The sequence below is a fragment of the Nitrosospira sp. Nl5 genome, assembly GCF_900102495.1.
Taxonomy (GTDB): Bacteria; Pseudomonadota; Gammaproteobacteria; order Burkholderiales; family Nitrosomonadaceae; genus Nitrosospira.
This window is the reverse complement of the sequence record NZ_FMVQ01000007.1, coordinates 57,672-115,342: the sequence shown is the minus strand read 5'-3', so window position 1 is coordinate 115,342 and position 57,671 is coordinate 57,672. Positions and strand designations below refer to the sequence as shown.

47 protein-coding genes (2 of these 47 cut by a window edge) are annotated in these 57,671 nt (G+C 54.0%); 16 read left to right on the top strand and 31 right to left on the bottom strand.

Annotated elements, in window-relative coordinates; all coding sequences use genetic code 11:
- The 3 genes from BLP45_RS08605 to BLP45_RS08595 all read left to right on the top strand — a co-directional run.
- A protein-coding gene (locus tag BLP45_RS08605) for a 6-phosphofructokinase (RefSeq protein WP_090371724.1) crosses the window boundary here: on the top strand, positions 1-551 show its 3' portion. Its footprint begins 709 nt before the window's first position; only the last 551 of its 1,260 coding nucleotides appear in the window; the start codon falls outside the window, past its left edge; the stop codon is at positions 549-551.
- A 143-nt stretch (positions 552-694) separates the two neighbouring features.
- Positions 695-2,731, top strand: a complete 2,037-nt coding sequence (locus BLP45_RS08600; protein ID WP_090371723.1) for a sodium-translocating pyrophosphatase — start codon at positions 695-697, stop codon at positions 2,729-2,731.
- Between the two features lie 107 nt (positions 2,732-2,838).
- Positions 2,839-3,249, top strand: a complete 411-nt coding sequence (locus BLP45_RS08595) for a GlcG/HbpS family heme-binding protein (protein ID WP_090371722.1) — start codon at positions 2,839-2,841, stop codon at positions 3,247-3,249.
- Between the two features lie 244 nt (positions 3,250-3,493).
- On the opposite strand, the gene BLP45_RS08590 is transcribed toward BLP45_RS08595, so the two are convergent.
- The 4 genes from BLP45_RS08590 to BLP45_RS08575 are packed head-to-tail and all read right to left on the bottom strand — an operon-like array spanning position 3,494 to position 8,481.
- A complete protein-coding gene (locus BLP45_RS08590) occupies positions 3,494-5,314 on the bottom strand; it encodes a sensor histidine kinase (RefSeq protein WP_090371721.1) in 1,821 nt (606 codons plus the stop codon).
- On the bottom strand, positions 5,311-5,703 hold the full coding sequence (locus BLP45_RS08585; protein WP_176754713.1) for a response regulator: 393 nt from the start codon (positions 5,701-5,703) through the stop codon (positions 5,311-5,313). Before BLP45_RS08585 ends, BLP45_RS08590 begins: the two co-directional genes overlap by 4 nt.
- A 16-nt stretch (positions 5,704-5,719) precedes the next feature.
- Entirely contained in the window at positions 5,720-8,053 is a 2,334-nt protein-coding gene (locus BLP45_RS08580; RefSeq protein WP_090371719.1) for a PAS domain-containing sensor histidine kinase, read from the bottom strand.
- Entirely contained in the window at positions 8,050-8,481 is a 432-nt protein-coding gene (locus BLP45_RS08575; RefSeq protein WP_176754712.1) for a response regulator, read from the bottom strand. The genes BLP45_RS08580 and BLP45_RS08575 overlap by 4 nt, the downstream gene beginning before the upstream one ends.
- Before the next feature lie 880 nt (positions 8,482-9,361).
- Here BLP45_RS08575 and BLP45_RS08570 point away from each other — a divergent pair.
- Positions 9,362-10,420 (top strand): AI-2E family transporter, encoded by a 1,059-nt coding sequence (locus BLP45_RS08570; RefSeq protein WP_090371717.1) that lies wholly within the window; start codon positions 9,362-9,364, stop codon positions 10,418-10,420.
- Positions 10,421-10,666: 246 nt separating this feature from the next.
- Here BLP45_RS08570 and BLP45_RS08565 read toward each other — a convergent pair whose 3' ends face one another.
- Positions 10,667-11,482, bottom strand: a complete 816-nt coding sequence (locus tag BLP45_RS08565) for an SDR family NAD(P)-dependent oxidoreductase (RefSeq protein ID WP_090371716.1) — start codon at positions 11,480-11,482, stop codon at positions 10,667-10,669.
- 179 nt (positions 11,483-11,661) lie between these two features.
- Here BLP45_RS08565 and BLP45_RS08560 point away from each other — a divergent pair, with 179 nt between their 5' ends.
- A complete protein-coding gene (locus tag BLP45_RS08560; RefSeq protein WP_090371715.1) occupies positions 11,662-12,354 on the top strand; it encodes an SDR family oxidoreductase in 693 nt (230 codons plus the stop codon).
- Between the two features lie 131 nt (positions 12,355-12,485).
- On the opposite strand, the gene BLP45_RS08555 is transcribed toward BLP45_RS08560, so the two are convergent.
- Together BLP45_RS08555 and BLP45_RS08550 are read right to left on the bottom strand one after the other, a co-directional pair.
- Entirely contained in the window at positions 12,486-12,815 is a 330-nt protein-coding gene (locus tag BLP45_RS08555) for a heavy metal-binding domain-containing protein (protein WP_090371714.1), read from the bottom strand.
- A gap of 159 nt (positions 12,816-12,974) precedes the next feature.
- Complete coding sequence (locus BLP45_RS08550; protein WP_090371713.1) at positions 12,975-13,268, bottom strand: hypothetical protein; 294 nt, start codon at positions 13,266-13,268, stop codon at positions 12,975-12,977.
- A 95-nt stretch (positions 13,269-13,363) separates the two neighbouring features.
- Here BLP45_RS08550 and BLP45_RS08545 point away from each other — a divergent pair, with 95 nt between their 5' ends.
- From BLP45_RS08545 to BLP45_RS08525, 5 genes are all read left to right on the top strand, one after another.
- Positions 13,364-14,377 carry a Fe(3+) ABC transporter substrate-binding protein gene (locus BLP45_RS08545; RefSeq protein ID WP_090371712.1) on the top strand — a complete coding sequence of 338 codons (1,014 nt, stop codon included), beginning with the start codon at positions 13,364-13,366 and terminating at the stop codon, positions 14,375-14,377.
- Positions 14,378-14,520: 143 nt separating this feature from the next.
- Positions 14,521-16,206: an ABC transporter permease gene (locus BLP45_RS08540; protein ID WP_090371711.1), complete on the top strand. Its 1,686-nt coding sequence runs from the start codon at positions 14,521-14,523 to the stop codon at positions 16,204-16,206.
- 139 nt (positions 16,207-16,345) lie between these two features.
- Positions 16,346-17,431: an ABC transporter ATP-binding protein gene (locus BLP45_RS08535; protein ID WP_090371710.1), complete on the top strand. Its 1,086-nt coding sequence runs from the start codon at positions 16,346-16,348 to the stop codon at positions 17,429-17,431.
- Between the two features lie 8 nt (positions 17,432-17,439).
- Entirely contained in the window at positions 17,440-19,170 is a 1,731-nt protein-coding gene (locus BLP45_RS08530) for a glycoside hydrolase family 15 protein (protein ID WP_256327758.1), read from the top strand.
- A gap of 93 nt (positions 19,171-19,263) precedes the next feature.
- Positions 19,264-20,046 (top strand): SDR family NAD(P)-dependent oxidoreductase, encoded by a 783-nt coding sequence (locus tag BLP45_RS08525; protein WP_090371709.1) that lies wholly within the window; start codon positions 19,264-19,266, stop codon positions 20,044-20,046.
- 83 nt (positions 20,047-20,129) lie between these two features.
- On the opposite strand, the gene mltB is transcribed toward BLP45_RS08525, so the two are convergent.
- The 7 genes from mltB to glgC all read right to left on the bottom strand — a co-directional run bounded on the left by mltB (position 20,130) and on the right by glgC (position 33,489).
- The gene (mltB, locus tag BLP45_RS08520) at positions 20,130-21,098 is read right to left on the bottom strand and encodes a lytic murein transglycosylase B (protein WP_256327757.1); all 969 of its coding nucleotides are present in this window, start codon (positions 21,096-21,098) and stop codon (positions 20,130-20,132) included.
- Positions 21,099-21,173: 75 nt separating this feature from the next.
- Complete coding sequence (locus BLP45_RS08515; RefSeq protein WP_090371707.1) at positions 21,174-24,803, bottom strand: UvrD-helicase domain-containing protein; 3,630 nt, start codon at positions 24,801-24,803, stop codon at positions 21,174-21,176.
- Positions 24,800-27,565, bottom strand: coding sequence for a PD-(D/E)XK nuclease family protein (locus tag BLP45_RS08510; RefSeq protein ID WP_090371706.1), 2,766 nt, complete (start codon positions 27,563-27,565; stop codon positions 24,800-24,802). Before BLP45_RS08510 ends, BLP45_RS08515 begins: the two co-directional genes overlap by 4 nt.
- 27 nt (positions 27,566-27,592) lie before the next feature.
- Positions 27,593-27,916 carry a ferredoxin FdxA gene (fdxA, locus tag BLP45_RS08505; protein WP_090371705.1) on the bottom strand — a complete coding sequence of 108 codons (324 nt, stop codon included), beginning with the start codon at positions 27,914-27,916 and terminating at the stop codon, positions 27,593-27,595.
- A gap of 253 nt (positions 27,917-28,169) precedes the next feature.
- The gene (locus BLP45_RS08500) at positions 28,170-30,191 is read right to left on the bottom strand and encodes an alpha-amylase/4-alpha-glucanotransferase domain-containing protein (RefSeq protein ID WP_090371704.1); all 2,022 of its coding nucleotides are present in this window, start codon (positions 30,189-30,191) and stop codon (positions 28,170-28,172) included.
- Between the two features lie 210 nt (positions 30,192-30,401).
- A complete protein-coding gene (locus BLP45_RS08495; RefSeq protein ID WP_090371832.1) occupies positions 30,402-32,117 on the bottom strand; it encodes a glycoside hydrolase family 57 protein in 1,716 nt (571 codons plus the stop codon).
- 94 nt (positions 32,118-32,211) lie between these two features.
- Positions 32,212-33,489 (bottom strand): glucose-1-phosphate adenylyltransferase, encoded by a 1,278-nt coding sequence (glgC, locus tag BLP45_RS08490; RefSeq protein ID WP_090371703.1) that lies wholly within the window; start codon positions 33,487-33,489, stop codon positions 32,212-32,214.
- 314 nt (positions 33,490-33,803) lie between these two features.
- Here glgC and glgB point away from each other — a divergent pair, with 314 nt between their 5' ends.
- Entirely contained in the window at positions 33,804-36,032 is a 2,229-nt protein-coding gene (gene glgB, locus BLP45_RS08485; protein ID WP_256327756.1) for a 1,4-alpha-glucan branching protein GlgB, read from the top strand.
- A gap of 56 nt (positions 36,033-36,088) precedes the next feature.
- The gene (gene glgA, locus BLP45_RS08480) at positions 36,089-37,573 is read left to right on the top strand and encodes a glycogen synthase GlgA (protein WP_090371702.1); all 1,485 of its coding nucleotides are present in this window, start codon (positions 36,089-36,091) and stop codon (positions 37,571-37,573) included.
- 19 nt (positions 37,574-37,592) lie between these two features.
- Here the strand turns inward: glgA and glgP are convergent, their stop codons facing one another.
- Entirely contained in the window at positions 37,593-40,148 is a 2,556-nt protein-coding gene (gene glgP, locus BLP45_RS08475; RefSeq protein ID WP_090371701.1) for an alpha-glucan family phosphorylase, read from the bottom strand.
- Positions 40,149-40,220: 72 nt separating this feature from the next.
- Positions 40,221-40,766 carry an oligoribonuclease gene (gene orn, locus BLP45_RS08470; RefSeq protein WP_090371700.1) on the bottom strand — a complete coding sequence of 182 codons (546 nt, stop codon included), beginning with the start codon at positions 40,764-40,766 and terminating at the stop codon, positions 40,221-40,223.
- A 106-nt stretch (positions 40,767-40,872) separates the two neighbouring features.
- Between orn and BLP45_RS08465 the strand changes: the two genes are divergently transcribed.
- The 3 genes from BLP45_RS08465 to rsgA all read left to right on the top strand — a co-directional run bounded on the left by BLP45_RS08465 (position 40,873) and on the right by rsgA (position 43,421).
- Positions 40,873-42,129, top strand: a complete 1,257-nt coding sequence (locus BLP45_RS08465; protein WP_176754711.1) for a M48 family metallopeptidase — start codon at positions 40,873-40,875, stop codon at positions 42,127-42,129.
- A gap of 57 nt (positions 42,130-42,186) precedes the next feature.
- Entirely contained in the window at positions 42,187-42,528 is a 342-nt protein-coding gene (locus tag BLP45_RS08460; protein WP_090371697.1) for a 4a-hydroxytetrahydrobiopterin dehydratase, read from the top strand.
- 110 nt (positions 42,529-42,638) lie between these two features.
- Positions 42,639-43,421, top strand: a complete 783-nt coding sequence (rsgA, locus tag BLP45_RS08455; RefSeq protein WP_256327755.1) for a ribosome small subunit-dependent GTPase A — start codon at positions 42,639-42,641, stop codon at positions 43,419-43,421.
- Positions 43,422-43,548: 127 nt separating this feature from the next.
- On the opposite strand, the gene BLP45_RS08450 is transcribed toward rsgA, so the two are convergent.
- The 12 genes from BLP45_RS08450 to hemJ form a co-directional block, all read right to left on the bottom strand.
- The gene (locus BLP45_RS08450; RefSeq protein ID WP_090371693.1) at positions 43,549-44,127 is read right to left on the bottom strand and encodes a gamma-glutamylcyclotransferase; all 579 of its coding nucleotides are present in this window, start codon (positions 44,125-44,127) and stop codon (positions 43,549-43,551) included.
- 1,035 nt (positions 44,128-45,162) lie between these two features.
- Positions 45,163-45,642, bottom strand: coding sequence for a winged helix-turn-helix domain-containing protein (locus BLP45_RS08445; protein WP_256327754.1), 480 nt, complete (start codon positions 45,640-45,642; stop codon positions 45,163-45,165).
- A 329-nt stretch (positions 45,643-45,971) separates the two neighbouring features.
- Positions 45,972-46,619: a cytochrome P460 family protein gene (locus tag BLP45_RS08440; RefSeq protein WP_090371689.1), complete on the bottom strand. Its 648-nt coding sequence runs from the start codon at positions 46,617-46,619 to the stop codon at positions 45,972-45,974.
- A gap of 114 nt (positions 46,620-46,733) precedes the next feature.
- On the bottom strand, positions 46,734-47,057 hold the full coding sequence (locus BLP45_RS08435) for a P-II family nitrogen regulator (protein ID WP_176754709.1): 324 nt from the start codon (positions 47,055-47,057) through the stop codon (positions 46,734-46,736).
- Positions 47,058-47,122: 65 nt separating this feature from the next.
- Positions 47,123-48,103, bottom strand: coding sequence for a sodium-dependent bicarbonate transport family permease (locus BLP45_RS08430; RefSeq protein ID WP_090371687.1), 981 nt, complete (start codon positions 48,101-48,103; stop codon positions 47,123-47,125).
- Between the two features lie 254 nt (positions 48,104-48,357).
- Positions 48,358-48,699: a carbonic anhydrase gene (locus tag BLP45_RS15095; protein WP_371128745.1), complete on the bottom strand. Its 342-nt coding sequence runs from the start codon at positions 48,697-48,699 to the stop codon at positions 48,358-48,360.
- A 775-nt stretch (positions 48,700-49,474) separates the two neighbouring features.
- Entirely contained in the window at positions 49,475-50,743 is a 1,269-nt protein-coding gene (locus BLP45_RS08420; RefSeq protein ID WP_090371683.1) for a sensor histidine kinase, read from the bottom strand.
- Positions 50,730-51,413, bottom strand: a complete 684-nt coding sequence (locus BLP45_RS08415; protein WP_090371681.1) for a response regulator transcription factor — start codon at positions 51,411-51,413, stop codon at positions 50,730-50,732. Before BLP45_RS08415 ends, BLP45_RS08420 begins: the two co-directional genes overlap by 14 nt.
- Positions 51,414-51,473: 60 nt before the next feature.
- On the bottom strand, positions 51,474-52,550 hold the full coding sequence (gene hemE, locus BLP45_RS08410) for a uroporphyrinogen decarboxylase (RefSeq protein WP_090371680.1): 1,077 nt from the start codon (positions 52,548-52,550) through the stop codon (positions 51,474-51,476).
- A 248-nt stretch (positions 52,551-52,798) separates the two neighbouring features.
- Positions 52,799-53,920, bottom strand: a complete 1,122-nt coding sequence (locus BLP45_RS08405) for a deoxyguanosinetriphosphate triphosphohydrolase (protein WP_090371678.1) — start codon at positions 53,918-53,920, stop codon at positions 52,799-52,801.
- Positions 53,913-55,013: a 3-dehydroquinate synthase gene (gene aroB / locus BLP45_RS08400; RefSeq protein WP_090371676.1), complete on the bottom strand. Its 1,101-nt coding sequence runs from the start codon at positions 55,011-55,013 to the stop codon at positions 53,913-53,915. Before aroB ends, BLP45_RS08405 begins: the two co-directional genes overlap by 8 nt.
- Before the next feature lie 100 nt (positions 55,014-55,113).
- The gene (hemJ, locus tag BLP45_RS08395; RefSeq protein ID WP_090371674.1) at positions 55,114-55,527 is read right to left on the bottom strand and encodes a protoporphyrinogen oxidase HemJ; all 414 of its coding nucleotides are present in this window, start codon (positions 55,525-55,527) and stop codon (positions 55,114-55,116) included.
- 310 nt (positions 55,528-55,837) lie between these two features.
- Here hemJ and BLP45_RS08390 point away from each other — a divergent pair, with 310 nt between their 5' ends.
- Positions 55,838-56,191 carry a DUF488 domain-containing protein gene (locus tag BLP45_RS08390; RefSeq protein WP_256327753.1) on the top strand — a complete coding sequence of 118 codons (354 nt, stop codon included), beginning with the start codon at positions 55,838-55,840 and terminating at the stop codon, positions 56,189-56,191.
- Between the two features lie 217 nt (positions 56,192-56,408).
- Here the strand turns inward: BLP45_RS08390 and BLP45_RS08385 are convergent, their stop codons facing one another.
- The 3 genes in view from BLP45_RS08385 to BLP45_RS08375 are tightly spaced (at most 16 nt apart) and all read right to left on the bottom strand, a layout consistent with a single transcriptional unit that may run on beyond the window.
- On the bottom strand, positions 56,409-56,969 hold the full coding sequence (locus tag BLP45_RS08385) for a NifU family protein (protein ID WP_090371670.1): 561 nt from the start codon (positions 56,967-56,969) through the stop codon (positions 56,409-56,411).
- 16 nt (positions 56,970-56,985) lie between these two features.
- Entirely contained in the window at positions 56,986-57,468 is a 483-nt protein-coding gene (sufU, locus tag BLP45_RS08380; protein ID WP_090371668.1) for a Fe-S cluster assembly sulfur transfer protein SufU, read from the bottom strand.
- Positions 57,468-57,671, bottom strand: partial view of a cysteine desulfurase gene (locus BLP45_RS08375; protein ID WP_090371666.1) — the 3' portion only. The gene runs 1,056 nt beyond the window's last position; only the last 204 of its 1,260 coding nucleotides appear in the window; its start codon lies off the right edge, out of view; the stop codon is at positions 57,468-57,470. Before BLP45_RS08375 ends, sufU begins: the two co-directional genes overlap by 1 nt.

The following is a 57,671-nucleotide window of genomic DNA, read 5'->3' as shown; positions in this document are numbered from 1 at the left end:
AGTTCGGTTACTGCTCGGTCGTAGTGTCCGAGGGCGTGAAAGGAGAGGATGGCAAATTTCTCTCCGATCAGGGGGTACGCGATGCCTTCGGTCATGCCCAGCTGGGAGGCGTAGCACCCGTTGTAGCCAATATCGTGAAGGAAGGTCTCGGACTCAAATACCATTGGGGAGTGGCAGACTATCTGCAACGTGCGGCACGTCATATCGCATCAAAAACGGATGTGGATCAAGCCTACGCGATGGGCAAGGCGGCGGTGGAATTCGCCATCAAAGGGCATAACTCGGTAATGCCCACGATTGAGCGTCTCTCCAGCAAGCCTTACAAGTGGAAGGTCGGCATGGCTCCGCTCAGTAAAGTTGCCAACGTGGAAAAAATGATGCCCAAGAATTACATCAGCAAGGATGGTTTCGGTATTACCGACAAATGCCGGGAATACCTCACACCGCTCATCAAGGGTGAAGATTACCCGCCTTACAAGGATGGTCTGCCCAACTACGTACGACTGAAGAATGTGGCTGTCGTGAAGAAATTGAGCGACTTTACGATTTGAATCTCTTTAAACTGAAGTAAAGATGGCACAAAGCAGTCCATGTGTTCTGTATTTTTTTCTTGTGCATCCACTTACTGCGGAATTACGGGGCCGAAATTCCGCACGCATTTCCTGAAACGGCCTGATCTTAACTGGAGATTTTAATGGGTAATGGTCTAATCATCGCAATCGGTTGCGCGATGGCAGCACTCCTGTATGGAGCGTTTTCAATTAAATGGATTCTGAATCTGCCAACAGGAAACGAGCGCATGCGCGACATCGCCACCGCGATTCAGCAGGGCGCTTCCGCTTACCTTAATCGTCAATACACCACTATCGGTATAGTCGGGGTCATTCTGCTGGTAGCCATTTTTATGGCCCTAGGCTGGGAGACCGCCGTCGGCTTCGCCCTTGGTGCTTTTTTGTCGGGCCTGACCGGCTATATTGGCATGAACGTATCGGTACGTGCCAACGTACGTACCGCCGAAGCCGCCAGGAAAGGTCTTAACGCCGCGCTGGATGTTGCGTTCAAGGGTGGTGCGATTACTGGCATGCTGGTGGTGGGCCTGGGCCTGCTGGGCGTCGCTGGCTACTACGCTTTCCTTACCTCCGGAATGGGGGCCACGTCATCGGAAGCAACGCACGCTCTGGTAGGCGTGGCGTTCGGCAGCTCGCTGATTTCCATTTTCGCCCGCCTCGGGGGCGGCATTTTCACCAAGGGTGCCGACGTCGGCGCCGATCTGGTGGGCAAGGTCGAGGCTGGCATTCCAGAGGATGATCCACGCAACCCGGCGGTTATTGCCGACAATGTCGGGGACAATGTCGGAGATTGTGCGGGGATGGCTGCTGACCTGTTTGAAACTTATGCGGTCACCATTATCGCCACCATGCTGCTGGGCGGACTACTCATCACCGACGCTGGTCCGGATGCAGTGCTTTATCCCCTGGTGCTTGGTGGATTCTCCATCATCGCCTCCATCATCGGTTGCTACTTCGTCAAGGCACGCGAGGGGGGCAAGATCATGAATGCGCTTTACCGTGGGCTGGCAGTTGCCGGGGTGCTGGCGGCGGTCGCCTACTATCCCATTACAACCGTGATGCTGGGCGATGGCGTAATGATAGACGGCAAGCTGGTTACCTCGATGAACCTGTACCTTGCCGGGCTGGTAGGTCTGGTGTTGACCGCTGCGATGGTGTGGATTACCGAATACTATACTTCCACCGAGTATGCGCCGGTAAGGCATATTGCGCAGGCGTCCAGTACCGGTCACGGCACTAACGTCATTGCGGGGCTGGGTGTCTCCATGAAGTCTACCGCCGCTCCAGTCTTGGTCGTTTGCCTCTCTATCTGGTGCGCCTTCGAATTGGGAGGCCTGTATGGCATCGCCATTGCCGCCACCTCGATGCTTTCGATGGCCGGAATCATCGTAGCCCTAGATGCCTACGGCCCGATTACCGACAATGCGGGCGGTATCGCGGAAATGGCCGGTTTGCCGAAAGAGATACGGGATATCACGGATCCTCTTGACGCCGTCGGAAACACCACCAAGGCGGTGACCAAAGGCTATGCCATCGGCTCCGCCGGCCTGGCGGCGCTGGTGCTGTTCGCCGATTACACCCATGCGCTTTCCAGCGGCGGCAAGCTGGTGAACTTTGATTTGTCCGACCACATGGTAATCATTGGCCTGTTTCTGGGCGGCATGGTTCCTTACCTGTTCGGCGCCATGGCGATGGAAGCTGTGGGCCGCGCCGCCGGTTCGGTGGTGGTGGAAGTGCGCCGTCAGTTCAAAGAGATTCCAGGAATCATGGAAGGTACCGCCAAACCGGATTATTCGAGAGCGGTGGATATGGTAACGAAGGCGGCCATCAAGGAAATGGTAGTCCCTTCCCTGCTACCCGTAGCAGTCCCTGTAATCGTTGGCCTCCTACTGGGTCCGGTGGCCTTGGGTGGAGTGCTGATAGGTGCCATTATCACCGGGATTTTCGTCGCAATTTCCATGACTGCTGGTGGCGGAGCTTGGGATAACGCCAAGAAATACATTGAAGACGGCAACTTTGGCGGCAAGGGCTCGGAAGCGCACAAAGCGGCTGTCACCGGCGATACCGTTGGAGACCCTTACAAAGACACCGCTGGCCCCGCGATTAATCCTCTCATCAAGATTATGAACATTGTTGCATTGCTAATTGTGCCGCTGCTATAAAATCTGGCACTTCCGAAGCACGCCGGAACCTTCCGGCGTGCTTTATTTTTGGCTGTTGGATGAAATGGGCTTAACGCTGTTTTAACTTACACCCCCAGGTATTCGTTATGAATAATAAGCTCACGCTGACTCTCGATGACGCAAAAAAGATTGCCGCTGCCGCAGAAATAGAGGCCAGACGCAACGATTGGCCGGTCGTGATTGCTATCGTTGACGATGGCGCTCACCTGCTTCATCTGCTACGTCTCGACAACACGCAGTTCGGCAGCATTGAAGTCGCAATCCGTAAAGCTGGCGCCGCTATCGCCTTTCGCCGTTCCACTAAAGTGTGGGAGGAACATGTCTCGGACGGACGTATACGTTATCTCGGGCTGCCTGGAACCCTGCCGATCGAAGGCGGTTTGCCCATCGTGGTGGACGGTCAGTTCATCGGCGCGGTGGGAGTAAGTGGCGTAAGATCCAACGAGGATGCGCAAATTGCGCAAGCGGGCTTGGATGCGCTGCTGAAATCCGGTTGATATCCGGAAATTGCCGAGGCATGCTTTCTAGTAGTGCGCTTCGAATTGGTTGGACTAATAAAAGCGATGGATTTTTGTGTCAGGCTAGGCGCAAACCACAGCGATAGTCGAATCTATCGCGAGGATTTGCAACGATGCATGACGCGAAAAGCCGCGTTTTTAGGTTCAATTAATTGCGAAGCACACCACTAGCTTCGACTTGCAAGAGCAGCGAGGCTCGTTCGAAGGTATCAAAAAAATAGCGTCAGGCGGTTGTTTCGAATTGTTCTTTGGAAGAAGCCGTCATCGCAGCGGCATCTTGCGCATCAGCCACCGCCAGCGTAAAGAAAAACTTTGATCCGCAACCCGGTTCGGATTCAACCCAGATATTGCCGCCGTACCCCGCGACAATCTTCTGGCAGGTCGCAAGACCAATGCCGCTTCCGGGGTATTCTTCTCCGTGCAGGCGCTTGAAAGGCTGGAAGATTTGCGTGGCATATGAAGGATCAATGCCAATCCCGTTATCCGTCACGCCGATGACCCATTGCGCGTCTCTCCGCTTGACCGAAACATGGATGCGAGGCGGGTGCTGGCCACGATATTTCAGCGCATTGCCGATCAGATTCTGGAAGAGTTGCAGCATATGTGTCTCATGCGCCTCCACCACCGGCAGCGGGTCCGATGTGACTGTCGCGTCAGCGTTTGCTATCTCGACGCTTAAGTCGTCAAGCACCGCCTTCAATACCCCGTCAAGAGGTAAGCGCCCGGCGGCTGCGACATCGAAGTGACTCGCTCGGGCGAAAGACAGAAGAGCCTCCAGAAGCCGCACCACGCGGCTCACGCTATCGGTAATGTAACCAATCAACTCCTTGTCCTTGCCATCAAGCTGCTTCTCTAATTTTCGAGACAGCAATTGGGTCACGACGCTTACCGAATTCAACGGAGAACGCAGGTCATGCGCAGCCGCACTCACGAAATGCTGGAGTTCTTCGTTGGAACGCCGGAGTGCCGCCGACGCAGTCTCCAACTGACGTTCTGAATGCCTTCGCGCGGAGATATCCCGAAACACGAGAACCGTCCCGATGAGGTTGCCGTACTCGTCCTTAAGAGGCGCGGCACTGTCGTCAATGGGACATTGTCGGCCGTCCCTGGAGATCAGGTTTGCATGGTTGGCGAGTCCGACCGTCACGCCTTCTGCAAGGGCCTTTTCGAGCGGGTTATCGATTTTGATCTGCGTGGTTTCATTAACGATAGCAAATATCTCGCCGATGTGACGGCCCAAGGCTTCCTGCCCTTTCCACCCCGTCAGCTTTTGAGCCACCGGGTTAATGAAAGTGACAATGCCGCCGGCATCTGTCACGATCACGGCGTCGGCAATGTCCACCAAGGTGGTTGCGAACAATTTTTTGGCGGCTTCCGCCTCTTTGTAAAGCGCCTCACGGCGCGACATACCGCGAAAGTTGACCACCGCGGAGATAATGACGAAAGCAAATAGTAGCGCGCCGCCAAACGTACTCACGACCCTGAGGCGGTCCGAACTCTCGTTTTCAGCCGCGGCAAACTCCTCAAGGCGGGCATCCATGCTTTGCTCGATGGCGGCGCCATGCATTCGAATCTCATCCATCAATCTTTTTCCGCGACTCGTGTCGACGATCAGCAGCGCCTCAGCTTGTTTGTTCGCCCGGCGAAGCTCAACGGTGTTCTGGAGCTCGGCAAGTTTGGCGAGCACTAATGGTTGAAGCTTCCGTACACGCGCTGCCTGCTCCGGAGTCTGGGCAGCCTGGGCATCGAGCTGCTTTAGCAGGTCGGGAATCCCTGACACGGCGTTGTGATAGGGTTCGAGATATGGCTCTTTTCCGGTGAGAAGGTACCCTCGCTGGCCCGTCTCGGCATCCTTGAGCATAGACAGCAGATCCTTGCTCGCGTCCCTGACGCTCTGGGCGGTTTTACCCTGATCACTAGCCTGTTTGGCAGCTTCAATGTTCCGATATGACAGCAGCGCAATGGCGCAGACCACGAGCAGCGACACGCAGAACATCACAATTTGCGGCGCCCCGGATAGTCTCTCCCGCTTTTTGTCACTCATTCCCGCTCTGTCCCGGTAACGGGCGGCGCCGACGATAGTCCCAGCAACAAACCCTTTACGACTTCGCCAATTTTGATATACGCTTCGTAGCCCGACGGTTTACGGAAATATCCATTTGCGCCCATACTGGCAGTCTCCATCCTGTCCCTTTCGGAATCGGAGGAGGAAACGACCAGTACCAGGGAGTTTGCACAGTTGCGGCTCCGGCGCAGATGTCTCAGGACCTCGATTCCCGGCTTTTTGGGAAGATTTAGATCCAGCAAAACCAGGCAGGGACGAAGCGTTGCACCATCTTCATCCGCCTCGTCGATGAACGTAACCGCTTTTTCCCCATCGCTCATCACATGAAGGTTCGCATCGACCCCCGCCGCTTCCAACGCTTCGCGCATGAGAAACACATCCGCCTTATTGTCCTCGACCAGCAGGATATGGAAACGCGCCTGCGCGACGGCATCCTCGGGCAAACGTAAAGTAGAAGGTTGACCCTTCCCCTGGCCTGGATTCGACCCAGATGCTGCCATGATATCGCTCCACGATCCGCTGGCAGATAGCAAGGCCGATGCCGGTACCGGGATATTCATCACTGGTATGTAGCCGCTTGAAAATTCCAAAGATCCGCTCCTTATATTCGGGACTAATGCCGATGCCATTATCCCGGACTGAGAACCGCCAGTACCCATTCTGCTGTTTGGCTTCCACGTGTACAAGAGGGCGTTCGCCGCCGCGATATTTGAGGGCATTGCCGACAAGATTTTGAAAAATCTGCTGCAAGTGAATTCGATGCACCTGGACAGCCGGGAGCACATCGGAGGTGATCTGCGCATCGCTCTCGGCGACGGCATTGGCAAGGTTGGAAACCGCCGCCTTCAACGCCGCGTTCGCATCGGCTTCTTCGGACGGAAGGCGGAACTGGCTCACCTGCGTATAAGCAAGGAGGTCGCGGACGAGCATCTCCATGCGCGATGCCCCGCCCCTCAAATACTCAAGAAACTCGCGTGCTTCGCCATTCAGGTGGGCCTCATGGCGTTTGACCAGAAGCTCGCTGTATATACTGACGCTTCGCAACGGTTCCTGAAGGTCGTGGCTGGCGGAGTAAGCGAACTGTTCAAGGTCTGCATTCGCGCGCCTGAGCTCCTGCTCGGTTTCCAGCTGGGCCGTGATGTCCGTATTCGTTCCAAACCAGCGGACAATCCCGCCCTCCGCATTGCGAATGGCTAGCGCGCGGGACAGGAACCAGCGGTAGCTCCCATCCCCTCCCCGGAGAGGGAATGTATCTTCCCAGACTCTTCCAGTTTCAAAGCAATGGCTGATATGCTCGAGGACCCGGTCCACATGCTCCGGATGAACAACCTCCCGCCAGCCCCATCCCTGCATGTCTTCCAGCGTGGTGCCGGTATAGTCATACCAGCGCTGGTTGTACCAGGACACCCATCCCTTCTCGTCCGTCATCCATGCGAACTGAGAGATATTATCAGCGAGCGTGCGAAACTCTTCCTCGCTCTTGCGAAGGGCGTCCTCAATCTGTTTTTGCCTGGTCACGTCCCGCGACACAATGACGACACCCGCGCGCGTGCCGGTTCCGTCGCGAAGCGGAGCCTTGATGGAGTGGAAAAAGCGCATCCTGCCGGTAGCATCGGGGTACTGTTCCTCGGTCGACACTATTTTTCCCGTGCGCATTACCTCGCGATCCACGGCCATGATGGGCTCAGCGATCTTCGGATCGGCCAGTTCCCGGTCGGTGCGGCCGACAAGTTCGGCGACAGGCCGGCCGATCATTCGCGCCGTCGCCTCGTTCAAGGCAAGGTAGCATCCTTCCGGGTCTTTGGCGGCAATTACGTCGGGGCTACTGTCAAGAATGGTGGTAAGCAGCGCGTTGATGCGGTCGCGCTCCCTCTCCGCGTTCTTACGCCCGGTAATATCAATGTTCATCCCAACCCAGCCTTTGATAGTCCCGTCAGCCGCCTCAAGCGGCGCGCCGCGGACCGCGTTCCAGCGCCATTCCCCGCTCACGTGCCTGAGCCGGTACTCCAGGGAATAAGGCGCTCTTGTGGTCACCGTCTCACGCCACGAAGCCGCAGTCCGTGCACGGTCCTCCGGATGAATGTAATCAAGCCAGCCAGACCCCTTAAACTCCTCGTAGCTTTGCCCGGTAAAAGCGCGCCAGGAAGGCGAATCTTCAACCACGGCACCCTCAGCGTCCGTGCTCCACACAAACTGGGCTGAGGCCTCGACAAGCGCCCGAAACCGGGCTTCGCTTTCCTGAAACGCTTCCGTCGCCTGCTTGCGCTCGGTGACATCGCGGAAATAGACGAAAAGGCCGTCAGCCTTTGCGGGATAGGCACGGACTGCGTACCAGCGCGCCCAAGGCTCGTACCATACCTCAAACTCCACCGGCACGCGGTCGCGGGCGGCCCGGCGATACTCCCTCTCCAGAACGGTGCCACAGGTCGTCGGAAACAGATCCCACTGGCTCCTGCCGAGGATCTCACTGCGCGGTACGCCGGCCATCTGCTCCGCCGCTGCGTTGAAATAGATGAAACGCCACTCGCTATCCAAGGCGCAAAATCCGTCGGTAATGCTTTCAAGAATGCCTCTGGCCTGTTCCCCGATCTCATCGTCCGACCCCTTAGGCGAGTCTGTTCCACTGCCGCGTTCCAGAAACTCTGCAGCCGGATCATTACGATGTTCAATGCTGGAATTCTGGGCAGGATTGAAAGCGGTCTTTTGCTCCGATGTCATGCTGCGCTACCCATGCGGCTAGACGACGCACAATTGTTGCCGGCAATCTCCCTGACGATGGCGCCGAGCTGCATATAGTCGCTCAAGCTTGAGGGCTTCCTGAAGTAATGCGTAATGTGCTTCTTGTCATCATAATCGCGCGGCGCTTCCGAAGCCGTCATGACGATAACGGGTGTCTGCGAATAATGTTCCGTGGACCGAAGCCGGTTGAGAATCTCCTCGCCATCCCGCTTGGGCAAGTGCATGTCGAGCAGCAGCATGTCGAGGGGAGGCGCGGCCGGATCGGCATCGAGGCTTTCAATGAACTGGATCACCTGTTCGCCATCTTTCATGACATGGAGATTGCACGCGATGTGCGCCTCGTTCAAGGCCTCCCGAACGAGCAGCACATCCGCCGGATTGTCCTCAGCAAGGAGGATATGCAGCATAGGGATGTCGTTGTCCATCGCGGACTGGCATAGATATGGAAGCAATTATTATACGACGCCTGAAGCCAGGCTGCCCATTTCTTCCGAATTTTGCTCCTGCTGCGATTGTCCGGATAGAGCCAAAATAAAAAATATATTCATCATCCGAATATTGCGCTACACTAAAACCATAATTTAATTATGGTTATGCTTCCAGCTTGAACGGACCGACTGAATGTATCAATTTAAGAAGGAGAATCGTGATGAAAACGGATAAGACGTTAGTCGTTCTGATCGTGTTAATTCTCGGTCTGATATCACTTTTCGGAATATTGAATAGGTGGTTCATCGTGATGTAGCAACTCGGCAGTGCTTTTAGCTTGGCCAAAAACCTTGGGGCCTCCGTACAAACCCCGTGAGGGCTTTTGCAGCGCGACTTAACGAGACATCGCCCGTCCGTTCTTATCGATGAAAGGGACATTTTCCGGACAAACATCCGGCTCGTCTACAGCGGTTAGCAGGCATCAGAGACAATCCGAATAGCCGGTTGGATAGCGGCTTGGTTGCATGCCGTTTGTACTGCCTGCTCGCGCATCAAAGACTTAAATTAAAAAACGGCACAAATAAATGAAATAGCTGCTTTTTCATTTCGATTCCTCAAATCCGGCAGGCTGCCGGCATATGAACACCTCATCCCGGGTAATGCGATTGGCATACTTAGTCGCACTGCTTCATTTGGCAAGGCGTTCCCTCAGATACCTCGAACCCCGGCCAAGAAAATCCAGAGCGTACCCACGGTCTCACCTTCTTTTTCTCGCCCCACTGTCCTACTTAAGGCTAAGTTAAGGTAGGATTGGGTTACGAACTTAATAAGCGTCTTCACTTCATCACCCGGATTTTTATGAATTCCCCCGAGCTTCAGAAAAAAACCTTCCTGCTCATGTTGATCGTCGTCTCGCTGGCATTCGGATGGATTCTTCTGCCATTCTATGGCGCAGTATTCTGGGGCTCCATTCTCGCCATTATATTTATGCCGCTTTACCGGCGGCTGCTGGCCGGCTTACACCAGCGCCAGAATCTTGCCGCGTTCACCACCCTGTTGCTCTGCCTGATCATGGTGATTCTCCCGGTTACACTAATGACGATTTCCCTGCTACAGGAAGGGGTTGTTGTTTACCAACGGATCCGGTCGGGAGAGTTGAATTTTGGGGCCTATTTCTCTCAAATCATGAGCGCTTTGCCACCATGGATGGTCAATTTGCTGGAACGTTCTGGCCTCACAAATATTTCCGAGCTGCAGGAGATGCTGTCGACCGGCGTTTTACAGGGCAGTCAATTTCTTGCGATGCACGCTCTTAGCATCGGCCAGAATACTTTTGAATTCGTCATCAGCTTCGGCATCATGCTGTACTTGCTTTTTTTCTTGCTGCGTGACGGCGCCGCTCTCTCCGCGAAGATCAAGCAAGCGATGCCCCTCAGCATGGAGCACAAGCGGCATTTGTTCAGCAAGTTCACAACTGTTATTCGCGCCACCGTAAAAGGCAATGTTGCTGTTGCCGCAATACAAGGCGCATTAGGCGGCGTCATGTTCTCGTTCCTCGGCATTCAGGGGGCACTGCTATGGGGCTTTGTGATGGCCTTCCTTTCCCTGATACCGGCAGTCGGAGCCGGATTGATCTGGGTACCGGTAGCAATCTACTTCCTGCTTACCGGCGCCATTTGGCAGGGCGTGGTCCTCATCGCGTTCGGCGTATTTGTGATCGGGCTCGTTGATAACCTTTTACGACCCGTACTCGTCGGCCGTGATACCAAAATACCCGATTATGTAATCCTCATCTCGACGCTCGGGGGCCTGGTTCTTTTTGGTCTGAATGGTTTCGTTATTGGTCCGGTGATTGCAGCGCTATTCATCGCCTCCTGGGATCTCTTTTCTTCAACCAAGGAGGCGCCGAGTGATTGATTTACAGCAAGATAAATTTCCTAATGTGGCTTCCCCTCATACCGTCCCGATGTAGTGAGTCAGAGATATCGGTACATAACCGATCCAAATGAATAAACCGTGAAGGAATGTTAAAAATGACTAGATTGGCGTCAGACAAGGCGCGAGGACGCGCATAGTTGTTCATATGCAACGACGAGCAATGCAGTATGGCGGCAATCTAGTCATTTTTAAGTACCGATATCTCGGACTCACTACACGAGCATCCTAGAATTTCATTTGCCTGCGGATTACCCAGGCAAAGAGACGGGCGCCAAACAGCCATCTTGCTGCCGCGGCTAATTTTGCATCAAGGGGCAACGCATGTCGTACCGGCGGATTGGCGCTTGTAACGGCATCAAGCACCGCCTGCGCGATAATTGCGGGACCCGGCGACGTCGGTTCATTAGCCAGGAGATGATAAAGACCCTTAATAACTTTCTGGTAAGCGGGCGGATGCGCAACAGTATCGAGCAGCGCCAGTTGCCGGGGAACGAATTCGGTCTTGATCAAACCCGGAGCAATAAGCACGACCTCGATCCCGAATTCCATCACTTCGCCACGCACGGCATCGGTTAGCGCTTCTACGGCATGCTTGGAAGCCGCATACCAACCGAAGCCAGGAGTTGACATCTTGCCCATTACGGACGTCATGTTGACGATGCATCCTGACCTCTGCTCCCGCATATGGGGCAGGACTGTCTGCATGAATCTCGCATAGCCGAAAACATTCACTTCGAACTGTCGGTGCGCCGCTTCCATCGAAACACATTCGATAGCGCCCAATTGACCGAACCCCGCATTGTTAACCAGCACATCAATTCGTCCCTTGGTCGATATCACGTGATTGACAGTCATACGAATGGCCTCTTCATCGGTCACATCCAGCTCAACTGGCTCAATGTGATCAGAACGTATCTGTTCCAGCCTGTCCAGACGTCGCGCGGCTGCAAACACGTAATAGCCATTTTTGGCAAGAAGTTCCGCGGTCGCTCTCCCGATACCGCTGGACGCGCCGGTAACCAATGCAATTCGCTGGGTCATATCCGTCGTTCCCTGTAGTATTGGCATTCGTTTAAATTCTATATATGTGTTCGGTAAAAACTGTAGAGTCTCTTCACTTTGCGGTATTCGTCCACTGGCACTACCTGTCACAGCAGCAGCAAGGCACTCTGGTAAACCTCGAAGGATTTAGAAACGTGAAATAAACGTAAGGAGGAAACATGAAAACCACATTAATTACAGGCGCCAACCGGGGAATCGGGCTGGAGTTCGTCAGGCAATACGCCGCGGAGGGATGGCGCGTTCTAGCTTGCAGCCGCCAACCGGAAAAATCGGATATGCTCAACGCCCTCGCCGCAGGATACCCTGACCAGATTACAATGCACCCGCTTGATGTCGCTGATCATGCGCAGATTGAAACATTGGCACTATCACTAATCAACGAATCCATCGATCTGCTCGTGAACAATGCTGGAATCTATACGGCTACGCATAAGAACGATAATATCGATTATGAGGCTTGGGCGCACGCATTTCTCGTCAACACCATGGCTCCACTGAAAATGGCACAGACGTTTGCCACCCAGATCGGCCGGAGCAATCAAAAAATTATTGTGACCATCAGCAGCAAAATGGGCAGCATCGAGGACAATCGTGGCGGCGGCAGTTATATTTACCGGTCAAGCAAGACTGCGGTGAATATGGTTGTAAAGAGCCTGTCCATCGATCTGAAGCCAGCTGGCGTCATCGCGGTGGTTTTCCATCCTGGATGGGTACAGACCGAAATGGGCGGACCGAACGCATTGATTTCCACCACCCAAAGCGTGTCCGGCATGCGCCACGTCATCAGTCAATTGACTCTGGCCGATTCGGGAAAATTCATCGCTTATGATGGCCAGACTATTCCCTGGTAGCCGCTATTGCCCTTTCCCGCTTCCATCTTTGCGGTACCCCGCCAGCTTATGCCTTCAAATTTTGCTGATAGCGAACTCCTGTCTTCTGTCTGATGGCCCCGTTAAGTATTCCGCATGAGTTTGAGGAATCCTTACTCAATGGTCTCTACGATTACCGCAGTTCCGCTGGCGGAAACCATCAACATGCCGTTGTCCTTACCCATTATCTCGTAATCGATATCAATGCCGATCACCGCATTTGCACCAAGATCTTGGGCGCGCTGACGCAACTCTTCAAGTGCAATCTCGCGGGCCCGCTGAAGCTCCTTCTCGTAGGTTGCAGAACGTCCACCCACCAGATCCCGGATTCCTGCAAAAAGGTCTTTGAACAAATTCGCGCCGAGAATTGCTTCTCCGGCGATAACGCCGCAGTACTTCGTGACCCGCTTTCCATCAATGCCTGGGGTGGTTGTAAGTTGCATCACTCCTCCCTTTAAATTTCATCATTATTCGAATAGCATCACCCTGCCCGCTCCCATAATTTCGGGCAGGAGATGGGCCCCTGCGCGGTAAATCGGAAATGATTTGTTGTTAGCCGGGAAGAACGAGTGAAGAATGGACGGAAAGCGGCCCAATTCAGGTTATGGCGTACTTCCCGTACTTCCACTTCCTCCGCTTCCTTTGGGCGGCCGCTTGCGAAGCTTCTTGAGCGGCCTCTTGCCCTGCGTGCCATCACGTGGTTTTAGCTGCTGGCCAGCGGGAGTAGCAACCCTTCGGCGAGCGGCTTGCTCCGAAGTAACGGCGCGATTGACAGGAGTCAGAGTAATCTCGAGCTCGTTTATCTCATCCCATTGGGCTTCGCTCCGCTGCCTCTCGGGAATCGCAAGCAACTCTTGCAGGCGCTGATAAGAAGGATTCGGTTGTGGTTTATCCATGGTAGCGCGAATACCGTGCTTTACTGATAATTATTATCATTTATAATATAGTTGTTATTGACTGTTTCCGCTCTTTCAACTTTGGAGTGATAAAAATGCTGAGATCCTGCTTCAACCGCTATCTTACCGCAATGTTTTGCTGTGTCACGCTGTTTGGTGCCAGCGCCTCCCAGGCGGAGCAGATCGTTGTCTATTCGGCACGCATCGAACAACTTATCAAGCCAATGTTTGACGCTTTCACCAAAGATACCGGTATCACCGTAAAATTCGTCACCGATAAGGAAGGCCCGTTGCTCGCGCGCCTCAAAGCGGAGGGAAAAAACACGCCGGCAGACATGCTGATCACCTCTGACGCGGGTAACCTGTGGGAAGCTGCGCGGGAAGGACTATTGAGACCAGTAGAGTCAAAAACGCTGGAGGCCAATATCCCCTCTTATTTGCGCGACCCCCAGAACCGGTGGTTCGGATTGTCGGTGCGTGCCCGTCCCATCGTTTATAACATAGAAAAAGTGAAGCCTTCCGATCTTTCGACTTACGAAGCGCTAGCGGAACCTGAATGGAGAGGGCGGTTGTGTCTGCGCACTTCCAAAAAAGTATATAACCAATCCCTGATAGCAATGATGATCGCCGAGCACGGCGAAGCCAGGACCGAACAAATTGTAAAAGGCTGGGTCGCCAACCTTGCCACTGATCCCCTGTCCGATGATACTAAGGCGATGGAATTCGTCGCTGCGGGGCAGTGCGACGTGACCTTGGTTAACAGCTATTATTTTGGCCGCCTGATGGAAAAGAACCCATCCCTGCCATTGGCAATTTTCTGGCCTAACCAAGGGAGCAGCGGTGTTCATGTCAACATCTCCGGAGCGGGTGTTACCAGGCATGCCCGCAATGCCGGGGCGGCTGTCAAACTGCTGGAATTCCTCTCCTCGGAGAAAGCACAGAACTTGTTCGCCGACGTGAACATGGAGTATCCGGCCAACCCCGGCATAAAATCCAGCCCCGTAGTTGCAGCCTGGGGAACATTCAAACAGAATCCGATAAACGTGACCACGGCCGGCGAGTTGCAAACAGAAGCGGTTAAACTGATGGACCGGGCCGGTTGGCGATAAAGGCTTACCCGGCTCCCGCCGTTTCGCGCTCATTTTTCCAGCTCATCGATCGGTTAAGCGCCATGACCCGCAAAGGCCTTTTGCGCTATTTGTCTTTCACCTTCGCTGTGAATTCGCTACAACTGCCGGATTCAGATTAAAAGGTGAAGGGTGAAACGCGCAATCTAACGGGAAAAAGTAGCAGCACGAGAGCCGGTTTTTCGCACTTCTCATCTTCCGCTTATCGCGCTTCATGGGGTTGGCGTCTAATCCCTTTTTTGGTAGCCGTGCTGGTGCTGGTCCCTATCGGCACCATCATCTCGTCATTCTTCGCGCCAACTGGCGACGTCTGGCAACACCTGGTTGAAACCACACTGCCCGGCGTGCTGGTGAATACGTTCTGGCTTGCACTGGGAGTAGGCTCCGGCGCCGCACTCCTGGGAGTAAGTCTTGCCTGGTTTACCGCGGTGTGTGAATTTCCGGGGCGAAAATTCTTTTCCTGGGCGCTGTTGCTGCCGCTCGCCATTCCAGCTTACGTCACCGCGTTCGTCGCACTTGGTCTATTCGACTATACCGGCCCGGTCCAAACTACGTTGCGCTCCTGGCTGGGGCCTGATCTATTTTGGTTTCCAAATGTCCGCGGCAGGCTGGGCGTCATTATTGTCATGATTCTGGCGTTTTATCCTTATGTTTATTTGCTGGCGCGCAACGCCTTTCTTACTCAGGGCAAACGTTCCCTGGAAGCGGCGCAATCGCTGGGCTTCAATCGTACACAAGGATTTTTCAGGCTGGCATTGCCCATGGCACGGCCATGGATCGCGGGCGGAATAATGCTGGCGCTGATGGAAACCCTGGCAGATTTTGGCACGGTAGCGGTTTTCAATTACGACACTTTCACCACTGCTATCTATAAAGCCTGGTTCGGTATGTTTTCGTTGTCCGCAGCATCTCAGCTCGCCTCATTGCTGATCGTGATCGTCTTTGCAATGATCGTCATGGAGCAACAGTTTCGTTCGCGTATGCGCTATGCCGAACTGAAGCAAAGTGCGCGCGCGGGGCGCATAGCGCTCGAGGGGTGGCGCGCATGGTCGCTCACCGGGTTTGCGTCAGTCACATTGTTTTTTGCATTTCTGCTGCCGGTTGCGCAATTGGGTATTTGGGCGGCCGTTGTTTTTTCGCAGGATTTCGACCAGCGTTATCTGGAATTCCTCTGGCACTCGCTACTACTGTCCACCTTTGCTGCTCTATTGACCTGTTCTGTCGCACTGCTTGTGGTTTACGCGGTGCGCCGCTACCCCGATCCGGTTACCCGCGCCGCGGTAGGCGTTGCCACTATCGGTTATGCCCTCCCTGGCACCGTTCTGGCGATAGGAATTTTCATTCCGATTGCATGGGTAGATAACTGGCTGAGCGAAATAGCCATGCAACTATTTCATATAGAGACTGGACTACTGATCCAGGGCACGCTTGCCACGATGCTGATTGCTTATATGACGCGTTTTCTTGCGGTGAGTCATAGCCCGATAGACAGCGCCATGCAACGTATAACCAGTAGCATCGATGAAGCCACAAGGGGACTTGGTTTGAGCGGATGGACAATGCTGCGGCGGGTACATTTGCCTATTCTGAAAGGTGGAATATTTACCGCTGCCACGCTGGTATTCGTGGACGTGATGAAAGAAATGCCCATTACCCTGATGACGCGACCCTTCGGTTGGGATACGCTCGCGGTAAGAATTTTCGAAATGACTTCTGAAGGCGCCTGGGAGCAGGCCGCTCTCCCTGCGGTGGCGCTGGTACTGGCGGGCCTATTTCCGATAATATTGTTTGTGCGGCAAACTGAAAAATAAGTTCGTGAACCTAAATCCGGCAGTCGGCTACGCATTTTTCAGCTCGTGCCACGCTTCACAAGGATTTTTTTGCGCCATTGACCTTCACCTTTATAGCGCGTTCACTACTCCCTCCAATTGCCTCAGCTGAACTTCCGCCATGAGCACACTTCTCGAACTTAAGAATATCCGCCATGCCTACGGCAAACAAGTAGTGGTGAATGATTTGTCGTTTACCCTGGAAAAAGGTGAGATAGGCTGCCTGCTGGGGCCGAGCGGATGCGGCAAAACGACTGTGCTGCGCTGCATTGCAGGGTTTGAACCGATATCGGCTGGCGAAATTCTCTTGAACGGCAAAGCGATAAGTCGTGCCAGCTTCTGTTTGCCGCCGGAGCAGCGACATATAGGCATGGTATTTCAGGATTATGCTTTGTTTCCTCATCTCACCGTCGTTGCCAATATCGGCTTTGGTCTGCACCGCATGCAAAAACAAGAACGCGCGTCTCGCGTCGCCGAATTGCTGCAAACCGTGGGCCTGGGCGATGCGGGGACCAAATACCCACATGAACTTTCCGGCGGTCAGCAGCAGCGCGTGGCACTGGCGCGCGCTTTAGCCCCGCGACCCGATCTGCTATTGCTGGATGAACCCTTCTCCAATCTGGACGTAAGCCTGCGCGAGCGTTTGAGCCTGGAGGTACGCGACATCCTCAAAAGCCAGAACGCTACCGCTATTTTAGTTACGCACGATCAGGACGAGGCATTCGCCATAGCAGACGAAATCGGCGTCATGCATCGCGGCGAAATCCAGCAATGGGATACGGCTTATAATCTCTATCACAGGCCCGCCAACCGTTTCGTCGCAAATTTCATCGGGCAGGGGGTATTCCTCTCCGGCAAGATGCTGGATCCGCGTCATGTGGAAATCGAACTGGGGGTTCTGACCGGCGATATCCCGCATCAATGCACGCCGGATTGCCAACTGTGCGGGGCAGGTAATCCCGTGGATGTATTGATACGGCCGGATGACATCGTGCACGACGACGCCAGTCCCGTCCAGGCTGCCGTAGTGCATAAAGCTTTCCGCGGGGCCGATATTTTATATACCCTGCGCCTGCCAGGCGGTGGCATTGCCCTGTCACTGGTACCCAGTCACCACAATCACGCACTAGGTGAAAAAATCGGCATCCGGCTGGAAGCGGATCACGTCGTCGCATTCAGCCAATCAGACCGCGCAGCAAATAATTAGGGGAACAGATGGCCATAGCTAATCTTAAATTCGAGATTGGCGATCTTGCAGTCATCGGCGACCGGCAAACCGCTGCCATTGTGGCGACTGATGGCTCTATCGTCTGGTATTGCCCAGGGCGCTTTGACCAGCCCTCTTTGTTTGCAACCTTGCTCGACTTGGAGAAGGGTGGTGCATGGACGATCGGCTTGCCTGACGCAAAACCCGGTGGCCGAACCTATCTCGAAGATAGCGCGGTGCTCGAAACCCGTTTCGAGCTGGAAGAGGGCGATTTCAAGGTAACGGATTGGATGTCTATCGGTGATGAATGGCCGCAGGGCATTTGCCGCCTGTTCTCGCCTCCACCTCGGCCTGTTGTCATTTCAGTGATGCCAGCGCCGGATTATGCAAGAATTCCTGCCGACTTGCGGCAGGTTGCGGGCGGCATATGTATTAACACGCACCAATGGCTCTACGCCTCCCATTCTCTGGCCGTGGAGGAAGGGGTTATCCGCCTTACATTGCCAGTGGGGGAAGAAAGCTGGGCAGTTCTGGTTGATGCTCCAATAGGAGCACCAACCCGCGCCCATGTGCAATCCTGGCTTGATACCACCCTTGCCAACTGGCGAGATATCACGTCGCGCATTACTTATCACGGCCCCTTCGAGCAGGAAGTTGCACAATCACTGCGTGCACTGCGCTTGCTGACCTACGCTCCCAATGGCGGCATTATTGCCGCTGCCACCACCTCTCTTCCGGAAGTAAAAGGTGGAAACCGTAATTATGATTACCGTTATGTGTGGATGCGGGATGCGGGGATGATCGTCAGTGCGTTGGTACGGGCTGGGAGCAACGGGCCGGATGAACGGCATTTCCTGGACTTTATCTGCAGCTCAAAACAGGAGGAAACGGGCAAGCCATTGCTGCCGCCATTTTTGTCTCTGGATTTCAAGCCTGCTCCGCCCGAATGTCATCTTGACCTCGCTGGCTATGAGGGAAGCCGTCCGGTTCGTATTGGCAATGACGCCAATAACCAGTTGCAGCTGGATGGATTTGCCAATGTGCTATTGGCAGCGAAGTTGATCTACGGCCGGCACAATACGCGCGAGCATTGGGAAACGGTAAGACAAATCGCGGATTTCTTGGCCGAGCATTGGCATGAACCGGACTATGGCATTTGGGAAGAACATGAGAAACGGCAATACACGACCGGCAAAGTCATCATTTCCTGTGGTCTTCGCTATATCGCTGACTATACTGATGACACGTCGCAGGCTGACAAATGGCGGGCGGCGGCAAAAGACGTCGAAGCTTATGTCGCAAGAAATTGTATCAACTCCGAAGGCGCATATGCCGCTTTCCAGGGCAGCGAACCGGTGGACATTTCCGCGGCTCTCTTCCCCACCTGGGGATATACAGCGCCTGATTCTCCAGAGATGTTGGCCACGATGCGGGTGCTGGAGAGGGACTATTCCGATGGACATCTATATTGGCGGCACCTGGAAGAGACTGGCCGCTACCAGGAAGGCGCTTTTGTTGCCGGCACGATATGGGTTGCACAATACTGGATCCTGCACAAAGATCTGGAGCGAGCCAGACAGATTCTGGAAACTACGCTTACTTACGCCAATGACCTCGGTTTTTTCGCCGAGGAAGCGGACCCGAAGTCCGGAAAAATGCTGGGGAATTTTCCGCAAGCTTTTGTCCATGCCGCTTTCATCGGCGCAGTCATCGACTACAAAAATGCATTGGACGGTTGAACGAGCCAGCCAACTGAATTAAGAAAATCATTTTTACCAGAGGAGCTTTACTGCTCCATCAATCCTTAAACATTTTGACCTGGAGAATTTCTTATGGATTCACAAAGACTAAAAGGCGAGATTGCCATTGTAACCGGATCAGACTCCGGCATCGGACAAGCGACCGCGTTCGCTTTTGCGAAAGAAGGCGCCAACGTGGCGGTGTCCTATCTGCATGACAAGGAAGGGGCTGAGCGAACCAAATTCGAGATAGAAGCAACCGGACGCCGGGCCTACCTCAGCCAACTGGATGTACGCGACCCTGGCCTGGTGGAAAATTTTTTCAAGGAGGTGCAGAACCAGTTGGGTACGCCGACTATCCTGGTCAATGATGCCGGTGTCGATGCAGCAGGAAAACCTGTCAAAGACATGAGCCTGGAACATTGGGATAACATAATTCGCACCAATCTCTATGGTCCCTTCTTTACCTGTCAGCAGTTTATCCGTGGCCTGGATGGTACTGGCAAGCACGGCACGATCATTAACATCACCAGCGTACATCAGGAAATTCCACGTAGTGGCGCGGCCGGTTACGATGTCTCCAAAGGCGGCTTGCGTAACCTGACGACAACGCTGGCACTCGAACTGGCAGAAAAAAACATCAACGTCAACAATATTGCGCCGGGAATGGTGCTCACCACCATGAACCAATCGTCGCTCGACGACCCGGAAGTCCTGAAGAAGCAGGTGCAATCGATTCCGATGAAGCGTGCAGCGCAGCCAGAGGAGATCGCACATGTTGCGGTATTCCTGGCATCGGAAAATGCCCGGTATATCCATGGAACCACAATTGTCGTGGATGGCGGGCTGATGCTGTTTCAGGGGCAAGGAGCCTAGAGGACACTTGGCCCCACATTAACCATAAACTGCTGCTCGAATTGCCGTCCCGTTGACCAGCAATCGTGTTCAATATTTTGTTTTTATCGCAAATCGGAATTCCGTGCCGCACGAATCTCTTCAGCCAGTTGCAACACCGACATGGCGTAATGCACGCTGCGGTTGTAGCGCGTGATGACAAAAAAATTATTAAAACCCAGCCAATACTCGTTCCCGGCAGTATTTGCCAACTCCACCAGCGTGGCCTGACGGTCGCTGGGAACATCCGCTGGTGATGTAACACCCAGTTTTCTCATTTCTTCCACTGTATACAACGGCTTGCTTCCCGCGAACAAGGCCTCGCGGTAATTCTCGCCGCTGACCAGGGCGGGAATCGCTATCGTTTTCCCTGTCTCCCAGCCAAAGCTTTTCAGATAATTCGCGACGCTACCTATCGCGTCTGCCGTGCTGCCAGATAAGTCGACCTTGCCGTCACCGTCAAAATCGATGGCATAACGCCGGTAGCTGCTGGGCATGAACTGCGGAATACCGGTCGCCCCGGCATAAGAGCCTTTGATATTGAGCATGTCCGCTCCCCGCTCTCGCCCCAGCAGGAGATATTGCTCTAATTCATTCCGAAAAAATCCAGACCGCTTTGGATAGTCAAACGCCAGTGTGGTTAATGCATCCAGCACGCGGTGTTTGCCGGTTTGGGTGCCATAATTGGTTTCCACGCCGATCACCGCAGCGATGATTTCCTCCGGGATGCCGAATTCCTTGCGGGCCCGCGCCAATGTCGTAGCGTAACTGTTCCAGAAAGCAACACCGCCCGCAATACGCCGCGGATTGATGAACACAGGGCGATACTCATACCACGGCCGGGAGGTTGCCGGCTGGGAAATCGCCTTGATGATAGCCGGCTGAAACTGCGCCCCCCCGAAAATGCTCTCAAGTTCAGCCTGCTTGAATCCGTGCCGCTCCACCATCTCGCCGATAAACGCCCCAATCTCCGGACGCGGTTGTACCGTTACGGCGGCCACGCCGGGTGCACTGGCCGCGGCGCTCCCAACCATCGCAAGGATTCCTAATGTACACAGCAACAGATGCATCATTACTTAATCAAGAAATTACCAGGCAATTGCTGATGATCAATGATTCCACTTGGCGCCGACATTTTCAACCTTTCCATCGCTGGACTCCTCGTCGCCCCACTCCCGCCATCCCTTTAGCAGCGGGAAGTACAACCCTCGTTTCACGGGTTGCCCGTCGATCAAGCGCATGAGTGCAGCGTAGCGGTCGAGCTGGAAACGGTATCGTTCCTGCTCGCGATCGAGAAAGCCCTCCACATCCGTGCCTTCATGGCTGCTGGTCTTATAGTCCACGACCCAACACTGCCCATTTGCATCACGGAACGTACGATCGATAACGAGATCCATGGGCTTTCCACCGATGACCGCCGTCATCCGCAGTTCGTTGTGGACATCTTGCTGGGGCCCAAGCAACCATTGTCCGCGCATATCGCTCACCGCATGGGTGAGCGCTGTCATTACGCGTCTGGTAGCCGCACTGATGTCGCCGTGGCTGCTGTCCATGCCGCATGCAACCAGCTGATACCCGAAAGTATCGCGCAAAAGTTGAATCCGCGCCACGCTCCAGTTTTTTACCCCATCTTCCGCGATGCGCTGCAGCCAGCGGTGCACGACGCTTCCAATACGGCGCGCAGTTTCGCCGGCCCACGAATATTCGATTTCCCCCTGCACCGAGGTGGCACAGTGCGGCGCGCTCCACCGCATAGGTGGCGGTGCGGCTGGTAACGCCCAACCGGATATCAGTCGGCGCAACGACCGATCGATCAAGTGTTTTTCTCCTTCCCTATTCTGTTCTCCATCAGCGATAAAAGATATATTCGAGGAGTTTTTTCTTGCTGCGGCTTCCGCGTAGACCGGCTGGACCACGGCCCAGAGCTTGCTTAGCAGCGATTTGCCAGCAGGAGACCGCAGCTCGAATGCGCCATCAGAACCGGAAACAAGGCCCGTAGCGCCGAGCAGGTGCAGGCGCTGTTTGGCGCGCGTTGCGGCAACGTAGAGCAGACGCTCGTCCTCAAAGCGCTCCTTCTCGCCTTCGAGTTTCTCCAGCCACGAATAGATGGGATCGGACTCCGCGCCAGTTTCCTGAATCGGCGCAAGCAACAAATCGTTGGCCGCATTTCTTTCTCCCACGGATAATGTGGCGCGCGGATGCTCCATCCACATGAACAGCCTCTTGTCGTTGCTGCGCGACGGCCGGCCGAGGCCAGGCACGATTACGCAATCGAACTCGAGTCCTTTCGCCTTGTGTATGGTCATGATCTGCAGGGTGGCGTCGGCTTCCAGGTCAGGTAACGCGTAGAGTCCGGTGAGCCCTTCCTCCAGGGCAGCAAGCTTGGGGATGCTGCCGGCCACCTCGTGCGCTTCAAGATAATCAAGGTAGACTGCGGCATCTTCAAGGTCCGTCGCGTCTTCCACACAACCGGGGCCTCCCAGCGCAAGCCATGCTGCCTCGACAGTCGCCCGGAAAGATTGACGGCAGCGGTTATCGATACAATCCTTCAGCACTTCGCGCACGCGCAGCAGGCGGCTGTAGCCATCGGTGGAGACCATCGCCATGCGCGTGTCATCATTCAACAGCTCCCAAACTGTTCGATTATTTTCTCCCGCGCTTCGTCCCTCTTTATCCATTGCGACTGCATCGTCAGTATCGCCAGGAACGGAAGCACCATGCGTTGAAACAAGTGCGTGAATGTCCGCCAGCGTGAGGCCGCACCACGGCCCGCGTAGCAACGCCAGCCATGCCAATCGATCCGCGGGATGCGCCAGTGCGCGGGTGAGTGCCAGCAAATCCTGCACCACCGGCCGGCGTCCCAGTCCTTCAATTTCGATCGCGCGGAAACGAATGCCGACTTCCTTGAGCCGAGGTATGATTTCATGAAGATGACTACGGTTGCGCACCAGAATTGCGGTTGTCGTTGTGCCGGACGGATCATCCTGCCGCGTTTGCAGGACTATCTCCACCACCTTCACCGCCTCGGCTGCATGATCGTTATTGAAAAAAGGGTGCACGCTGACTGCCGCACCTGGGAGTAAGTCGTGCGTTGCGACCGACTGCGTATAAGACACTGCACCGAGGGCGATATTTTCCCGTTCCGGCATCACTTGCGCAAACGTGGCATTGATCCATTCCACGATACCGCGCTGCGATCGAAAATTTGCGCAAAGAGAAAGCGGATGTAATGTGATGTTGCCAATCCCCAGCGTGCGGGCGCGCAGGAATAAGCCGACCTCGGCCTCGCGAAAACGATAGATGGATTGCATCGGATCGCCGACTACCAGCAGGCTTCGGCCGTCTCCCGGCTCCCATCCGGCGGTAAGCTTGGCGACCAATTCATACTGACTGATCGATGTGTCCTGGAACTCGTCGATCAATAGATGCCGAATGCGGTAGTCGAGGGCGAGCGCGAGATCGGTAGGCATCTCGGGTTCGCCGAGCGCACGCAGGGCAGCCTGCGCAACCTCGGTAAAATCCACCTTGTTATGCGACTGAAATACAAGCTTGAGCTGTCCGACCGCGCGCGGTAGAAGCCGCGTGATCGAGCCGAGCACTTCCCATTGCTTTTCCGTATAAGTTAGCGGCGGCAGGCGGCGAATAGCGTGGAGCGCCTGGCGTAGCGTATCGCCGTCGTTTTTGGCCAGCAGGTCGATCAAAGCGAGCGCTCTTTCTTTCCAGGACTTTGCGACTACTTTTTCAGCCCTGGTATTACCGGATGGAAAGCCGTCGCTGACCGTGTGCTGCTTGCGCCAGTTGCCTTCTTTTTTTGTGAGCAACAGATCGGCAACGGCATGCCAGCCCGCAACATCCTGTTCCGCATCTCCGGGCAACGCGCTGCATGCACCGCGTCCTTCATCCGCCACGGAAGGCATCTTCCCGCTGGCAGCGGATAAATTGCTGGCGGCATATGCTGCGAGCGCGATCAGTTCGTCTTGCGTGGAGGTAACATGTAGTCTGAATAGACCGCACAGGCGGTCGAGTGCCTCATGGCGCGCATTTCCCAACGCCCCTTCCAGTTCCTCACGATCTTTACCATGAATATGGCGCAACCACTGGTCCCGCCGCGCCAGCATTTCGGCAAGTAATGTTTCGACGCGGGCCACATCGTTGTCGAGGTGCTCCAGTAATCGCTGGATGTCTTGCGCCACAGTATCGTCTTCGTCAACCAGGTCGATGGTTGCGCGCGCCGCTTCAAGATATAAATCAGACGCGTCCTCAATGCTTTCCGGCTGCGAGCCGAATTTCGATAGCATTGGCATCTGGCGTGTCAAGGATGCACACAACGAATCGAGAGTTTGAATACGCAATCGTGCCGGATTTCCGGCGATATTCCAGCCAGCTTGGATATCGCGGCGCAAGACAGCATCAGCGAGCGCGAAGGTGAGTTTCTCATGGCTGCTCTCGGAAGTTGTGGACGAATTAAGCGTGTTGCCCGCTTGCGCAAGCGCCGCGATGACACGTTCGCGCATCTCTGCCGCCGCTTTCCGGGTAAACGTGATCGCAACGATCTCTTCCGGCTCATTGACCGCCGCCAGCAGCGTCAGGTAGCGCTGAATCAGAAGTCCCGTCTTGCCCGACCCGGCAGGCGCCTGGACAATGAAAGAATGTTCGGGATCGAGAGCACGGCGGCGCTCGGCGAAATCCGGTGCGAGAGGTGTAGAGGAGATAGGGGGCATAAGCGAAGCGCTGTTCATTCCTCGTCTTCCTGTTCCGGAAGCCCGCACTCGATTCGCTCGTCGATGCGGCAGAATGGCCGCAAATCGCAATAGCGGCAAGTGTGGGGAAATTGTTTGGGATCCACCTGGGCGTCTCCGCTGGCAAAGCTGGCGGCGATGTCAGCGAAATCAGTGCGCCAGGCATCAACCAGCTCCTCCCACGAACCATACCTGTCACCCAGGCGGGATTCGCCAAACGCTTTCACTCCGGGCAGCAAGTCGCCATCGCGCGCAAGCGTGGCAAACCGCATGTCGCCTCTTTTGACCTGGGCAAATGTGACTGCTACAGCGTCGGGCTCGGCGGCAAGGAGATACAAGGGCAACTGGGGTTCCTCCGGACGAGCGCCAAGCATGGCGTTTACCGATGGCGCCCGGGTCTTATAATCGATAATGAGGCGGCGTCCATCGCTGGATTCATCCACACGATCGAGGCGCGTCGACAATGTGAGCCCGCCAATCTCGATGCTGCGTTTATTCTCGATGGCTGTCACCGCAAAATCATCCCGCTTTCTCTCTTCGTTGAGCCACTCACGCGCCAATCGCACCAGGCGTCGCTGTTCAATTTGTGCAAAACGTCCTGAAAGCGTTATCGGGCGGTCCCGCTGGATGCTGGCAATCGCCTCTTTCGCAGCGTGCGCGAGCATCGCTTCAAGGCTGTCCTCGCTGATCGCGTCAAGCGCACTTTTGGTCTCAAGCTGGCTCCATGTTCGTGCGAGCACATGATGCACCAGTATACCGCGCTCCATCGCATCAAGCCCCGCCCGGGGAGTTCTGATACTTTCCGCGCCGAATCGATGTACCGCCAGCGAACGAAATGGACAAGCGGCATGATCTTTTATCACTGCGGTGCCGCCGCTGACATCGCCGTTTATTCCGCCAGGGAGATCAAGTGCCGGTGCCTTGTCATCATTGATGTACTCAAGCCGGCCCGCGCCATGAACAAGATCGCGGTGGCTTGCGTGGACAGGCAATATGAGCTCACGAACAGCAATGGGTGCGATCAGTGGACTAGGCATCAATTCGCGGGCATCGCGATCATCGCCGTGCCGCGGATGACTGAGGATAATCTCATCCGCGCTCGACACCCACCCATCGGTAAGCCGCTGCGCAAGTTCCAGCGACGCAACCGCCGAGCCCTGCGGCAACTTCGCCGCCCGCTGTAGTTCGATGGGTAGAAATGGATTCGGACTCGGTTGCGGCGGCCATACTTCATCGGATAATCCCATTACCCAAAGGTGATCGAACTGCATGCCGGCGGCTTCGAATACGCCCAGTATCTGGATCGGGACATCCGGCGTCTCGGGCTGGAACAGAGTCTCCGCAGCCATGCGGCGTAGACGCGATATCCCTTCGCTGTAGCCGGTGCGTGGCACAACGCGGCCGAGGCCCCCGAACTCGGCGAGAACTTCCTGCCATTTTCTCAGCGTCTGATATTCAGACGAATCCAGCTCGCGTTCGCCAGGAAAACCAACGATCCGCAGGGCTTCGGAAATAGCCCTGGCGAGCATTGATGGCGGTTGCGAGCCGAACAGCCTTGCTTTCCGAAACTCCGCAAGAGCGGACAGCGCTTGCACCAGAATCGGGCAGCTCGCGCCGCCATGTTCACGCTCGATCAGGACGAGCAACCGTTCGAGCGTAATCGCAGGCTCGGCACGTTTGCGCAACTGCGCATCGAGTCGCGCACGATCGGCCATTTCCGTCTCACCACCGCCGAGAAAAGGCGATCGGAGTAAAAGGCTTGCATGCTCGAATTCGATCTCTCGGCCGCCAAGCTCGAGCACCATTAGCGCTACGCCGATGAGAGGATACGAACTTAACGGCATGCCGAGCGACGCATTAAACGGCGTGATGCGCTTCGCGGCGCCCGGTAGCGATCGCTGAATATCCGGCTCCATGATGGAACCGAAAATACGCATAATCATGCTGCGATGCCGTGAAAATCCCGGGACAACGATACCAATACGTGTCTCGCTATCAGCCTCTATTCGGGTCCGCGCCCACACCGCCGCGCGACGAATCTCGTCACCGCTGTCATGACATGGCATGCGCCGGACACCCCCGTTACGCGGCTGAAGCTGCGACTGCGGACGCGTCAGCATCACCTCGCAGCCGGCTTCTTCAAGTTTGCTCAGCAGCGCCGCCTGCTGCGGCGTAATAATGTCGAAACCATAGCAGGCGACGCGCTTCGGTTTATCGGCTCCATGCTCACATAGCCCGGTTACCAGATCGTAAAGACGAGTCTGATCAATTTGCAGCGCGCGCCTGGTGGCTTGCTCGTAGCGCTGCGACCAGTCCTGAAACGCTTTGCCATCTTCATTTAGAGCGAAATTTCCGAGTTGCGGAACGAGATACCATGCATGGGCGAGCTGCCACGCTTCGCGGGCAAGCCGTGCGGCTTCCGCGACAGCAAGCAGCGCTGGACCCGTATCCGAATGGTTAATGGCATCCTCCCACAGGATCTGTTCCTGGGCGGGAGTAAGCAACATGGGTAACGCATGCGTCGGTCTGGAATAAAGCGCATCTTCGTACACGCGTTCGACGAATGCGGAAATCGGCAGGATATCGGCCGCGCCCCAGATAACGATCCCTCGGGCAGCCTGGGTTTTGTCGAACTCGCGCTTAAGGGCAATCGCGAGCCGTCGGTTGGGAGTCAGTACGGTAACCCCGGCTGTGGGGCCGGCGGCAAGGTCCGCAAAAATATCGGTGAGAAGAACCTGCGGAAATTTCGGAATGGAAGACATGCGGCGGGACAAGCTACCGCTGCCGGGTCATCGTTCCAGTTTGTCCAGCTTGCCTGTTATTTTTGCCCAATCGTCGGCGTCGGACAGCGCATCTTTCTTCTCGATAATCGGTTTCCAGGCTTTTGATAATTCGGCGTTGAGCGCCGTGAAATGCTGTTGATCCGTCGGCACATCGTCCTCGGCAAAAATTGCTTCCACCGGGCATTCAGCCACACACAGCGTGCAGTCTATGCATTCGTCCGGGTCGATCACCAGAAAATTAGGTCCCTCGCGAAAGCAGTCCACCGGGCATACATCCACGCAATCAGTGTATTTGCATTTGATACAGCTTTCAGTTACTACATAGGTCATGGCGGATCCTTGCTTGGCTCTTGGAGAATCCGCGATTTTACCAGAAAATTTACGGGCACCACTACAACTCTATCGCCAGTAACCACCCTATTATTAAGGTTTAAGAGCGGAGACAAGCGTACGTGGAGGCCTCATCGCGACGGGCTAGCAACAGGCATAGCATAATGCTGCGAGCGGCATAAAATGGAGACAAATTTATCCACGGGTAAAAGCTAGTGATGCCATTCCAACCGCTATTGAAACTTTACAACGGTTATTCCCCATGGCTTCCTTTCGTATTGAACTCCAGCGTAACGGACAATTCTCCCAGTATCAGCGGCCATTCCAACTGCAATGTTACTGCCTGCATGATTTTCTCGAATCCGCCTTCCGACTGTGATACGGAATAGTACGGCTGCGCGAACAATGTTGCCGGAGATGAGACATGCAGTACAACACTTCCAGCCAGCTCATCGTCATCCAGCGTGATATCGGTCATGGCGGATAATTCAAGTAATTGACCGAAACCGCCGGGGATTTGACCCTGATGAATGTAGCGTCCGCTCCAGCCCCCGCAACTCGGCATGGCAAGGTTGATTTCGGTACGGAACACGCCTTCCACTTCGCCGGCGAAACGATACGCTACATGCAGCCGGTTATCCGCAAGTTCAAAGCTTTTCTTAATATGCAGCGGAAACACATCCGCCCGGAAACACGCTCCATCCGCTACGCACGGTTCATGCCAATAGCTTACGAGAGTGCCGTTCAGACGATCCACGAACAGGCCGCGCGCATGTTCGTCAGCCTCCATATCCACAGCATCTATTTTCTGCTTGAAGTTGACTCGCTCGTGTGCTGAGGCGATGCCCGCACCGCTGTGCCCTTGCGCGTCGTTCCCGCTTCGATGAATTTTATGATAATAATGTTCTGGCTGGCGCTGCAATGTATCGCCAAAATTATGCTTCATTGCATAGGAATCAAGTTCACAAACACTGCCGATACCGTCGAGTTTCACTACGGCCTGGATCACGCCATTCTGTAAATACATTTCCTCCGTGCCGTCAAGATCGGTATCTTCCACAAATCGTGCCGGACGCGGCACGCAGGCATCCAGCATTGCTTCCAGTTCGACGATCGCTCGATATACCGCCCGCCGCAAATGGGGGAGGTACAACCCGCCGAACAAACCGTGCCAATAGGCATCGTTAGCCTGGGACTCATAGAGTTTATGCTGCATTGCCGCACTGCGCTGACATTCCGGCAAGGCAGCGAGCCGTGCGGAAAGGCCCAGCATACGCTTGTGCATCCAGTTGGATTCAGGATAGCGTGAGAAAAAGTTTTTCCAGATACCGCCGCGCAGGAACGCCTTGTCACGCTCATACCAGCCGCCTGTCTTGGCCTGCCGCACCAGCTCGGCATATACATTCGCGGGCTGCGCAGGCAGCGTCCATTCGTTCATTTCGATATAGGACGTAGTAGGTAAGTACACTATGCCGCGGGTTTTTACGGCAGCATGATAATCGCGATAGTGCTGGGTGTGAATTTTGGGCGAGGACAAAACCCCTTGAACGAACTTATCGAGCCAGCCCTTTTCATATACCCATTGGTAGGTTTCCGGCCAGATCCCGAATTTTTCGATGTCGTCAAAATAAATCGCGGCATTGCCGTCGCCGGCTGCGCCGTTTTCAGCCAGAGATTCGATGTAAGTCACCACTTCGCTGGCCGGAGAAAATGGCAGCCTGTAACGCAGTGCTTCAGAGATGGGAAATAGGTCGAGCCGACGCCCATCCTCCTCGGTGGTGAAATAACCATTCAATTCCGCCGTGGTTTTGCCAGCACAGAGAAAATGATAATCGTCCACGATGACGTAGCGGATAGCACAGTCCGCCAGCGCCGGAACCACCGTTGCCTCCCACACGCGCTCTGTCAGCCAGGCACCTTGGGGGCGCTGCCCCAGTTTCATTTCCAGCTTATTGGAAAAAGTCTGTATTTGTCCGATTCGGTCGCGGTTGGGTATCGCCGCCAGCACCGGCTCGGTATCACCTGCCCCGAACAACTCAACCTGTCCCCGTGTCACCATTTCCCGCAGCAACGCCATATCTTCAGGGTAGCTATCAACGAGATAATCCAGGAGCCAGCCGGAAATATGCATCGCGAAACAGAAATCCGGGTAACGGTAAAGTACATGCAGGAACGGTCGATAGCAGCGCAGATGTGCATCGGCCAGAACTTCCGGAAAATTACCAACAGGCTGGTGAGCATGAACCCCGAAAAGCAGGGAGATGGACTGGGACATCGAGTTACCCTCGAAAAGAAACGCTCGCCGGAGATTTATGAGACGCTTACGAACGCGACGTCACCGCAGCCGGAGCCCAATTTTACGTTTACCCCCCGCGTCGTCCGTCCGGAGCGACCATTTTGCAAAAATATGTGGCGGGAATGCCGTTCCGGTTGTTTCAGAAATAATCGCGTAAATTGAGATAGGCCCCGTTAGGGTATTTCCGTCTCAAGAGGCACGTCGCATTGTGCCGCCCGACTCGGGCCTTCCACTGTCGAGGTTTTCACTACCCTGATTGATAGGCTCAAGGACTGTTACCGGCACTGGCAGCTTCAGCAGACAGTAAAGGTTGGCCAGGTTATCCCGAAACAATTGGTCAAAACTCGATACCACGTATGGGGGGTTATAATCGCCTAACCACCAGAACCAGTCGGAACTTTCGCAGGACGCAAGCTGCCGCTCGGCTTTGGCCTTTTCTTCGTCGGTCAAACGCCCGCTTTGTACGACAAGATCGTAACTATGCTTGGCAGCACACAGCAGATCCCAGGCGTGATTCTTGTCCCGGTCGCCGATCCAGGTGGAGAATGTCCCGTACACCCAGCTACCCGCCGCCAATACTGGCAGAACAACCGCTTCGTTATGCTCCATCGATGCAATATAGTCGCGGTAAGTGGTGCAGCGAATCGAAGCGTGATGTTCAAGAATTTCATAAAGATCATTGAGGAAATAATAACCGTTGTACGGATAGTATTCCCACGCATTTTCCCCGTCGAGAATGACACTCACCACCGGATTCTCTCCCGGCGGCGCATTGCGACCGATATCTTCGAGGGAATGCACCAGATGCTCGGCGGCATCGCGTCCAAACCATTTTGCATATTCGAAGCCGATCATGTCGGACAATTTTTCATCGCGGAAAAAACAGGTAACGCCATCGGCTCTACCTTGTATCCGATATGGGCGATAGAGGTAGCGGCGGCGCTCAGGCAGGGGTTGGTCCGCATAGGACTGGCGCAGGCTGTTAGCGAGCACGCCCTCGCCGCTGGCGCTCCATTGGCAATTGTGTTCCGCCAGGATTTCCAGGAAGGGTGTTGATACCGCACCCTCGGCTGGCCATACGCCCGCCGGTCTTATGCCAAAACGCCCCACATGACTTTCGATGGCTGACTCGAGATGAAATGCGACACGGCTTCGCCCCCCGGGATAAGCCGCTTCCATTGGCAAATTCTCGCCTGGCATGCTATCGCGGGCGGAGGAGAAGTCAATCAGCAACGGGGCGAGCGGATGATAATGCGGGGTGGTAGACAGCTCTATCTGGCCCGACTCAGCCAGCTTGCGATAGCGCGGAATCAATCCCTGTATCAGTTCTCCAATCAGGTTGAGCAGTTGGGTCCGGTCGGCATAACTGAAGCCGCCGCCTTGCGTCATCAGCTGCACCACGGTCTCATTGTTTCTGCGCACGCTCTCACCGGTCCACGCCAGGTGATACCAGACCAGCAAATCCGCGAGGTACTGGCCGGAGAGGTAGGCCAATTCAGCTTCGCCGCGTCCCCGCAACGTCTCATGCATGTCATGCAGATGTTTGTATGCAGGGTACGGCTGCATCATCGTTACATGATTGCTCCGAAAGCAACTATCAAACACTCGTAGACGGTCGCATGTGGAGACCCGTTCCAGATCGGGCGTCGCGAGTAAACGCAGTAGCGGGTCTCTTATCCGGCCCTGGGCGAACTGCGCAGCGTAATCTTCCAACTGATCCAGCAGCACCGGCACAAAATTCACCACCGCCTTCATTGAAGGATGGGCTTCGAGGTGGGACACCATGTCGGTATAGTCCTTAATGGCGTGCAGGTACACCCACGGCAACATAAATTCACCGGTTTCATAATTGCGGTAATCTGGCTGATGCATGTGCCACAGCAGGACAAAATTTATTGATTGCATTTCCATGTAAACCTGATCAGGCCCTCCAACGCCCTAAGTTGTGCCTTAAGTTACTCATGTTTATGCTCCCGGTTTTGGGGCGCTCATCTTCTGCTTATCTGACATAATGAATTTTTTGCCCCAGCATCTCCGGGGTAACAAGCGTAATGCCATTTTCCGTGACATAAAACCGCTTACGATCCTCCACCGGATCAAACCCTATCATGGAGCCGGGGGGAATTTCACAATTCTTATCCACGACAACCCGCCGCAGGCGTACATTCCGGCCAATATCCGCGTTGGGCAATATTACCGAATCCTCGATACTGCTATAGCTGCGTACCTGTACATTGGAAAACAATAGCGAGCGGCGCACGGTTGAACCGCTGATTATACAACCACCCGAAACCATCGAGTCCAGCGCCTGGCCCCGCCGGTCATCGTCGTCGAATACAAACTTGGCGGGCGGCAATTGTTCCTGATGCGTCCAGATCGGCCAGTCCTCATCATACAAATTAAGGTCCGGCGTCACATGGGTAAGATCAAGGTTAGCCTCCCAGTAAGCATCAACCGTTCCGACATCTCGCCAATACGGCACCCCCGAAGCCATGTTAACGCAGCTGTCCGCAAAGCGGTGAGCGAATACCCGGTGGCGAGGCACCAGATACGGAATCAGATCTTTGCCAAAATCATGGGAGGAGCGCTGTTCATCATGGTCATGAACCAACTGTTCGAAAAGAAACGATGCATTGAACACATAAATGCCCATGCTCGCTAGCACCTGCCCCGGCTGGCCTGGAATGTGCGTAGGGTTCGAGGGTTTCTCGTCAAAACCGGTGACACGCCATTCATCGTTGACGCTCATGATACCAAATGCGCTCGCTTCCTCCGCCGGAATGTCAATACACCCAACTGTCATATCGGCGGATTTTTCCACGTGATCGGCCAGCAACTTGCTATAGTCCATCTTGTAAACGTGATCGCCGCCCAGGATTAGCACATATTGCGGGTCATGGCGGCGCAGAATATCGAGGTTCTGGAACACGGCATCGGCAGTTCCCTGGTACCAGGTCTCCTCGATCCGCTGCTGAGCTGGCAGCAGCTCGACGAATTCCTTGAACCGCCCGTCGAGAAACCCCCAACCGTGCTGAATATGGCTAATTAAACTCTGTGCCTTATACTGGGTGGCGATGCCGATACGGCGAATGCCGGAATTCACGCAATTGGAGAGGGGAAAATCAATAATGCGGAATTTACCACCGAACGGGACCGCCGGCTTGGCGCGCCAGTCGGTGAGTTGCCGCAAGCGACTGCCGCGCCCGCCAGCGAGTATCAGCGCGATGGAGTTACGTGTAATCTGACTGTGAAAACGTAAATCAGCTTCTTGTTTCATCGGAATTGTCGTCCGTATGGATGGTCTTGCTGTTTATACCACTTCTTTCCGGCTAATGCACATTATTGCGGTTGTGATGTGGGGGGATGTTTTTCCATGGGTAATTTGATCTCGGTCCCTGCCCGCGTGCAAGCTATAATCCAAAATCCGGCAGTTGACCGCTCATTTTCCACGCATTCTTAGTTCGTCGCCATGACCCGCAATAACTTTTTACATCACTTGACCTTCACCTTTTGGGCGAGTTCGCTACAACTGCCGGATTCAGGATCTTCCCGATCTTCCTGTAGATGTGGCTCAATCCGATGAAACCCGTCATGCCAGTCAAAATCAATCCATTGCTGGAATTACTATTGGCAGCGCGGCTGCATGATCCTTTCGCCTATCTCGGCGCTCGCATGGAGCATGATCGTGGTTTGGTAAGGGTGTTTTATCCCCATGCCGCGAATGTGTCGATCAATATCGCAGGGCGTTTTGAGCCGATGGCGCGAATCGATCCGGCGGGAGTTTTTGAATGGCACGGCAAAACGCTGCCGGCCATGCCCTATCTGTTGCGGGTAGAGGATAACAATGCGGCGCGGGAAGCAATTGTGCGTGGATATGAAACATATGACGCCTACGCTTTTTTACCGCAACTTTCGGATCATGACCTGTATCTGTTCAACGAAGGCCGGTTACGGCAGGCCTATCGCACTTTGGGATCTCATGCTATCGCAATCGATGGGGTCGCCGGTGTCTGTTTCTCGGTATGGGCGCCCAACGCCGAGCGGGTCAGCGTGGTAGGCGGCTTCAATCAGTGGGATGGGCGGATGCATCCGATGGCGATTCATGGTTGCAGCGGTGTATGGAAACTATTTATCCCCGGCCTTCCCCCCAATTCACTCTATAAGTACGAGATACGCAATCGTGGTAACGGTGAAATACTTCTAAAAACAGATCCTTATGCCACGCGTTACGAGTTGCGCCCAAACAACGCAGCGCACACGCCTGGTAGTGTCGAAACAGCCTGGCATGATGCCGGATGGATGGCAAACCGTGCGGGATGGGATTGGTTACGAGCGCCGTTGAATATTTACGAAATTCATGCCGGATCGTGGAAGCGGCACTTGGACGGGCGTTTTTACTCTTATCGTGAACTTGCCCAGCATCTGATTCCTTACATATGGGAAATGGGTTACACCCATATCGAGTTGCTGCCGATTTCGGAGCATCCCCTTGATGAATCCTGGGGTTATCAGACGACAGGCTATTTTGCCCCGACCAGCCGCTACGGCTCACCGGATGATTTAAGATTTTTTGTCGATGCGTGTCATCGGGCAGGCATCGGTGTCATCCTCGACTGGGTGCCCGCGCACTTTCCGCAAGACGCATTCGCCCTGTCCCGGTTTGACGGCACGGCGTTGTATGAACACGAAGACCCTCGTATTGGGCTACACCAGGATTGGGGCACATACATTTTTAATTTCGGACGTAACGAGGTGAAATCGTTTCTACTTTCCAGCGCCCATTACTGGTTATCGGAATTTCATCTCGACGGGCTCCGTGTGGATGCTGTCGCCTCCATGCTCTATCTGGATTATTCCCGCAATCAAGGTGAATGGCTACCCAACAGATATGGCGGCAGGGAAAACCTGGAAGCAATAGATTTCCTGCGTGAACTGAACATCATGGTGCACCAGGAGTTTCCTGGAGCATTGACCCTTGCGGAAGAATCCACCGCGTGGCCTGCTGTATCCCACCCCACCTATGTGGGCGGCCTGGGGTTCTCCATGAAATGGAACATGGGCTGGATGAATGACACACTTTCCTATATGCGGGAAAATCCCGTGCATCGGCGGTTCCACCATGATCAGCTGACTTTCGGCCAATTATATGCCTACACCGAAAATTTCGTGCTGCCGTTGTCGCATGATGAGGTCGTGCATGGCAAGGCCTCGCTGCTCGGCAAAATGCCCGGGGATGCGTGGCAACAATTCGCAAACCTGCGTCTGCTATTTACTTATCAGATGACGTATCCTGGCAGAAAGCTCAACTTCATGGGCAATGAATTTGGCCAGGGGCGCGAATGGAACGCCGGCCGGGAGTTGGACTGGTATCAGCTAAAGTATGCACAACACCGCGGCGTACAGGCAGCCTTGCGCGACCTCAATCGTCTGTATAGCAGCGTGCTCGCGTTACATCAGCTCGACTTTGTACCGGAAGGTTTTGCCTGGGTAGACTGTCACGACGCCGACAACTCTGTCATCTGCTATCTGCGCCGTGCAAACGATGACTCGTTCGCCCTGGTTGTTCTCAATTTTACGCCGGTACCGCGGACAAATTATCGTATCGGTGTTCCCGCCGGCGGGACTTATCAGGAAGTATTCAACAGCGATTCCTCATACTACGGTGGCAGTAACATGGGTAACATGGGGCATATCCACGCCACCGGCAAAGCATGGATGGGACTGCCGGATTCCATTGTTATCACGCTACCACCGCTTGCGGGACTGGTCCTTTCGCTTGAAGGCTCGCATCACATTACTGTACTGACAGATGAGGTATGACGCGGCCTGAAAGACTGATAATTGCCGCATAAAATAGATGATCTGAGGATTCACCCATGGCGCTCGTTTCATCAAATCCCGGGCTTCGCGTTCTTTTCATCACGCCGGAAGTTTATCCGCTGGTCAAAACTGGCGGGCTGGGCGATGTCAGTGCGGCGTTGCCAGCGGCATTGCGCGGACTGAAGGTGGATGCGCGCCTACTGATTCCAGGCTATCCTCAAGTACTGACGGGACTGAAATACAAACGTAAAATAGCGGAATTTACTGCTCAGGCTCCGTTTCCGCCATCAACGCTGCTATCCGCAAGATTGTCGTCAGGCACCTCCGCAGGCGTTCCCGTATTCGTCATTGATTGCCCCGCCCTCTACCAGCGCGAGGGTGGGCCATACGTGGATGCCGCAGGGCACGACTGGGCAGATAACGCATTGCGTTTCGGCCTTCTCTCAAAAATAGGGGCCATTCTGGGGAGCGACGCCAGCCCGCTTGCCTGGCGTCCGCACGTCGCCCACTGCAATGATTGGCAAAGCGGTCTCGTGCCAGCATACTTGCATTTTCATCAAGGCGAAAAAGCAGCGTCCGTGATGACGATTCATAATCTCGCTTTCCAGGGCGTGTTTCCTCCCGGTACCCTAACGCAGTTAGGGCTTCCCGCCTCCAGTTTCGATATAAATGGCGCCGAATATCACGGCAGCATGTCGTTCCTCAAGGCCGGGCTCTATTATTCCGATCACATCGTTACCGTAAGTCCCACCTACGCCAGGGAAATCCAGACGGCGGCGCTGGGTTTTGGCATGCAAGGTTTGTTGGCAACACGCAGCAAGCATCTCAGCGGAATCGTCAATGGCATCGATACGACCGAGTGGAATCCCGCGGATGATCCCGCTCTTGCGAAAAATTATACCGTCGGCAATCTTGCGGCCAAGGCAGGCAATAAAAAGGCATTGCAACAGTTGTTGGGATTGATCGTAGACCCTGCCATTCCCCTATTCGGGATGATCGGCCGTCTCACGCATCAGAAAGGTTGTGATCTGTTACTGCAAGCGGCCCCACAGCTCATCGAAATGCCGGCGCAGCTGGCTATTCTGGGCAGTGGCGAAGCAATCCTGACGCAGGAGCTGACAACGTTGGCAAAAAACAATCCTGGAAAAATTGCCGTACGAATCGGCTTTGACGAGAACCTTTCACACTTGATCGAGGCTGGCGCGGACAGCTTCCTGATGCCATCCCGTTTCGAGCCCTGTGGCCTGAACCAGATGTATAGCCAGCGCTATGGTACGCCCCCGCTGGTACATGCCACGGGTGGTTTGGTCGATACGGTAGTCGATTGCACACCCGCCACCGTGGCTGACGGTAGCGCCAGCGGTTTTTTATTCTATGATATGGCCCCCGGCAATTTCCTCAGCGCGATCCGGCGTGTCACCGTTACCTATAAAAATAAAACAGTCTGGCGTCGTTTAATGAAAAACGGAATGGCTAAAGATTTCAGTTGGCGCTCCAGCGCCGCCGCCTACCGTAACGTCTACTTGTCGCTACTATCCTGATGCAGTGATAGAAAATGTATCATAACCACACCATCATGCCCATTTCAAATGGGTGGGTCAGCAACGAATGATAGGGATAAACACGCATGTGATACTGCAGTTTGCCACATAAATCCGGAGTAAGATTCAGTGCAAACAAATGCTCGCCTGATTCTTCGAGGCCGGAAAACTCGAACCTGAAGTGTTTGAAGTCGCATAATTTGCTCTTCCTGAGCTGGCGGCAAATCAGCAGCTCCACCATCACATCCTCAGGCTGTAAGCCGTTCAGCCTGACTGCAACTTCAAACTTCAGCACGTCGCCAAAGCTGATGCGCTTGGATGGTGTATCCAACCGGCGTATTGTTACGCCACCCCAGGCGTTCCTCACAAAAGCTTTCCAGGCGGCGATTTTTTTTGCCCCACTAAAATCATCCCTGGCATAAAGTGCCCCCTGCCTGCTGGCTGGCACATAAAAATTCCTGGTGTACTCGCTCACCATGCGCGTGGAGTTATAGCGCGGCAACAACGACTTCATGGAGTTTTTGGCCATTTTCACCCACCCTGGCGAATAGCCGAATTTATCGTGACTATAGTAAAGGGGAACTACATGATCTTGCAGCGTCTCGTAGAAATCCCTGCTCTCTTCCTTGTCACGCAATGCGGGAGCCATATTCTCCGGCCCCGGCTTGATAGCCCAGCCATTCGCGCCGTTATAGCCTTCTCCCCACCACCCGTCGAGCACGCTCAGGTTGATCGTCCCGTTAATACCGGCTTTCATGCCTGAAGTGCCACTTGCTTCCAACGGATATACCGGGCTGTTAAGCCATACATCCACCCCCGCTACCAGCCGCCGGGCGAGACGCAGGTCATAATCTTCGACTAGCAGAAGCCGTCCCTCGAATTCCGGCAGGTGCGCGATCTGACTGACGCGCCGAATCATGTCCTGCCCGGGAACATCAGCCGGATGGGCCTTACCCGCAAAAACTATCAGCACCGGACGTTCGCGATCAAGCATGATTCTGCGCAACCAATCGAGATTCTCGAATAGCAGCGTGGCGCGTTTGTAAGTTGCAAAGCGGCGGGCAAAACCAAGTATCAAAGTATTTGGACTAATGGGATCCGTGAATCTGAGCAACCGGTCAAGATGCGCTTCAGAACCATGATTGCGGGAATTTTGTGTCGCGAGGCGAGCACGTATACCGAAAAGCATCTGCGATTTAAGTGTCTGACGCACGCTCCAGAACAAATGATCAGGTATCGTATCGATGCGCGACCAATAGTCGGTATTGGATATATTGTTGCGCCATTCGTAACCCAGATAGCGGTCAAATAACTCGGCCCATTCCTGCGCCAGGAAAGTTGGCACATGCACGCCATTCGTTATATAGGCCATGGGATTTTCTTCGGGCTCAATCTGCGGCCACAAATCTCTGCAGATGCGCGCCGAAACGTTGCCGTGTATCTTGCTCACGCCATTATGGGAACGCGACCCATGGACGGCGAGAGCGGTCATGTTGAAATCGTGGCTACCGGAGACGTGGCCCAGTGCCATAAACTCCTCGCGAGTGATTCCAAGATCGCGGCAGAATCCCTCGAAATATGCGAACATCATGTCATTGCTGAAATAATCATGCCCTGCCGGTACCGCGGTATGAGTCGTGAACACGGTATTTGCCGCCACTGCTTCCAATGCGCTGGGGAAATGCGCCCCCCCCTGCACCAGATCACGCATGCGTTCCAGCATCATGAATGCCGCGTGGCCTTCATTAATATGCCATACCGTCGGCTTCATTCCCATTTCCCGCAATGCGCGAGCGCCGCCAACGCCGAGTATGATTTCCTGCTCGATGCGTTTGGTCTTGTCGCCGCCATAGAGCTGATGAGTAATGTCGCGGTCTTGCGCGGAATTTTCCCGCAAATCTGTATCAAGCAGATAGAGCGTGACATGACCAATTTTTGCCTGCCAGACCTTTACCGTTACCTTGCGCTGCGGCAACTCCACTTCGATCTTCACTTCCGAACCGTTCTTGCGCAGTACAGGTCCCACGGGCAGGTCTTCAAAATCCGAATCGGTGTAAATGACTTGCTGATTACCCTGATTATCGATGGTCTGAAAAAAATACCCTTGCCGATAGAGCAGGCCGACACCGATAAATGGCAAGCGCAAGTCGCTCGCTGCCTTGCAGTGATCGCCGGCCAGAATACCGAGACCCCCCGAATAAATCGGAAAACTCTCATGGAAACCGAATTCGAAACAGAAATATGCTACCTGATCATCCGGATGCAAGCCGCCATTGCCGGCATTTCGCATCGGCTCGGAATGGTAGGAATCATAGGCTGAAAGAATACTGTTGTAATTGGCCAGGAATACCTGATCCTCCGCTGCTTTCAGCAACAGTGATTCATCCACGCGCTTGAGAAAAGCCTTCGGATTGTGCCCCACCGCACCCCATAGACCAGGATGTAGACGGGAAAACAGGGAACGTGTGGAACGGTCCCAGCTGTACCAAAGATCGTTGGCCAGTTCTTCGAGGCGCGCCAAACGGGGAGGGATCTTTGGATTAACGGCAATAGTGAAGGCGGTGCCGAGCGACATGCTTAATAATCCATGAAAAAGATGACAGGAAAGATTCTCTCGACCCGGCGAGAGAATTGCGTCTTATTGATTCTATGCCCTGATGAAATGTTCGCGGTAATATTTCATCTCGGCAATGGAGTCGTAAATATCGGCCAGCGCTTCATGCTTACATTGCTTGGTCAATCCCGCCGCGAGCTCGGGCTTCCAACGTTTTACCAATTCCTTCAGGCTGCTCACGTCAAGATTGCGGTAATGAAAATATCCCTCCAGCTGCGGCATCCACCGGGCCAGAAAGCGGCGGTCCTGACAAATCGAATTCCCGCACATGGGAGAAATACCGGGTGGAACATGCTCTTGCAGAAAGGCGACCATGCGCGCTTCCACCTCGGCTTCCACCAATCTCGATGTCTTGACCTTCTCGACCAAGCCCGATTTGGCATGGGTGGATTTATTCCAGCTGTCCATGCCATCCAGCACCGCTTCCGGCTGGGACACCACCAACACCGGCGCTTCCGCCACCACGTTCAGTTGAGAATCGGTCACGACCAGCGCTACTTCGATGATACGGTCATTGTCGGGACTCAGCCCGCTCATTTCCATATCTATCCAGATAAGGTTATTATTATCTTGTGCCATAATCGAATCGCCTTTCCTGAATTTTCAATATGTAATTGTGTCATATCGATAGTACGCCGTCACCTTTCGGCACATTTGCCAGCGCTCGCCGCGTTAACTGCCCATTATGCAAACTTTTACCGCTGTCTTTCTTGCCGCTCTGCTGCTCACCTTTTGCGCGCGGATGTGGCTGTCGGCGCGGCATATCCATCACGTCCTCGCCCATCGCAGCCGCGTCCCCGACGAGTTCTCTTCCCAGATCAATCTTGAGGCACACCAGAAAGCAGCAGACTATACCTGTGCAAAGACGCGTCTGGGTTATGCCAGCATATTGCTCGAAACAGCGCTTTTACTGATATTTACCCTGGCAGGCGGGCTAGATGCCCTGGCTGCTTTCTGGTCAAACTGGTTGAACAACCCCCTGGCCAACGGCATGGCACTCATCATCAGCGCTATGCTGCTTATTGGCACGGCTGAAATTCCCATAAGCTATTATCGAGTCTTTATTATCGAGCAAAAATTCGGCTTCAACAAAATGACGCCACGCATGTTCCTGGTCGATCTTGTCAAACGAACTGCATTGGGAATGCTATTCGGCATACCGCTTTTACTAGGCGTTTTGTGGCTGATGGAAAAAATGGGCGCGAACTGGTGGTTTTATGCCTGGCTCGGCTGGATGGGCTTCAACCTTGTGGTTCTGGCCATTTATCCAACCTGGATTGCGCCGTTATTCAACAAGTTCACTCCGTTGGAAGATGCCGCACTCAAGGCGCGTATTGAACAACTGATGCGTAAATGCGGCTTCAAATCCAGCGGGCTTTTCGTTATGGATGGCTCACGCCGCAGTAATCACGGCAACGCCTACTTCACCGGCTTTGGCAAGACCAAGCGGATCGTATTTTTCGATACCTTGCTTTCCCGCCTGGATGCGTCTGAAATTGAGGCGGTGCTCGCGCATGAATTGGGCCATTTCAAGCGCCGCCACGTCATCAAACGCATCGTTTGGAGTTTTGCCATGAGCTTGGTCTTCTTATGGATGCTCGGCTACTTGATGCAGCAGAGCTGGTTTTATCAGGGATTGGGAGTTTCCGTTTCGTCCGTCCCCTCAACAGCAGTGGCGCTTCTGCTGTTTTTCCTGGTTATGCCCGCGTTTACCTTTCTATTCCAGCCACTCGCAAGCCTATACTCGCGTAAGCATGAATTCGAGGCCGATGAATACGCCGCGTACAACGCCTCAGCCACCGACCTCATGCGGGCGCTGGTTAAACTCTATCAGGACAACGCCGCCACGCTCACCCCCGACCCCCTGCATTCAGCGTTTTATGATTCTCATCCGCCTGCAGCAATGAGAATAGCGCGGCTGCAAAACCTGGCGCATAATTAGCTTCCTCAGTGTCCGAATACCGACCAATTTGTCAATCATCAACCAGCAGGAGTGACAATGAACGCAACCATCAATGACCTCACAGCCAAACAATGCCGACCCTGCGAAGGCGGCATGCCCCCGCTTTCGTCCGCCGAAGTCGATGTATTGATGCAACAGCTTGATGGATGGGAATTTTCGGGCAAGCTCATCAGGAAAGTCTATAATTTCAGTAACTATTATCAGACCATCGCCTTCGTCAACGCAATCGCATGGATTTCTCATCGTGAAGACCATCATCCGGACATTACGGTCGGCTATAACAAATGCCGGGTGGAATACACTACACATGCCGTTAATGGCCTGTCCGAGAATGATTTTATTTGTGCAGCAAAAATTGATACCCTATTTCAAATTTGACCTCCACTCAACACTTCCCTTCCCCGTTAACAATTCCCGGACAGATAGTCGCCGCGTTCGGTAGGCATTTTCTTGTTAAAACCGCGAGTGATGCAGCGCTTACCTGTGTAATGCGCGGGAAGAAAGGGGGCGCCGCCTGTGGCGATCAGGTGGAAATTCAGCTCACCACGGCGGGACAAGGAGTGATAGAAACAATTCTGCCGCGCAGTGCGATACTCTACCGCAGCGACGTTTACCGCGAGAAATTGATTGCCGCCAATGTCACGCAGATAGTCATCGTGGTCGCGGCCATACCAAGTTTCAGCGAAGAATTAATAAACCGTTGCCTCGCGGCTGCCGAGAATCAGCGCATCAAAGCGCTAATCGTGCTCAACAAAACGGATCTCGGTGAACCGGCACGTGCTGCCGCTGCTTCTCTCACGCTTTACCGGGAGCTAGGCTACTCCTTGTTGCAAATCAGCGCCAAGAACGATGCCACGCCACTTTTGCCCTACCTGCGCGGCCACCTCAGCGTTCTGGTGGGTCAATCAGGCATGGGTAAATCCACCCTCATCAACACGCTCATTCCAGCCGCAAAACGCGCTACTGCGGGGATCTCCGTTGCGCTGGATACCGGACGTCATACCACCACCCATGCACGGCTCTACCATCTCGACGAGAACAGCCGCATCATCGATTCCCCCGGCATGCAGGAGTTCGGTCTGCATTACATTGATGGTGAGGATTTGGCGTGGGGGTTTATTGAATTTCACCCCTACATCGGGCAATGCAGATTCAACAATTGCCGTCATCGCGCTGAGCCCGGCTGTGCCCTTGCACAAGCGGTTCAGGAAGGAAAAATCAGTAGGCGGCGCCTCAATTTTTACCATAGGCTCGCAGCCTGTCGGACTTGAAGAATCCGCAGCAAGCAATCCTTCAAGTCCTGCCAGTTAACCAATAAGTCCGGTTTGTGGCGCTATGTGAAACATCTCCGGCGCCACCAGAATTCTGCGCCCGGATCATTCAGGAAAGCGGCGCCTCTTATGATGCCTCTCTGGCAAGCGGCCACGTGCCCTGGTTAAACTGGTGATAGTCTAGCGGTATATTACCGAATAACAGGGCTTCGCCCTCGGCACGGCGAGCGCTATTCGAATCTACCTGCGCTTCGAATGTTCGCAGCCATTCCACATACGCATTCGGCAAATCATGTTCCACCGCTCCGGCTATAACGAGGCCTTTATACCATTGATACGGGCGAAGCGGCGCTGCATCTTTATAGCGGGCGATGTACGTCATCGCCGGGCAATTATCCGTTGCGGTTACGACCTGGACGTTTGCTTCGCTATATGTTCCAAGGCCTTCCGCGTCATTTAGATTCGATCTGTCCTTTACGTTTATTTTGTAAAGAACCCCATAAACCCGGTCCTTCAGGTTGTTCGTTACTTCGATATCGCATTCTCCGGAACCATCGCGGCTTACCTTGCCAAAGGTGAACCGATGACCCTGAATGAAGCCAGTATCCATCGCGACCGCCGATGGCGCTGCATCTTGAATTCTGCGAGACAGCATGTTTGCGCCATATGCGAAATAAAGAAAGGTGTTAGCAGATGTTTTTAGCATGATTTAAATAATCCCAAGTAGTTGAAAAAACCGGAGTTTCACTTACCGGATACCTTGTAAAATCAATTGTTCAGTTACCGACAATCAGGACAGGAATTACGCATTCCATGTCACATATCCAAACAGCTTGTATCGTTCATCTTATTCAGGATATGTGACAATTCAGTACACTTTTCTAACATTTCTCCCTGGTTAACTCGTGAGTCTGGCATCTTGCGTTTGAAGGAGCCAAACTCCTCGAAACCCGTTTACTTCACAATACTTCACAAATTCTTGACATTTATTATACACATTCTTCACAACTGTAAAGAATTATTTTCGGATTGGTTTAATTCGTTTCCTGGGTGGCTCTCGGGAACATGGTAATACGGCAGACAGGAGAACCAAGATCTCAGAAATTAGCGGATGGAGAATAAAATAACTGGATTTATTCTTTATTACATTAGGTTGAGATTACATCGCATGAGCGGGGGGCCGCCCTCGGAACGGAAATTGGCAGCATCGGGAGATGGCTTTTCGGAACGTATGGGACTTATTCTCCATCAGGTCTAGCCGTGAAAGAAGCGCTCATGTTCATTAATACTTCACAACTACCTAACATTTAGCCAACATGCTCTTCACATCCACAAGTTTTTTTCGTCATCATCAACTTGCCCCGTAGCGACAGGAAATATATCTTTTCAAACGTCCTAAGCGATAGCAATATCCCACGATTCTTCAAGTGGCATCCTGTGAAATGCATCGTTACCACCGGCGAGCGGACACACCCTTTCCTTGGATTGCATTCAAAGCCATGTTTACCAAGGTTGAGCGAACCCGGGAAGAAGTTAAGGTGAGTTAACTGGATGACGCATTCAGCTGATGCCAAATGACGGGAATGTGGAGATGTGACGATTCTGTTCTTGACGGCCGGTCAGCCTGCCTGGGGATGCGGGATATCAGAGATCAGGATGATTCTGATTCTAGGGGAATGCGATGCACTAAGTCACTATGCGTTGTGGACCGATATGGATGATTCCATTTTGTGGTGGCGCTTTATTTCTCTTGGGCGATCCTTTTCCATGCCTGCATCACCTCCATATCCGTCCTCGGATGTTGTGCAAGCTTTGACCAGCCGTGGCGCCGAAGCAGCTGATAGACCGTCGACGTCGATACCGATCTACCCACACATCGTTCAAGTTCCGCTTTCAATTGTGGAATAAGAAGAACACCCGTATTTTGCGCTTGGGTAATAAATGGAGCAAGAAACTTTACCTCTTCATCCAGGCTCATCCGTGCGTGATTGCGAAGTCCTTTCTTGGTCTTGACCTGCTCCACCCCGATCTCGATACGCTGAAATCGGGTTCGCAGCTTCCCGGTCCGGCTCTTCGAGAGGCCAATGATGGTAGCCGTCTGTTCCAGCGATAGTCCAAACTCCAGCGGCAGAAGCAATGCTTGAGCCGCGCGCAATGCATCAACCGTTTTAGCCGTCGCGATTCTTTCCTTTGCCGCCTGCACAAATTCTCGTCCCGTCACAGGTCTCGCCATTGCATACCTAAATAAGGTTAATGTTGAATAAACTCCGGGTATCCACGAAATTCCTCGCCCAAAGCGATTCTAGGTGCTTGGTAAATCCCCGGACTAATAGTGATCGGCAGGTTTGAAGAGCCAGACTTGCCTGCGCCGAGCCCTAACAATCTGCCTGCCCGAAGCGGTAAAAGAACGGCTTTGTGGAGGGATACGGTTCGCAAAATTCGCAAGCCGTTCTTGCCGCTTGACTTCCTGACGTACTACCTCCAGGGCATTAAATCACGCGATTCCCGATCAAAATGCGAGAGGAGAGCAGCTCTACTCAATTCAAAATCTTACTCTCCGCGATCAATATCCATGCTTCCCTGGCCTATTCCCCGGCTTTTACCTTTTCCCTTGGGCTTGGTCGTCGGCTTGGCCGCGCGCAACACGGGGTAATGTTGGGTGAAGACCATGTCTTCGGCGGCATTAGCCTTGTGACATGCAGCGCAGGCATCATCGGGCTGTGCCGCGGCGGTCCGCTTATCGTCAAAACCAAAATACGCCCAATTTTCTGTCTTGTTCGGGAATCGCCTCTTGCTCTTGACAGCCGCTGCAAGACCGCCGAACTCCCCCTGGAAGTATCCATTTCCACTGGACGATTTTTTGTCTCCAACACTGACCATTTCCAGCACAAAAATGGTTCCGTCGCGGAATTTCCCGGTTCTTTTCCAGTAACGCCAGCTCGTCGGATCAATATAAACATTGTGGAATTCCGGGAATGCCGGCTTACCATCGTTCATATCTTTTGGAGTGACCGGTGAACCCACAAAAATCCACTCCCGATAATGGGCGGGACGGATTAATTCTCCGGCTTTGTTGAATTTGGCATAAGCGGTATCCAGCGCGTTTGCAGTAGTGGCTTGCGTGATTAGCATGCCGGACAGAAGTAAGGACGCAAGGCCGCCTAACAATGTTTTCCTGGAAAATGGTTGCTGTAGCATGATCAACTCCTTAGGTATTGGGAACGTAAAAACAAGGCCACACTTAACAATAATAGGCTATTCTTTAGTATAGCCTTGCTTTACCCATACGAATCGTCTCACTTCGATACCGGATCAGTATGAAACCGCAGGCCCAATTACCCATTGGCAGTCCGAGATCAGGCACATGCCGCCAAATTCCTTAAGTCTCGGGCGCAGTGTCATAATAAGCCTCTCCGCCTGCTTTTCCTCACAGGCGAGGATCACCACCGCGTTTTTTTCCTCCAGGCCGTAGTCGTCCGGGCGCCGTTCGCCGCGGGATCCGAGGCCGCCCGCATGATTGATGAATGTATAGCCACGCACGCCGGCTGTCCGCAATAGTCCCAGCAACTTACCCAGCGCCTCTTCATCAATGACGATTTCTATGCGTTTCAGTGGTATTAGAACGTCTGAACTCATAATCCGGTTTCTCCCAATAATGGTTACGCGATATTCCGCATTTGGATAATCTCAAATAATTTGACTTACTGTCCCGCCAGATACTGGGCCGCGGCGTAATAAAGGGGAATGCCGACCACCACGTTGAAGGGGAAAGTACATCCGAGCGACAGGGTCAGGTAGAAGGAAGGGTTTGCCTCGGGCACCGCCAGCCGCATCGCCGGCGGTACCGCGATGTAGGAGCAGCTGGCCGCGAGCACCGTTACCAAAGTCACGCCGCCTACCGAGTATTGCAGATAGTAGTGGCCCACCACCAACCCAAAAAAGGCGCCGATCAGGGGCATCACTATGCCGAAACCGACCAGGAAGAGGCCTACCGCCTTGAATTCCGACAACCTTTTCCCGGCTTCCATGCCCATATCGGCCAGGAACAGGCATAAGGCGCCCATAAAGATGGTTTCAAAAAATGGCTCAATCTTGTGGTAGCTTGGCTCCGAGACCGCCGCGCCGATCGCCATGGAACCGAACAGCAGCAGGATACTGCCATTCGTAAACGCCTCGATCATCAGGTGCTTCATCATCCCCTTTTCACCCTTTTGCGCTCCTCCCAGGATTTTACGGGAATAGCCGGCGAGGACCAGGCCGATCATGATCGCGGGAGATTCCATGATCGCCAGCATGATGACGGGATAGGCCTCATAGGTCACGCCAATCCCGCCCAAGAACGCCACCGCCGTCATGTAGGTGCCCGCGCTCACCGAACCGTAATGCGCGGAGATGGCTGCCGCGTTGAGCGGGTCGATTCTTCCAATGGCTCGCAAGATTATGTAGGCAATGATAGGCAAACCAATGCCAAATCCAAGCGCCGCCCACACGGCGGGAAGCGCATCGGCCATGTTGGATGTGGACAGCGCTTTGCCGCCATGTAGTCCAATACCGATAAGCAGGTAGATAACGACCATCTTATGCATATCGGGTGGAAATTTCAGATCCGATTTGACGATGCACGCGAACATGCCAAGGGCAAAAAACAGTATCGCGGGTACAAGAAGACTGGAAATTGACATTGAGATACCCCTCTTATTTAATTATTAATCCGGCCGCATCCTTACGGCCAGCCCTGCTTCCAAAACCGGCTGTCACGAGAGCGCCAAGGCGCTTGAGCCACGTCCCATAGCACCCCTTCGACTGCGGCGCAGAGATGGCACTCCTTCACGGATCGCATCCCCGCTTAACAGTTTTGCTTTGCTGTTCAAAGAAATGCTTGTCATGTATTCCTCCAAAGGCAAATGAAAGTTTCCGGATGACTTAGCTCTCGCTTCTAGGCAGCCTTAACTTCTTCCCAGGTTCCGTCAAGTTTGATAAAAAATAACTTTGGATCGAATCCCATGGAACGCGCGGTGTCCGCTGCCTTGAAAAGATCCTCCTTCACGGCGCCTGCGCCGCAATCCTCGTGCACGGAAAGCACAGCCATGCAGCTATCATGCAACTTCTTGGAGAGCCCCAAATGGATTTTGAGCTGCTCCATATTGGCTGCGCCTCCGGCAAAAGTGACCCGGTCAAATGTTCCCTCTGGAATATTCAAATGTTCAAGTAATTTTGTAACGGTCTTTTGAATCCGGAAGTCCATACACCCGACAACCGCATGGCTACATGTATGCATATGTTTACCCTTATCTCATCAAGTTTTTTAATGAATGCAACGTGACCGGAAGAACGGCGCCTCCATCCCCTCCAATTTTGGCGTGCTGCAGATTCAACGTCCCCTGGTGATCTATCTGTTTATTCAAACGAATCCCGCAATAGCCATAATTTTTTTCTTAAAACTAGTTAAATCATTAAACAGCGTCGTTCATTAAGGCTGCGTTAACATGTTACAAATGTATTGCAATGGTGCACAGATTGCCACAGTGTGTGTGAAGAGAATGTCGTGCATATGTGATTAATTTGTGAAAACAAGCAAAAAAATCACCTTTAAACCCTCCCAGGAAATAACGCCATTTAAAAATGGAATTTCCGGTATGATTTTCCTTATGAAAAAGAGATGTGCCGTGAAAGGCCGAATTTTTCGGGACCGGTTAAGCGAATGTAAAAATAGTTCGGGGCCGATACGAGGTGGTGCGCAAAGATGCGATCGGTAAAAGAAATAGGGAAGTAGCAGGCTATAAAGCGACGCGCTCCGCAGGTTCAGGCGGCTGGGAGAAGCGACCTGCGACCTCGGGACGATCACCGTCTTTGCCCTGAAAAAAAGGCATACCGCAATTAACAGGAAGTCTATGCGATTGCCGCGCCCTCGACAGTGAAGTACGCGCGTTTAGAGGGATGAGCCGGATGGGAGAGACGCCCTTGGCAGGAAGCACCGGCATGGTAACGCTGCGCCTGACAAGTTAACGAAGCAGAAATTCGCTTCTGCCCGTGTTCGTTCCAGCCACCGCTAATTATGGAAATGTAATGTGAAAGGTCGCGCCTTGCCCGGGAGTGCTGTCGACCTCGATGATCCAGCCATAGTGGTCGCAGATACGCTTGACGATGGCAAGCCCGATTCCCAGACCTTCGCCCTGCGCGGATCCGCGGAAGAAGCGCTCATACAGAAGCGGCAGATAGAACGGCTCGATGCCGATACCGGAATCGGAGATGGAAATGCGGTTCTGACTGAAATTTACCCGGATAAAACCACGCTCGGTGTATTGCACTGCATTGCGAAGCAGATTGACAAGCGCGGTATGCAGCGCTTGCCGGTTCAACGTGAGGACGGCCTTCGGCTCTACCGCCACCTCGAAAGTGAGGCGTTTGCGATAGATTTCGGTGCATACCGGTTCCGCGGCATCATAAACGCATTCGGCAAGCGCTACCGGTTCCATGATGCCTAGCGCCTGCTCGCGGGCAAGAAATAGCAAGGCCTGCAATTGCTCGCCCATGCGCGTCGCCGCGGCCTCGATCATTCCAATGCGGACACGCGACCTCTCGGAGAGACCTGGCTCCGTAACCAGAAGCTCGCAACTCGTCAGAATCGTCGTAATCGGGGTGCGGAGCTCGTGGCTGACATTGGCGGTGAATTCCTGCTCACGCCGCAGCATGCGGGTAATGCGGTTCTGATAGTCGTCCAGGGCATGGGCAAGCTGTGCCACTTCCTCGTCCTGCCCCGGCTGGATCATCGTTGCGCCCTGCACGTCGCCGGGCGCAAGATGTCTTACCCGCTCGGCAAGATCGGTAACCTGTTTGACGAGTAACCCGGCAAGCAGATATCCCACTACCAGTGCGACGCCGACCACCGACAGGAGGGACAGCACGATAAGAAGCCTGAGCTCCTGCTGCCGCTGATCGTGGAGCCCAATTTCATAGGCAACAAGAAACTTGACGCCGTCGACGTGCCGCACTGCGACCCGGACCTCCTCCGGCCCACGAAACACCTTATGACGCCTGTAGTTGAGTCCCTGCAGATAAGGGGGCAACTGGGATTCCTCGGCGGAATCATGAATGATGTATTTCTCCAGGTTGGACCCGACCTGCGGGACAAAATCGCCGCGCTCATGGTAACGCTGGAGAAGATAATCCATCTCGGTTTCGATAATCTGCTCGATATGCGCCTCTTCGATGTCATCGGAAGCAATATAAAGGCTGATACCGAGGGTTCCAACGACAACTATACAGAATATCGCAAATGCCAGCGCGACACGCAGGCGAAGGCCACGCTTAAATCCCGGCACGGGAAATCAGGCGGTAACCGAGTCCATGAACCGTCTCGATCGGATCGTAGCCGCCAGCCCGGGTCAGTGCGCGGCGCAATTCATGCATATGGCTGCGCAAGGTATCGCTGGTTCCCTGCGCGTCTCCCCAGACTTCGGATTCCAGCTCTCTCCGGCTGAAAACGCGGCCGGGCTCGCCCATCATCAGCGCAAGCAGGCGGATGCATTTCGGCGGCAATTTGACGCTTGCGCCAGCAAAACGGACCGACAGCGTTTTTGGATCGAAGGTCAGATCATCACTTTCCAGCGTACGGCTGGTAACCTTACCCCCGTGCCGTTTGTGCATCGCGACCAGGCGCGCCTCGACTTCCTTCAACGCGAAGGGCTTGACCAGGTAGTCGTCCGCTCCACAGTCGAAACCCTTCAGCTTGTCCGTCAGTGTATCGCGCGCGGTCAGCATCAGCACCGGTGTATCGAGATTCGCTTCCTGGCGAAGCTTTCGGCACAGCATGATTCCGTCCATGCCCGGCAGCCCAAGATCAAGCAGGATACCGTCGAATCGCTGTGTAACCGCGAGATGCAAACCCGTGATGCCGTCGGCCGCAGCATCGACACTGTGACCGCGAGCTTCCAGAAAATCATAAAGATTGGTGGCTATTGCCGGATCGTCTTCAATAATCAGTATGTGCACGAGATGGCCCTACGGAAAATTCGAAATTAATTCAGGCACTATAGTTTAAACCCTTTATATTTATAAAGGCGAATGCTGGCGGTACTTCCGGCTGATGCTGTGGACCGCTTCCACCAGTGTCAGGGCGCTTTCCGGCGGTGTGAATTGGGAGATGCCGTGGCCCAGATTGAACACGTGACCGTCGCCGCTACCGTAACCTGCCAGTATTTTTTCCACCTCGGCGACAATGACTTCCGGTGCCGCGAACAGCACGGCGGGATCGAGATTGCCTTGCAGGGCGACTTTGTGGCCGACGCGCCGGCGCGCTTCGGCTATGTCCACCGTCCAATCGAGCCCTACCGCATCACAACCGCTGTCGGCGATACTCTCCAGCCATAACCCGCCGCCCTTTGTGAAAACAATGTTGGGAATCCGCCCGCCGCCATGCTCACGCTTTAGCCCAGCCAATATTTGACTGATATAACGTAGAGAAAATTCCTGATAAGCAGCATGCGACAATGCCCCGCCCCAGGTATCAAAAATCATTACCGCCTGCGCACCCGACTCGATCTGCGCATTCAGATAAGCCGTTACCGCCTGGGCGGTAATATTGAGGATATGATGCAGGAGATCGGGCCGCTGGTATAACATGGTCTTGATTTGACGGAAATCAGTGCCACCGGAACCCTCAACCATATAGCAGGCAAGCGTGAATGGGCTGCCGGAAAAACCGATCAGCGGAATACGGTTATCCAGCGTCCTGCGAATTTGCGAAACCGCATCCATCACATAGCGTAAATGTACTGCGGGATCAGGTACTGTAAGCGCGCGAATTTCCCACTCCTCGCGCAAGGGCCGCTCGAACTTGGGCCCCTCGCCATCGGAGAAATAAAGCCCGAGGCCCATTGCATCCGGAATCGTAAGAATATCCGAAAATAGTATCGCGGCATCCAGCGGAAACCGTGCCAGGGGCTGCATGGTAACCTCGGTGGCAAAATCGGGGTTTTTGCATAGCGCAAGGAAATTACCGGCGCGGGCGCGCGTCTGGTTGTATTCGGGCAGATAACGCCCGGCCTGGCGCATCAGCCAAACGGGTGTGTACTCGGTAGATTGCCGTAGCAGGGCTCGCAGCAATGTATCGTTTTTCAGTTTTGTCATGGATCTGTTCTGTTTAAACGCGGTAAACGCGGAAGTCCGGCGGGAAAAGCGCTTTGCGGAAACTTATTCCCATTTTTCGGGATAATAGCCATCGCCGCTTGCAGCACGTTACCACTCTACCGAACTGCCGATATTACCAGTGAATGACTTCCGGGTACATTATCTCTGAGGCATATCACCAACCCCGGCGGGGTCAGCGTTCTCATACTTATCTGTTGCTTCCGTGCAGGTGAAGAATTTCGTAGTACTCAGATCTCCTTGATAGCGAACATGCGCCGATATTCGCGGATAGCGTAGCGGTCAGTCATGCCGGCGATGTAGTCGGCGATTGCCTGATGCCCATCCTGAGAATACTTTATCTGGTACAGCGGTGGGAGCAGGCGGATATCCGCACAAAATGCATGAAATAGCCTTTCGATGGTGTGACGTGCCTTGGCACTCATGCGGGCTACCTGGTAGTGCCGGTAGAGGTGGTCCCGCAGGAATTTTTTTAATTCCTGCTGCTCCTGCTGGATACTCTCGCTAAAACCAATCAACGGTGCTGCTGCCCGCACCGCGGGCAAGCTATCAGGGCGGGCATCGGTGATATTCCTGGCGCTTTGCTTGATCAGATCCCCCACCAGGGTGTTGATCATGCGCCGTATGGTTTCATGAATCAAACGCCGCCCTGTTATGTCGGGATACCGCTTTTTAGCCATCGCCAAATGCCTACGGAATAGGCCGACTTCTTCGAGTTGCTCCCGCGTGATAAGACCGGAGCGCAACCCATCATCCACATCGTGATTGTTATAGGCAATTTCATCAGCAACATTGGCGAGCTGCGCTTCCAGCGATGGCCGCTGGTTTGAGAGGAAACGTTCACCTACGTCTCCGAGTTTCAGCGCATTTTTCTTCGCGCAATGCTTGAGTATGCCTTCGCGAGTCTCAAAGCACAGATTCAGACCATCAAACGCGCCATAATGCTCTTCCAGCACATCCACCACGCGCAGGGATTGCAAATTGTGCTCAAAGCCGCCGTAATCTTTCATGCAATCGTTCAGCGCATCCTGCCCTGCGTGGCCGAATGGCGTATGACCCAAGTCGTGCGCCAGGGCAATAGCTTCAACCAGGTCTTCGTTAAGATGTAAATTACGTGCTATCGAACGGCCAATCTGGGCCACTTCCAGGCTGTGCGTCAAGCGTGTGCGGAACAGGTCTCCTTCGTGATTCACGAAAACCTGCGTCTTGTATTCAAGCCTGCGGAAGGCCGTGGAATGAATAATTCGATCACGATCACGCTGGAAGGATGTGCGCCCGGGGGAAGGTTCTTCCTCGATGCGGCGGCCGCGAGAATTTTCCTGTGAGACCGCATAAGGCGCCAGCTCATGCATTTGCGGTACATTCCAGAAGAGTTTCAGCGAGTACCGCAGCAGGTACATCGGAGCGGACCACGGCTTCCCCTATACGATTGAGTAGAATGAAACGCATTTTGCCCCCTTCCACCTTCTTGTCCAGCCCCATCAGGTGCAAGTATTTTTCCGGACCGAGACTGGGAGCAGCGACAGGCAGCCCTGCCTGCCTGTAGATATTCCGGATCCGCTCGACATCAACCTTTCCGATCATACCCATCCGTTGCGACAATTCCGCCGCCAGTACCGTACCTGCCGCAACAGCTTCGCCATGCAGCCACACACCATAGCCCATTGCGTTTTCAATGGCATGGCCAAATGTATGCCCGAGGTTGAGTAATGCCCGGACACCGCTTTCGCGTTCATCGGCTTCCACAATCTCCGCCTTATTCACGCAACTGCGCCTTATTGCTTCAACCAGCACTTCGGAATCCCGTGCAAGAAGCCCGGTCATGTTCCGCTCGATCCACTCCATAAAATTGGGATCGCGGATAAGACCATATTTAATGATCTCGGCGATGCCTGCGCGCAACTCCCTCTCAGGCAAGGTATCGAGCGTATCACTATCCGCTACTACCACCCGCGGTTGATAGAAGGCTCCGATCATATTCTTCCCGAGCACATGATTGATGCCTGTCTTGCCACCCACCGAGGAATCAACCTGCGCCAGCAACGTGGTTGGGAATTGCATAAATGGCACTCCACGCAGATAGGTCGCCGCGGCGAACCCGGCCAAGTCACCAACAACCCCCCCGCCCAGCGCGATGATGGGAGTACTACGTTCGCACCGGTGTGTCAGAAGCGCATCGAAAATAAGATTCAGCGTTTGCCAATTCTTGTGCTCCTCCCCGTCTGGAAGAATGATCGGCACCGACACCACGTCCTGACTTTCCAGCGTACTACGCAATTTTTCCAGATAAAGCGGCGCCACCGTGGTGTTGGTAACGATTGCAACCCGCTTCCGCGGCAAGAGATTCAGGATAATTCCTGTCTGGCTCAGAATACCATTGCCGATATGGATCGGATAACTCCGTTCACCAGGCGTTGCAGCAAGATTGACTGTAATTGTTTCCATGTTTCTTTATTGATTCAAAGCCATCTCGCCTCTCCTGAATTACCAAGACTTGGCAAGATCGATAGGCTTCGACTTTGTGGAATGAGGAGTGACGTGATTCTTAGAATGGTTTCACTACCACCAGTATTACCACGGAAATCAACAATACCACTGGAATTTCATTGAACCAGCGATAATAAACGTGGCTATGCCGGTTTCGATCATGCTTGAAATCAACGAGCAGTCTGCCGCAGTAGAGGTGATACCCGATCAACCCGATTACCAGCGCAAGTTTCGCATGCAGCCACCCGCCGGAGATGCCATAACCCAGCCAGAGCCACAGGCCGAAAAAGATGGTCAACACTGCCCCGGGCGTCATGATGCCATAATAGAGCTTGCGTTCCATCACCTTAAAACGCTCGACCCCTGGCGGGTCATTGCTCATGGCATGATAGACGAACAGGCGCGGCAAATAAAACAGTCCGGCGAACCACGTTACCATGAAAATTATGTGCAGCGATTTTATCCAGAGCATCTGATTTTTTTAAGGAGAAGCGATAGATCATTCATCGACGCCATGCCATGGCATCACGCTGACACGCAATAAACTCCCCACCAAGTCATCGTCTTTCCCGCGAAAGCGGGAATCCAGAGATTCTCTGAATTATTCATAATAGTATAGCCGATCAGTATCAGCGGAAGAATTGAGATTGCTTCGGGCTTGTCCCCGAGCCGTTTCAGAAACCCAAGGAACGTTCTCAGGAATAGGTTAAATTGTGGTTGACTACTGTTACGTGGTATTGCCTAATTACTGTATTCACTATTCACTATTGTAGTGACAGGCGATGATGAAGCTTGAACTGAAACGCGCCTACGACCCACCCAAGGACTCGGATGGGTTACGCATCCTTGTCGATCGTCTGTGGCCGCGCGGCCTTTCGAAGGCCGAAGCTAAAGTCGAGTTCTGGGCCAAGGAAGTCGCCCCATCGAATGCGTTACGGCACTGGTATCAACATGAGCTGGGGAAGTGGCCCGAATTCCGGCGCCGATACCTGGATGAGCTTAAGAGCAATACCGTGGCGGTAAAGGAACTCGTGGCAAAAATTGGACGCGGAAACACCACGCTTCTCTTCGGCTCGAAAGAACTCCACCACAACAACGCGGTGGTGTTGAAGGAGTACCTGGAGACGTTTCAGTAGAAGGGGATAGACTTATCAATCATTCCGCGGTTTGGCGTTTATGTAGGATGGGTAAAGCGAAGCGTAACCCATCAATTCGCAATACCGCTTACCTGGCCGCTGACCGTGCATCAGTCAGCGTTTTCGCGCCGGTTGCCGAACTGCATCCTGAAGGTGTGCAATAAGCTGGGAAACGCGTTGCGCAACTGACGTTCGGCGAATGTCAGGTTCCGCATCACTACATTGCGACAACCTCAAGATCCGGCTCTATCGACCTCAGCATATTCTGGATACCCCTGAGCGTACCCGAGATTGAGCTCGGACAAGTGCCGCAGGCACCCTGGTAGTGCACGCTGAGCTTGTTACCTTCGAGGCCGAGCACATGGAGATCGCCGCCGTCGTTCTGCAGATAGGGCCGTATCTCCTCGTCGAGCAATGCGTTGATGGTGTCGAGCCGCTGCTGATCCTCGGGACTTAACCCGGCGATGGCGGTGTTCGCCGCTGCCACAGCGGCGTCCGATTGGGCACCCGCCCCAGGCGCGGCGCGGATCGGGTCGGCGACCTCGCGCGCCAGATCCTGCCAGTCTGCCCCCCCGTCCTGGGTGATCGTGATCCAGCGGTCGACATAAAATACATTGGTCACATGATCGATGTCAAACAACGCCGCGGCGAGTGGATCGTCCTTCGCTTGCTCAGCATTATCATAGGAGTGCGTCACACCCCAAGTCAAAGGTTCCTTGAGGATGAATTTCAACGCATTCCGATTCGGGGTACCCTCTATTTCAGAAATTTTTGGCATTTTCTCTTCCCATCAGTCAGGCATCGCCAATGGTGGCGTGCATTGGATCATCAGCAGCCTCCGTCGAGGTAGTGGTGACGGAATTGAGCGCCGCATGCAGCGTGTGCCACGGCAGAATCGCACATTTGACACGCGTTGGAAGATCACGTACTCCGGCAAATACCGTCAACCGCCCAAGATGGTGAGGACTGTCAAGGTCAAGCTTGCCCATTGCCATATCGCGAAATTCCTGAATCAGCGTTTCGGCATCGCTACGCGTCTTTCCTTTAACGACAGTAGTCATCATTGAGGCTGATGCCTTGCAGATCGCACATGACTCACCGTGAAACGCAATGCTGTCAATGAGATCCCGGTCTAGATTTAGCGCGATATTGAGATGATCGCCGCACAGCGGGTTATGACCGACGGCTTGATGGCTTGCCTTGTCGAGCGTGCCGTAATTGCGGGGCTTTTTATTGTGATCGAGGATAACCTCTTGATAGAGCGACTTGGTATTCATTACGTGAAAACTTTCTGCACTGTGCGAAGGCCCGTGATAAATGTATCCACTTCGGCCATCGTGTTGTAAAACGCAAATGAGGCGCGCGTCGTTGCCGGCACCTTGAGACGCAGCATCACCGGCTGCACGCAATGGTGACCAGTACGCACCGCGACCCCTTCCTGATTCAGAAGCGTGCCAATATCATGCGGATGGACGCCTTT

What these genes read in the sequence shown, in the direction of transcription:
- BLP45_RS08600 (WP_090371723.1), top strand. Translation starts at nt 695, where the DNA reads ATGGGTAATGGTCTAATCATCGCAATCGGTTGCGCGATGGCAGCACTC.
- BLP45_RS08595 (WP_090371722.1), top strand. Translation starts at nt 2,839, where the DNA reads ATGAATAATAAGCTCACGCTGACTCTCGATGACGCAAAAAAGATTGCC.
- BLP45_RS08590 (WP_090371721.1), bottom strand. Translation starts at nt 5,314, where the DNA reads ATGAGTGACAAAAAGCGGGAGAGACTATCCGGGGCGCCGCAAATTGTG.
- BLP45_RS08585 (WP_176754713.1), bottom strand. Translation starts at nt 5,703, where the DNA reads ATGCGCGAAGCGTTGGAAGCGGCGGGGGTCGATGCGAACCTTCATGTG.
- BLP45_RS08580 (WP_090371719.1), bottom strand. Translation starts at nt 8,053, where the DNA reads ATGACATCGGAGCAAAAGACCGCTTTCAATCCTGCCCAGAATTCCAGC.
- BLP45_RS08575 (WP_176754712.1), bottom strand. Translation starts at nt 8,481, where the DNA reads ATGCTGCATATCCTCCTTGCTGAGGACAATCCGGCGGATGTGCTGCTC.
- BLP45_RS08570 (WP_090371717.1), top strand. Translation starts at nt 9,362, where the DNA reads ATGAATTCCCCCGAGCTTCAGAAAAAAACCTTCCTGCTCATGTTGATC.
- BLP45_RS08565 (WP_090371716.1), bottom strand. Translation starts at nt 11,482, where the DNA reads ATGACCCAGCGAATTGCATTGGTTACCGGCGCGTCCAGCGGTATCGGG.
- BLP45_RS08560 (WP_090371715.1), top strand. Translation starts at nt 11,662, where the DNA reads ATGAAAACCACATTAATTACAGGCGCCAACCGGGGAATCGGGCTGGAG.
- BLP45_RS08555 (WP_090371714.1), bottom strand. Translation starts at nt 12,815, where the DNA reads ATGCAACTTACAACCACCCCAGGCATTGATGGAAAGCGGGTCACGAAG.
- BLP45_RS08550 (WP_090371713.1), bottom strand. Translation starts at nt 13,268, where the DNA reads ATGGATAAACCACAACCGAATCCTTCTTATCAGCGCCTGCAAGAGTTG.
- BLP45_RS08545 (WP_090371712.1), top strand. Translation starts at nt 13,364, where the DNA reads ATGCTGAGATCCTGCTTCAACCGCTATCTTACCGCAATGTTTTGCTGT.
- BLP45_RS08535 (WP_090371710.1), top strand. Translation starts at nt 16,346, where the DNA reads ATGAGCACACTTCTCGAACTTAAGAATATCCGCCATGCCTACGGCAAA.
- BLP45_RS08530 (WP_256327758.1), top strand. Translation starts at nt 17,440, where the DNA reads ATGGCCATAGCTAATCTTAAATTCGAGATTGGCGATCTTGCAGTCATC.
- BLP45_RS08525 (WP_090371709.1), top strand. Translation starts at nt 19,264, where the DNA reads ATGGATTCACAAAGACTAAAAGGCGAGATTGCCATTGTAACCGGATCA.
- mltB (WP_256327757.1), bottom strand. Translation starts at nt 21,098, where the DNA reads ATGGTTGGGAGCGCCGCGGCCAGTGCACCCGGCGTGGCCGCCGTAACG.
- BLP45_RS08515 (WP_090371707.1), bottom strand. Translation starts at nt 24,803, where the DNA reads ATGAACAGCGCTTCGCTTATGCCCCCTATCTCCTCTACACCTCTCGCA.
- BLP45_RS08510 (WP_090371706.1), bottom strand. Translation starts at nt 27,565, where the DNA reads ATGTCTTCCATTCCGAAATTTCCGCAGGTTCTTCTCACCGATATTTTT.
- fdxA (WP_090371705.1), bottom strand. Translation starts at nt 27,916, where the DNA reads ATGACCTATGTAGTAACTGAAAGCTGTATCAAATGCAAATACACTGAT.
- BLP45_RS08500 (WP_090371704.1), bottom strand. Translation starts at nt 30,191, where the DNA reads ATGTCCCAGTCCATCTCCCTGCTTTTCGGGGTTCATGCTCACCAGCCT.
- BLP45_RS08495 (WP_090371832.1), bottom strand. Translation starts at nt 32,117, where the DNA reads ATGCAATCAATAAATTTTGTCCTGCTGTGGCACATGCATCAGCCAGAT.
- glgC (WP_090371703.1), bottom strand. Translation starts at nt 33,489, where the DNA reads ATGAAACAAGAAGCTGATTTACGTTTTCACAGTCAGATTACACGTAAC.
- glgB (WP_256327756.1), top strand. Translation starts at nt 33,804, where the DNA reads ATGCCAGTCAAAATCAATCCATTGCTGGAATTACTATTGGCAGCGCGG.
- glgA (WP_090371702.1), top strand. Translation starts at nt 36,089, where the DNA reads ATGGCGCTCGTTTCATCAAATCCCGGGCTTCGCGTTCTTTTCATCACG.
- glgP (WP_090371701.1), bottom strand. Translation starts at nt 40,148, where the DNA reads ATGTCGCTCGGCACCGCCTTCACTATTGCCGTTAATCCAAAGATCCCT.
- orn (WP_090371700.1), bottom strand. Translation starts at nt 40,766, where the DNA reads ATGGCACAAGATAATAATAACCTTATCTGGATAGATATGGAAATGAGC.
- BLP45_RS08465 (WP_176754711.1), top strand. Translation starts at nt 40,873, where the DNA reads ATGCAAACTTTTACCGCTGTCTTTCTTGCCGCTCTGCTGCTCACCTTT.
- BLP45_RS08460 (WP_090371697.1), top strand. Translation starts at nt 42,187, where the DNA reads ATGAACGCAACCATCAATGACCTCACAGCCAAACAATGCCGACCCTGC.
- rsgA (WP_256327755.1), top strand. Translation starts at nt 42,639, where the DNA reads ATGCGCGGGAAGAAAGGGGGCGCCGCCTGTGGCGATCAGGTGGAAATT.
- BLP45_RS08450 (WP_090371693.1), bottom strand. Translation starts at nt 44,127, where the DNA reads ATGCTAAAAACATCTGCTAACACCTTTCTTTATTTCGCATATGGCGCA.
- BLP45_RS08440 (WP_090371689.1), bottom strand. Translation starts at nt 46,619, where the DNA reads ATGCTACAGCAACCATTTTCCAGGAAAACATTGTTAGGCGGCCTTGCG.
- BLP45_RS08435 (WP_176754709.1), bottom strand. Translation starts at nt 47,057, where the DNA reads ATGAGTTCAGACGTTCTAATACCACTGAAACGCATAGAAATCGTCATT.
- BLP45_RS08430 (WP_090371687.1), bottom strand. Translation starts at nt 48,103, where the DNA reads ATGTCAATTTCCAGTCTTCTTGTACCCGCGATACTGTTTTTTGCCCTT.
- BLP45_RS15095 (WP_371128745.1), bottom strand. Translation starts at nt 48,699, where the DNA reads ATGCATACATGTAGCCATGCGGTTGTCGGGTGTATGGACTTCCGGATT.
- hemE (WP_090371680.1), bottom strand. Translation starts at nt 52,550, where the DNA reads ATGACAAAACTGAAAAACGATACATTGCTGCGAGCCCTGCTACGGCAA.
- BLP45_RS08405 (WP_090371678.1), bottom strand. Translation starts at nt 53,920, where the DNA reads ATGCATGAGCTGGCGCCTTATGCGGTCTCACAGGAAAATTCTCGCGGC.
- aroB (WP_090371676.1), bottom strand. Translation starts at nt 55,013, where the DNA reads ATGGAAACAATTACAGTCAATCTTGCTGCAACGCCTGGTGAACGGAGT.
- hemJ (WP_090371674.1), bottom strand. Translation starts at nt 55,527, where the DNA reads ATGCTCTGGATAAAATCGCTGCACATAATTTTCATGGTAACGTGGTTC.
- BLP45_RS08390 (WP_256327753.1), top strand. Translation starts at nt 55,838, where the DNA reads ATGATGAAGCTTGAACTGAAACGCGCCTACGACCCACCCAAGGACTCG.
- BLP45_RS08385 (WP_090371670.1), bottom strand. Translation starts at nt 56,969, where the DNA reads ATGCCAAAAATTTCTGAAATAGAGGGTACCCCGAATCGGAATGCGTTG.
- sufU (WP_090371668.1), bottom strand. Translation starts at nt 57,468, where the DNA reads ATGAATACCAAGTCGCTCTATCAAGAGGTTATCCTCGATCACAATAAA.